Raw genomic sequence first — 55,368 nt, 5'->3', positions numbered from 1 at the left:
CACGAAGTCGTCCCACCGGCGCGCGATCAGGGCACGGGCCGCCTCACCGCGCACGGCGCCGCCCAGCACCGGGTAGTACCAGTCCATCGAGTACGACGACTTGTCGGCGAAGCGGTCGGCGTGCACGCGCACGGCGTGGCCGAGGCGACCACCGGCGAGCTCCCACTCGGGCTGGGGGTCGTCCATGAGGTCGGCGAGCGCGACGCCCGCGCGCAGCGAGTGGTAGATGCTGGAGTTGCCGGTGAGCAGGCAGAAGTCGTCGACCGGCGTCCACCGGATGCCGCCGAAGGGCTCCTGGAGCGAGACCACGAAGTCGAGACCCGCGCGCACCGAGGGCCAGTGCCTCTCGATGAACCGGATGTCGCGGCGCAGCAGCCAGTGGTGCCACAGGCCCACCGCGAAGTAGGCCGACATGTTCACCTCGCCGCGGACGTCCTCCGGCTCACCGTTGACGATCTTCATCGGCCAGGACCCGTCGGCGCGCTGCATCGTGGGCACCCAGTCGTAGGCGCGCTCGGCGGCGGCCACCTGTCCGCCGACGAGCATCGCCATGGCGGCCTCGACGTGGTTCCAGATGTCGACGTGCTCGCCCGTCGTCCACGGGACGGCTCCCCAGGGCTCCTGCATGGCGGCGATCGCGGCGGCGGTGTCGGCCACCTGCTGGGCGCTCAGGACGCCGTCGACGAAAGGCAGCCGGCCCAGCGGGACCTCGGGCACGGCACCGGCCCCGCTCACACGGTCTCCGGCTTGCGGAAGTAGAGCACGAGCGACTTGCCGATGAGCGGGTCGAGCACCTTGCCGGCCAGCCGGAGGGCCAGGGGCTGCTTCATGATCTCCCACACCAGCAGGCGGTGATAGGCCTTGGCGAGCGGGTGCCCGTCGTTCTCGACGCCCACCGCGGACTTGATCCACCAGTAGGGCGCGTGCAGGCCGTGGCTGTAGGACCGACCCTCGTAGATCATCGCGGCGCCGGGCGTGCCGTCGTTGGCGCGACCGGCCTTGGTGACCTTGTCGATGAGCTCGAGGTCGGTGTAGATGCGGATGTGGCCGCCGGTGGCGTTGTGGTACTCGGGCGAGAGACGCCAGTTGACGACCTCGGGCAGCCAGCGCGGTACCGAGACCGCGAGGGTGCCGCCCGGGCGCAGCACCCGCACGAGCTCCTTGATCGCGTCGACGTCGTGGTGGATGTGCTCGAGCACCTCCGAGCACACGATGCGGTCGAACTCGCCGTCGGCGAAGGGCAGGGCCAGGGCGTCGCCCTGCTTGACGTCGGCCTCGGCGCCGGGCGGCACCTCCCCGGCCTCGGCCATGGCGACGAAGAGGTCCTTGACGCCGGCGAGCTCGTCGGCGTCGAGGTCGAAGGCGATCACGTCGGCGCCGCGGCGGTACATCTCGAAGCTGTGGCGTCCCGCGCCCGCGCCCATGTCGAGCACGCGGTCGCCCGCACGCAGGCCCAGCCGGTCGAAGTCGACGGTCAGCATCCTCAGTTCCCCTTCCGCTGCGGCGCGGCCTGCTCGGCCGCGAAGTCCGCGATCACCTTCTCGTAGGCCGCGGCCACCTTGACCGCGACCGCGCGCCAGCTGAAGTGCTCCTCGACGCGTCGGCGGCCGGCGGCACCCATCCGGGCGCGGCGCTCGGGCTCGTCGAGCATGCGCGCGAGCGCCGTGAACAGCTCGCCCACGTCGCCGGGGGCGACCAGGTCGGCGCACTCGCCGTCGTCGCCCACGACCTCGGGGATGGCGCCGGCGCGGCTCACCACGAGCGGGGTGGCGCAGGCCATCAGCTCGGCGGTGGGCAGCGAGAAGCCCTCGTAGAGCGAGGGCACGCAGGCCACCTCGGCCGAGCCCATGAGGGCGACCAGCTCGGCGTCCGAGAGGCCGTTGGCGAAGCGCACAGAGTCGCCGATGCCGAGCTTCTCGATGAGCCGCTCGGTGCGCCCGCCCGGCGCGGGGCGGGTGACGAGCACGAGCTCGACCTCGCGCTCGGTGCGCAGCTTGGCGAAGGCCTCGAGCAGCGTGGAGATGCCCTTCATCGGGGCGTCGGCGCTGGCCATCGCCATGATGCGGCCGGGAACCCGCGGCTCGGTGGGCGGCACGAACATCTCGTCGACGCCGAGGAGGATGACCTCCATCTTCGCGGGGTCGACGCCGAAGTCCTTGGCGATGTCGCGCTTGGAGGTCTCCGACGGCGTCATGATGAAGCGCGCCCGGCGGGCCACGTGGGCCTGCATGCGCAGGAAGCCGTACCAGCGGTGGAGGGTGAACTTGCGCCACGGGTTGGACGTCTGCGAGATGTCGATGCGCCGGTCGAAGGTGATCGGGTGGTGGATCGTGGTGATCAGCGGGATGCCCGCGCGCTTCTCGATGTCGAGCATGCCGTGGCCCAGCACCTGGTTGTCGTGGGCGATGTCGAAGTCGGCGGCCCGCTCGGCCATCACCTTCGCGATGCGCCGCGAGAAGGTGCGCGGCTCGGGGAAGCCGGCCAGGCACATGATCGCGAACTCCTGGACGTCGATCAGGTCGCGGAACTCCCGCAGCTTGGGCACCCGGAACGGGTCGGGCTCGCGGTACAGGTCGAGGCTCGGCACCTTGGTGAGCGCCACGCCCTCGTCGAGCTCGGGGTAGGGCTGCCCCGAGAAGACCTCCACCGTGTGGCCCAGCCGCGTGAGCTCGCGGCTGAGGTGGCGCAGGTAGACACCCTGCCCGCCCACGTGGGTCTTGCTGCGATAGGACAGCATCGCGATCCGCATACTCGGGTTCACTCCTTCTCACCGCCGGCGCAGCGCGCGGCGGACACGGGGCAGGGGGTCCGGACGGCCCAGGGCCACGCGGCGCCTTCGGGGCGCAGCGGCCGGAACGAAGTGGAACGTGTTGCTGTCGGACCACTACCTGTCGGTAGCCTAACCGCTGAGGGGGGCGCGAACCGTCCCCTCCCATCCAGCCCAGGGAGTGTCCGATGACCATCGCGAACCCGGCAGCCGACGAACTCGGATCCGCGGCGCAGCGCGACCGGCGCAAGCGCATCCTCGACGCCACCTACGACCTCGCCAAGGCCGGTGGCTTCGACGCCGTGCAGATGCGGGCCGTGGCCGAGCAGGCCGACGTCGCCCTGGGCACCCTCTACCGCTACTTCCCCTCGAAGATCCACCTGCTGGTCTCCGCGCTGGGTCGACAGTTCGACGAGGCCGCGCAGCGCGTGACCACCCGCGAGGTGCCGGGCGACACCTCCGCCGACCGCGTGCTGCACGTGCTGCGCCGCATGTCGCGCGGCATGCAGGGCGATCCGCAACTCACCGAGGCGCTCACCCGCGCCTTCATGTTCGCCGACAGCTCGGTGGCCGCCGAGATCCACGTGGTCGGCATGTCGATGACCGCCATCGTCACCCACGCCATGCGCGGCGGACCCGCAGCGCCCGGGCAGGAGGCCTCCGAGCAGGACGTCGCCGTGGCCCGCGTGATCGGCGACGTGTGGCTCTCGGCCCTCGTCTCGTGGGTCACCGGCCGCTCGAGCGCCGCCGAGACCGCGCAGCACATGGAGACCGCGATCCACCTGATCCTGCGCGACTGATCGCCGCGCGCCGAGGAGCCCCCTCACGCGGCCTCAGGCGCCGAAGGCGTGCGTGCTGGTGACGCCGCCGTCGACGGCGATCTCGGCACCGTTGATGTAGGACGACTCGTCGCTGGCGAGGAAGACGTACACCGGCGCGATGTCCTCCGGCGTGCCCACGCGGCGCAGCGGCACCTTGCTGGCGCCGAACTCCATCGCCGCGTCGCCCCCGTGCACACGGGTCATCGGGGTGTCGATCATCCCGGGGTGCACCGAGTTCACCCGGATCCCGCGCGGCCCCAGCTCCATCGCGGCGCACTTGGTCATGCCGCGGATGGCCCACTTCGTGGCCGCGTAGGCCGTGCACGACGGCATGCCCGCGAGCCCCTCCACCGACGAGGCGTTGATGATCGAGCCGCCGCCGTTCTTGCGCATGGTCCGGGCCACGGCCTGCATCCCGAGGAAGACGCCCATCTGGTTGACCCGCCACAGCAGCTCGACCTCCTCGGCCGGCATCCGCTCGATGTCGCCGAAGCGGAGAATGCCCGCGTTGTTGGCGAGCACCGACACCGGTCCGAAACGCTCGGCGACCTCGGCGACGAGCGCCGTCCACGACGCCGCGTCGCTGACGTCGTGCCGGGTGAAGTGGACGACGCCCGGCCCGTGCTTCGCCGCGATCTCCTCGGCGAGGGCGGCGCCCTCCGCCTCGGCGACGTCGGCGATGACGACCTGCGCCCCCTCGGCGGCGTAGGCGCGGGCGATCTCGGCCCCCTGGCCCTGCGCCCCACCCGTGACGATCGCGATCTTGCCGGCCAGGCGTCCTGAGCGCAGCGCTGCGCTGCTCGTGTCGCTCATCGCTGCGCCCCTCAGACGCTCAGCTGCATGATCGCGTCGGCGGCGAAGCCGATCGACGGATCCCGGTCGGCGAACCACCCGCCGAGCTGCTTGTCGAGGTCGTCGGGGGTCCACACGTCGCCGCTGGCGTCGAAGCGCTCGGCCACCACGGGGGCCGCGACGACCGCGACCATGCCGCCGTAGACCACCATCACCTGGCCGGTGATGCGCGCGGCGGCCGGCGAGGCCAGGTAGGCCACCAGCGGTGCGACGTGCTCGGGCGAGTACGGGTCGACCGTCCGGCCGGAGGTGTCCTCGCCGAAGACCTCGGCGGTCATCGCGGTGCGGGCGCGCGGGCAGATCGCGTTGGCGCGCACGCCGATGCGACCCAGACCCCGCGCCGTGGAGAGCGTGAGGGCGGCGATGCCGGCCTTCGCCGCCGCGTAGTTGGCCTGGCCCGGCGAGCCGCCGAGGAAGGCCTCGGACGCGGTGTTGACGACGCTCGCCTCCACGCGGCCCTCCGGGCTCTGCTTGGCCTGCGCGCGCCAGTGGGCGGCAGCGTTGCGCGAGAGCAGGAAGTGCCCGCGCAGGTGCACGGCGATGACGGCGTCCCACTCGTCGTCGGCGAGGTTGAACAGCATCCGGTCGCGGGTCATGCCGGCGTTGTTCACCACGACGTCGAGGCGACCGAGCTCGTCGACCGCGGCGGCCAGCATGGCGTCCGCGGTGCTGCGCTCACTGACGTCGCCCTCGACCACCACGGCGCGCACCCCGTGGGCGCGCACCTCCTCGGCGGCCTCGTGCGCCGCACCCGGCAGGTCGTTGAGGACGACGTCGGCGCCCGCCGCCGCCAGCGCCAGCGCCTCGGCGCGACCCAGTCCGGCGCCGGCCCCGGTGACGATCGCGACCCTGCCCTCCAGCGACGTCGTCACGCGTCGCCCTCCACGAGGGTGATGGCCGCACGCGGGCAGGCCGCCACGGCCCGGCGCACGTCGTCCTCGTTCTCGGGGGTGGTGTGCTCGGCGTGCAGCTGGAGGAAGTCGTCGTCGTCCAGCTCGAACACCTCGGGCGCCATGGCCTCGCAGAGGCCGTTGGACTCGCACAGCTCGAAGTCGACCTTGATGCGCATCGGTTGTTCCCTTCGGAGGGTGGAGGGGTGGGGTGGTGGTCGGGGTGCGGGGACGCGAGCCGCGGCGGCTCAGCCGCCCTCGGAGGAATGGCCCGGGAAGACGTGGGCGGTGGGGTCGATGACGACGGCGGCGTTGTTGACGGCCGTGGCCGCCTCGCCGAAGCCGACCGAGATGAGGCGCACCTTGCCGGGGTACTCGGTGATGTCGCCGGCGGCGAAGACCCGCGGCAGGTTCGTGCGCATCGCGGTGTCGACGACGATGTGGCGCTTGTGGGTCTCGAGCCCCCACTGCTGGAGCGGGCCGAGGTCGGCGACGAAGCCGAGGGCCGCCACCACCGCCTGGGCCTTGCGCACCTGCGCGGTGCCGTCGACGGTGATCTCGACCTCGGCCAGCTCCTCGGCCTCTGCGCCACCGCGGCCGGCGGCGTCGCGCAGGGCGGTGACCTCCGCGCGGGTCACGATGTCGACCGAGGAGGCGCGCACCTGCGCCACCGTGCGCTCGTGGGCGCGGAAGGCGTCGCGCCGGTGCACCAGCGTGACCGAGCGGGCGACGGGCTCCAGGTGCACCGCCCAGTCGAAGGCGCTGTCGCCGCCCCCGACGATCACGACGTCCTTGCCCACATAGGGGGCGAAGGTCGGCACGAAGTACTCGACGCCCCGGCCGATCCACTCGGCGCCCGCGGGGAAGGGGCGCGGGCTGAACTTGCCGATGCCCGCGGTGACGAGCAGGGCTCCGGCCTGCAGCTCGGTGCCGTCGTCGAGGGTGAGGCGCACGCCGTCGTCCTCACTGGTGACGAGGTCGGTGGCGGTGCGCCCCAGCAGCTGCAGCGGCTCGGCGGTCAGCGCCTGGGCCACGAGCCCGGCCACGAGGTCGCGGCCCTTGATGCTCGGGAAGCCGGCGACGTCGAGGATCGCCTTCTCCGGGTACATGGCCGTGATCTGGCCGCCGAGCTCCGGCAGGGAGTCGACGAGCGCCACGCGCAGGCCGCGGAAGCCCGCGTAGTAGGCGGCGTAGAGGCCGGTCGGACCTGCGCCCACCACCACCAGATCGCACTCGGTCACCATCGGATCACCGTCGCCTCCTCGCCGCCACGCCGGAACTGTAACGTGTTCTAGTTCTCTTGTCTCGGGTCGGCGCGGCGGGTCGACGTTCGGTGCGACGGCGCCCGGCGCGTGGCCCAGGTCACGTCCAGCCTAGGGCGCGCTGATGACGATCGGGCGGAACCGCCGATGCCGGGCGGAGCGGGACCAGCAGGACCAGCAGGGTCAGGAGGGCGACGGCGACACGCTGGGCGCGGGCGAGGTGGGAGCAGCCTCGCCGGGAGCGTCGGTGTCGAGGCCGTCGACGAACCAGCCGCGGTCGGTGTGCACCATCGTCACGAGCACCTTGAACGGCGTCACGAGGGTGTCGGGCTTGCCGTCCTGCGTGCGGCGCACCACCTGGTTGAGGAACACCAGCGCCTCGAGGCGCGTGCGACTGGCCCGCACCACCCCCTGCGCGACCACGGTGGCCTGCACCGTCGTGCGCTTGGCGACGAAGTCGCGCTCGATGTCGCGGGTGGTGGCGCGGTACTCGCGCGCGAAGTCGGCGGTCATCAGCTTCGCTGCCGCGTCGACCTCGCTGGCGAACTTCGTGTGGTCGATCGACACGATCTCCTGCGCGGCCTTGGCCGCGGCGTCGACACCGTCGAGCACCTGCAGCTGGTTGGCCACCACGGGCCGCCCGGCGGGCACCGTGAGGCCGTTCGGGTCGGTGGACGACGCCCGCTCGCCGTCGCCCCCGCCCTCCTGGCGCCAGAGCAGCACGCCGACGACGATCAGCGCGACGGTGAGCACCCCGATCACCGCCGTGAGCACCCGTGTGACCCGCGGCGAGGCGAGCGGTCCGACCGCCTCGGGGCCGTGGCTCTCGACCTCCACGCCGACGGGGTAGAGCGCGCGCGAGCGGTCGACGTCCTCCTCGCGGCGCCGCGGCGTCGCAGACGCGGATGCCTTCGCGAGCGACGGTCGCGGGGCATCGGTGGTCGCGGCGGTGTCGCCGCTGCCACCCTCTCCCTCGCCCTCGACGGGGGTGAGCGGGGTGTCGCGACCGGCGATGCGCTTCGGGCGCGAGGTTCCGCCTCGCGAGGACGCGGGCCGGCGCGGGGGACGCGAGGAGGCGTTCATGGCCGTTCTCCAGTGCCTCGGGGATCGGTGTCGGCGGCGCGGCGCGAGCGCACGGGACTCGTCACGGGCCTCACCCGAGCGCCACGTACTGCAGGTCGCTGGTGAGCCAGGCGCCCTTCGAGCGCACGAGCTCGACCTGGATGCGGTAGTTGCGCGCCTCGTCGCGGAAGCGGGTGGTCTTGTTGCGCACCGCACCGCTGGTGGCCACGATCACCGTGGCGGAGTCGTCGTCGCCGGCCACGAGACCCGTCCACACCACGCGGGCGGTCATCTGCGACTGCGCCTCGGTGCCGAGACGGCGCAGGTCGGCGGCACCGCGGGAGTACTCGGCCAAGAAGGTGCCGGTGGAACGCTTGCGCACGGCATCGACCGTGCGGGCGGGGTCGCGGTAGTCGAAGTTGACGAACGCCTCGACCATCGAGCGTGCGGCCGCGATCTGGTCGGCCGTGCGGGCCTGCTCGGCGCTCGACGCGAGCGGTACCGCCTCGACGACGCCCGGGCCGACGTCCTCACCGGCGTCGCCGCTCACCCCGACGCCGTCGACACGGTCGTCGGACTGGCGCACCAGCGTGAGCGTGAGCAGGACGAGCACGCACACCCCGATCACCGCTACGGCGTAGAGGACGACGTTGAGCCGCACCCGCGAGGTGTCGCTCACCGACTCGCCACCGGGCCCACCAGCAGCCACTTCCATGCATCCCCTCCGAGCACCGAGAGATCCTGCGGCTGCTGCAGCCGGATCCGGGTGCCGTCGTCGTCCACGAGACCCGGCACCGCTCCGGTGGCCGGGTCGTAGACGTCACTGTAGACGCGCGCGGGCGAGGCGGCCTCGGCCCTCCGGTTGCCGGGCGCGTAGCGGCTGCCCCGCATCGCGTACGGCGGACCGGCCGTGCAGGAGACGTCGGCGGCCTCGGCGTCGGAACGGTCCTGGGTGGAGCGCCACTTCGAGGGCGGCAGGTAGCCCTTCGTGCAGGGCGGGACGCTGTAGTCGAGCTGCAGGTTGACGTGGCCGAACCCGTCGGCGGTGCTGCCCGTCGGACCGCCCGCGATGAGCGGCGGGTAGGTGACGAGCAGCTGCTCGATGCCGTCGAGCTCGCTCACCAGCACCTGCCCGACGCTGACGAGGTCGCCCATGAGGATCGGCAGCGTGGGCTCGAGCTCGGTGAGCAGGCGGTCGACCGCGCGAGCAGCGCCCGGAGTGGCGTCGAGGATGGTGCGCAGGTCCTGGTCGCGGGCACGCAGCGTGCCGGTGACCGTGGCGAGGTCGCGGGAGAAGCGCCGGATGTTCTCGCCCTGGCCCTGCTGGGTGCGCAACACGGTGCGGCCGTTCTCGAGCAGGGCGATCGTCTCGTCGGTGTTGCGGCTCGCCTCGTCGATGAAGGCCGTGCCGCCGTCGATGAGGCGCTGCAGGTCGCGCCCGGAACCTGAGAACGCGAGCCCGAGCTCCTTGACCACCGAGCGCAGCGCGTCCTGGTCGACGGAGGACACGAAGCGGTTCAGGTCGACCAGCAGGTCGCCCTCGTCGGTGGGCAGCGAGGTGGCGTCGCCCACGAACCGCGCGCCGTCGGCGGCGAAGGGGCCGTCGTCGTCCACGGGCTCGAAGTCGAGGTACTGCTCCCCCACCGCCGAAAGGTTGTGCACGTACATGCGGGAGTCGAGGGGAAGGCGGGTGCCGGGGCGCAGGGCCATGGTGAGGTCGAGCCCGTCGGCGCTCGGCTCCATGCGCGTGATCTTGCCGATCTTCACCCCGCGGTAGGTGACCTCGCTGCCCTCGAAGAGGCCGCCGGATCCCGGCAGCCGGGCGCTCACCACGATCTCGCGGCCCGTGACGCGGTCCACCAGACCGAGGTAGGTGGCGGTGACGTAGGTGAGGCCCACCGCGCTGAGGACGACGAAGGCCATCAGTCGGATGCGCACGCCGCGGCTCATGTGGCCCCCAGGAGCTGGTCGGTGGTGCCGGTGAACGACGACTGCGATCCGGTGAGGCCGCCCATCAGGCCGTTGAGGCCGCCGAGGAGGCCGCCGCTGCCGTCGAGCAGGCCCCCGAGGTCGAGGTCGGGCAGGGCGTTGAGCAGGCGGCACACCGGTCCGTCCTTGATGGCGGGCTGGCGGCACTGGCGCTGGAGGTCCTGCACGAGGTTGACGTCGCGCAGCACCTTGGCGCACGCGGTGCTGGTGAGCTTGCCGCTGCGCAGGCAGCGGCCGACCTGGTCGATGACGCCGCCGAGGTCGGGCAGCTGGATCTCGGGCAGCTTCAGCGACCGGTACAGGTTCGCCAGATCGAAGTCGGCCTGGATGACGGTGTCGGCGTAGTCGCCCTCGACGATCGCGTTCGCCGACTGCGGGAACGGGAAGCTCAGCAGCAGGTTGAGCCCCGGTGCGAGCTGTTCGTCGGCCTCGCGCAGCTTGCGCAGGACCGGGCCGAGGTCCTTCAGCACCGAGAGGATGTCGTCCTTGCTGGCGTCGATCACGCGCGTGCCGACCCGGCCGAGCTCGTCGAGCGATCCGAGCATGGCCACGAGCTCGTCGTGCTGGTCGGCGAGGACGTCGACCGCGGGTCCGACGGCGTCGAGCGCCTCCCCCACCGTGTCCTTCTCGGCGTTGAGCGTGGAGGTGAGGTTGTTGAGCGACTCGAGGGCCCGCACGATGTCGAACTTCTGGGCGTCGAGCGTGCCGATCACGCCGTCGAGGGAGGAGAGCAGGTCGCGCAGCCGGTCCTCGCGACCGGACATGACGGCGTTGGCCTCGCGGGTGATCGTGCCCAGCTGCGCCACGCCGCCGCCGGTGAGCAGGAAGGACAGCGCCCCGAGCACCTCCTCGACCTCGGGGTTGCGCCCGGTGGAGGGGAGCTTGATCGTGTCGCCGTCGCCCAGGCGTCCGCCGGTGGTGGTGGTCGGCGCCTCGAGCGCGACGTACTTCTCCCCGAGCAGCGAGACCTGGCGGATGTCGGCCACGGTGTCGTCGGGGAGCTCCACGTCCTTGCGCACGAGCAGCGTCACCCTGGCGTTCCAGCCGGCGCGCTCGACCTCCTCGACCTCACCGACCACGACGTCGTCGACCATGACCGGCGAGCGCGGGACGACGTTCAGCACGTCGCGGAAGTAGGCGGTGACGCGGAAGGCGTCGTCGGCGGAGACCTCGTGGCCCGGCAGGGGGAGGTCGTAGGCGCCGTCGAAGTCGCAACCGACCAGGCCCACCGCGCCGGCGAGCAGGAGGGCCACTGCGCCCGCCCGGGCGCGCAGCCGGCTCATCGCGCCCCTCCGAGCAGGGCGACGACGCCGCCGTCACCGGTGGAGTAGCGCACGTCGGAGGCTCCGGGGAGCTGCAGGCCCTGGGGGGTGTCCATCCCCGAGCCGCCCCGGGCCGCCGCCCCCTTCGCCCCGCCGGGCAGCGACGAGGCGTACTCCGGCGGCAGGAAGGGGAGGTTGCCGACCACCGGCTCCACCAGGGCCTTGATGAGGTCGCAGGCGGTGTCCTTGAGCGCGGCGGGCATGGCCGGGTTCTGCTGCACGATCGCGCACACCAGCCCGTCGGCGTCCCAGATGTTGCCGCCGATGCCCACGCGCGAGCTCTGCGACCCGCTGATCGGCTCGAAGCCCATGAGGAGGTTGCCCATCGCGACGGGCGCCACGCGCACCGCCTGGTCGATGCTGTCGGTCTCGGAGGCGATGGTGCTCATCACCTCGGTGAGCTTGCGGACGTCGCGGACGAAGGCGTCGCGGTTGTTCTCGACGAAGCCCTTGACCGAGCCCACCGCCTGCGCCACCGAGCGGACCGCGGCGTCGAGCTCGTCGCTCTCCTGGGCGAGCATCGCCGACACCCCGGTGAGGTCCTTGACGAAGGCCTGCACGAGCCGGTCGTTCTGCGCGAGGGTGCCGGTGAACGTGGCGAGCTGCGAGACGGCCTCGAAGAGCGGCCCGGCGCCGTCGCCGAAGGTCTGCGCTGCCGCCGCCAGCTGCGCGATGGTCTCGCGTCCCCGGGCTCCCTGGCCGTCGAGCGCCTCCCGGCCGGCGCGCAGCAGGTTGTCGAGGGTGCCGTCGGCGTTCACGCCGTTCGGCCCGAGCGCCTGGGTGAGCGAGCGGAGGCTGCTGTAGATCCGGTCGAGCTCGACCGGCACCGCCGTGTCGGGCAGGGCGATGTCGGCACCGTCGGCGAGCACCGCCCCTCGGCCGGGGTACACCGGGGTCAGCTGCACGAAGCGGTCGGCCACCAGCGTGGGCGTCACGATCACCGCCTTGGCGTCGGCGGGCAGGCGGTGCTCGGCCTCGTACTCCATCTCGACGCGCACCGAGTTGCCCTCCGGGATCACGGCCGTCACCGAACCGACGGTCACGCCGAGGATGCGGACGTCGGTGCCCGTGTAGACACTCACCGCGCGGGGGAAGTGCGCCGTCACCCGCTTCATCTCCACCGGGGATCGCACGAGGTTGACGCAGAGTCCGACCAGCAGCGCCACCGCGAGCAGCGCGAGCACCCTCCTGTCGATGAGCCTCACCAGGCCCGCCACCGCTCTCATCGCTCCCCCGGGACGAACTCGCCGGTCGGCAGGGCGAGGAGGTTCGAGGCGTAGGCGTCGAACCACGGGCCGGTGCCGATGATGTTGCTGAGGATCGAGACATAGGGACCCAGCGCGTCGAGGGTCTCCTTGATGCGCTTCTGCTTCGAGACCAGGAAGCTGACGAGCCCGTCGACCTCGGCCAGCGCCGGACCGATCTGCGCCTCGTTGTCCTTCACCACCCCCTGCAGCTCGCGGGCGAGCGAACGCGCGTTGACCAGCAGGTCGTGGACGGCGTCGCGGCGCTTGGTGAGCTCACGGAAGACCAGGCTGCTGTCGCGCATGAGCGCGACGAGGTCCTCGCCACGCTCGGCCAGGACGCCGCTCACCTGCTCGGTGCTGCGGAACAGCTGCTGCACCTGGGCATCGCGCGAGGCCACCGCGCGCGAGAGGCGCGAGATGCCGTCGAAGGCGCCCTGCAGCTCGGGCGCGGCGCCGTCCAGCGTCTCGGCCACCGTGCTCAGGGCCCGCGACAGGCGGTCGGTGTCGATCTCCTCGGTGGTCGTGGTGAGGTCGGAGAAGACGTTGACGATGTCGTAGGCGGCCTCGGTGCGCTCGAGCGGGATCGTGGCCCCCGAGGCCAGGCTTCCGGGCCCGGCAGGCTCCAGGTCGAGGTACTTCTCACCGAGCAGGTTGAGCACCTGCACCGACGCCCGGCTCTCGCGGCCGAACTCGACGTCGCCGTCGAGCTCGAAGGTCACCCGCACGCGATCGCCGACCAGCTCGATGTCGCTCACCCGGCCGCTGCGGATGCCACCGACCTGCACGATGTTGCCGGTGCGCAGGCCGCTGGCGTCGCTGAACTCGGCGTGGAAGGTGGTGCCGCGGAACCCCGGGAACTTGCCCAGGTTGAAGGTCGCGGCCGACACCAGCACCATCAGCGCGAGCGTGATGACGCCGAGGCGCAGCACGCGCCTCTCGCGCGCTCGGGCGATGCGGTTCGTCGTCCTCATGGTGATCACTTGTCCTGGCACCGGGGTGCGGTGGAGCGGATCTTGAAGTCGGCGATGTACTTCTGCAGCTCCTTGATGATCGGGAGGTTCGCGATCACGGGCAGCCGGATGCGGGCCGAGACGCCGCAGACGTAGTAGTTGTACCAGCTGCCGTAGGTGCCGGTGCGGGTCTGGTCGCGCATCGTCTCGGGCATCCGCTCGAGCAGGCTCGCGAGGTTGGCCCGGTTCTCCTTCCGGTTCAGCAGGGCCGACAGCTGGCGCAGGGCGTCGAGGTCCTCCTTGACCAGCGGGCGCCCCTGGCGCAGGAGGTCGGCCACCGTCACGGTGAGCTGCGAGATGTTGTCGAGCGAGGATCCGATGGTGTCACGGTCCTTCGCCAGGTCGCTCATCCAGTCCTTGAGCTCGACGATGAGCGACCCGAGCTGCTCGCGCCGGTCGGCCACGGTGTCGAGGGTCTGCCCGAGGTTGTCGATCACCTCGCCGATCAGCTGGTCGCGATCGGCGAGTGTGCCGGTGAGCGAGGCCGTGTGGGCCAGCAGGCTCCGGACCGTGCCGCCCTCGCCCTGCAGCACCTGCACGAGGTTCATGCTGAGCTCGTTGACCTGCTTCGGGTCGAGCGCGGCGAAGAGCGGCTTGAAGCCGTCGAACAGGGTCGTCAGGTTGAGCGCGGGCCGGGTTCGCTCGGCCGGGATCGTGGCGTCGGCCCGCAAACGGGGGGCGCCCTGCGAGCCGGTGCCGCGCTCGAGGGCGAGGTAGCGGTCGCCGACCAGGTTGAGGAAGCGGATCTCGGCCTGCGTGGACGACGTCATGGCCACGCTCGAGTCGACGCGGAAGGTGACGCGGGCCATCGAGCGTCGGTAGTGCTCGACGCTGCGCACCTCGCCGACGCTGACGCCCGCCACCCGGACGTCGTCGCCCTTCTCGAGCATCGAGGCGTCGGTGAAGATCGCGTGGTACTCGGTGCGGTCGCCCAGGCCGATGTTGCCCATGATCACCGCGAGCACGCCGGTCACCAGGAGCGACACCATCGTGAAGACGGCGAGCTTGACCGCGGCCGCACGGGTCGCCCGGTTGCGGCGACGGCGCAGCTGAGCCGTCGGGTCGGGCGGGTCGGGCACCTCGAACCGCGGGGTGTGAGTCGGGTCGGGCCGGGTGCTCATCCGACTCCCCCGCCCACCCGCACGACCGGGCCGTAGAGCAGGGAGCCGAGCGCGCCGTAGGAGGAACCGCTCGAGCGACCGTTGCGTCCGGCCAGCAGGGCGTTGACGACGCGTTGCTCGGCCCGCGAACCGGCGTACCCGCTGTCGATGCTGCTGATCGGATCGAAGAGTCCGAGGTTCGGCACCGGCAGCGTGCCCTTCTTCTCGTCGATGTCGGAGCCCTGGTCGAGGGAGAAGCCGGGAGTCGGGATCGTGAAGTTCGGCAACCCCGCGCACCAGGGCCCGTGCCCCACCTCGCCGTACTCGGGCAGGTCGCGCTCGTCGAAGGCGCGGGTCTGTGGCTGGAAGAACTCGATGTACTGCTTCACGACGTTGCCCTCGAAGGTCTTCGACAAGATGGGCTCGTAGTTCGCCGCACCGCGGATCAGGCACGGGAACTGCGGCGAGTACTCCGCCAGCAACCGGACGATCGGGGCGCTCACCTGCCCGACCCGGATGAGGTTCTGCTCGTTGGCGTTGAGGACCCGCGTGGTGGTGCGGGCGAGGCCGGTGATGTCGGAGAAGAAGACGTCGAGGTCGGCTGCCTTCTCCGTGATCGTCTTGCTCGTCACGGTGACGTCGTCGAGGACGTCGAGCAGGTCGGGGGCGGCCAGGTCGTAGGTGTCGGCCACATCGGCCAGCGCGATCAGGTCCTCGCGCAGCGTCGGCAGCGACTGGTCGATCTCGCCCACGTAGCGGCCCAGCTTGTCCATCGTCTCGCCGATGTCGGCCCCGCGTCCCTCCAGCGCCCCGGCGATGGCGCTCAACGTCGCGTTGAGGTCGGCGGGGCGCACCGCGCGCAGCAGGGGGAACAGGTCGGCCAGCACCTGGCTCAGCTCGACGTTGGTGCGCACGCGATCGGCGGGGATGATGCTGCCGTCGCGCAGCCGCCCGGAGGCGCGGGTCGGCGGCACGAGCGCGACGAACTTCTGGCCGAACAGCGTCGTGGGGAGGATCTCGACGCTGATGTTGGCGGGGATGCGCTCCGCGGCGTCGGGCTCCAGGGCCAGCGTCAGCTCCGCCTGCTTGCCGTCCTGCGCGATCCGCTGCACGCGGCCCACCAGCGCGCCGTTGAGGCGGACGTCGCCGAACTTGGCCAGCTGCAGACCGGCCCGCTCGGCCTTGACGGTGACCGTGGTGACGCGGTCGAAGGTCTTGTTGTAGATGGCCACCGAGAGCCAGATGAGCAGGGCGAGGGCGGTCAGGAAGGCGATGCCGGCGACGAGCAGGCGGTTGTGCTCGCGGGCGCTGCCGTGGTGGAGGTTGACGAGCATCACCCGGTGATCCTCACCGTCGTCGTCGAGCCCCAGATGGCGAAGCTGAGGAAGAAGTCGGCCACGACGATCGTCACGATGCTCGTGCGGATGGCCGTGCCGACCGCACGACCCACGCCCGCGGGCCCACCGGAGGCGGTGTAGCCGTAGTAGCAGTGGATGAGGATGACCGCGACCGCCAGCACGAGCAGCTTCGCGAACGACCACAGCATGTCGATCGGCGGCAGGACCTGCAGGAAGTAGTGGTCGTAGGTGCCGGCCGACTGGCCGTAGATGAGCGTGACGATCAGCCGCGGCGACAGGTAGGAGGCGCAGAGCGCCACCACGTAGAGGGGGATGACGGCCACGAAGGCCGCCACCATGCGCGTCGTGACGAGGAAGGGCAGTGACGGGATGCCCATCACCTCGAGGGCGTCGATCTCCTCCGAGATGCGCATCGCGCCCAGCCGCGCGGTGTAGCCGCATCCCACGGTCGCGGCGAGTGCGATCGACGACACCAGAGGGGCGACCTCGCGGGTGTTGAAGTAGGCCGAGATGAAGGCGGAGAACTTGGCGACGCCGATCTGGCTGAGCGAGGCGTAGCCCTGGATGCCGACCTCGGTGCCGGCGAAGAAGGCCATGAAGGCGATCACGCCGACCGAGCCGGCGATAAGGCTCAGCCCGCCGGCTCCGAAGGCCACCTCGGCGAGCGTGGCCGTGATCTCGCGGGGGTAGCGGCGCACGGCGCGCGGTGCCCAGGCGAGCGCCTTGGCGTAGAACAGCAGCTGGTCGCCGTACCCCTCGAGCGAGGCGCGTCGCGCCCGTCCGAACTCCCCGGCCGCCTCGGTGATCGCGCTCATCTCACAGTCCTGCCGGGGGCGAGATCTGGAAGTAGATGGCGGTGATCACGGCGTTGAGGAAGAACAGCGCCATGAAGGCGATGATCACCGACTCGTTGACCGCCCGACCGACGCCGCTGGGGCCGCCACCGGCGTTGAGGCCCTTGTAGGCCCCGATGACCGCAGCGAGCCATCCGAAGATCAGCGCCTTGATCATGGCGATGTAGAGGTCCGGCAGCGAGGCCAGCGCCGTGAAGGACGACAGGAAGGCACCGGCGGAGCCGCCCTGCACGATCACGGTGAAGAAGTAGCCGCCGCCGATGCCGGTGCCGATCACGATGCCGTTGATCATCACGGCCACGAACATCGTGGCCACGACGCGGGGGGCGACGAGGCGCTCGAGCGGGTCGATTCCCAGCACCTCCATGGCGTCGATCTCCTCGCGGATCTTGCGCGAGCCGAGATCCGAGCAGATCGCGGATCCGGCCGCGCCGGCGATGATCATGGCCGCGGCGATGGGCGCCGCCTCGCGCACCGTGGCGAGCACCGCGGTGGCCCCGGCGAAGGACTGCGCCCCGAGCTGGCCGGTGAGGTTGCCGACCTGCAGCGAGATCACCGCGCCGAACGGGATGGAGACCATGATCGTCGGCACGAGCGTGACGCTGGTGATGAACCAGGCCTGCTCGATGAACTCACGGGTCTGGAAGGGCCGGGTGAGGATGCGGCGGGTCACCTCGACGACCATCAGCGCGATCTCACCGGGCCCACGGACCAGTGCGACGGCGTTGAACGCCACGGGTGCTCCTCTCACCGACTACCTGCGCGAGCGGCCGGCACCCTCCCCGAGCGCGACCGCGGGGATAGTAGAACACGTTCTCATTCTGGGTGCCACCGTGACGCGGCGGAACCGGACGGGATCCGTAGGAGGAGCGAGAGGAGGGAGAAGAAGGAGAGGAGGGTGAGCGTGGGGATCAGCGCGGGAGGTCGGGCACCATCGAGGACCCGGCCGCCACCTGCTCGCGGGTGAGCAGTGTGCGCACGCGGCGGCGGTAGCGCAGGATCTGCACGACGCCCACCGCCCAGAGCAGGTACTGCACACTCACCGCCCAGCGGAACGCCGAGGCGGAGTACTCCTCCCCCGCCGGCGTCAGCAGGTCGAGGACGACGCCCACTCCGACGATCACCAGCAGCGAGGCGGTGAAGCCGCCGACGTTGATGATGCCGCTGGCGCTGGCGCCGCGGTGTCCGGGGTTGCTCGTGCGGGCGACGTCGAAGCCGACCATGGAACCGGGGCCGCCGGCGCCGACGACGAGGATGAGGACGACGAGGAGCCACAGCGGAGCGTCGCCCGGCCACAGCAGGACCGCCGCCCAGGCGGAGGCCATGGCGGTGACGATGACCAGGGCCGCCGTGGAGCGGTGCCACGGGTGGCGTCCGACCAGCCAGCCCAGCAGGGGCCCGTAGCCCAGGTTGGTGAGCACCAGCAGCGAGATGAGCGCTCCCGCGGTGGCCTCCGAGCGGTGCTCGCCGACCACGAGGAACGGGAAGCCCCACAGCAGGCCGATGAGGGCCGGGCTAAAGGGCGTGGAGAAGTGGATCCAGAGCCCCAGCCGGGTGCCCGGCTGGGCCCAGGACGCCGCCAGGCTGGCGCCGAGGTCGCGTGCCGACATCGGGTTGCCGCGCACGTGTGCGGCGTCGGGCGCGTCGTGGAGCAGCAGGCGCAGGGCGATCAGGCCGACGAGGCCCGCACCGGCGCCGGCGAGGTAGGCCGTCGTCCACCCGAACTCGCCGAGCGCCCAGGTCATCGGTGCGGCTGCCGCCAGGGCGCCGAGCTGGCCGAGGTTGCCGGTGAGCTGGGAGACGAGCGGCACCTGACGGTGCGGGAACCAGGCGCCGACCAGGCGCAGCACGCAGATGAAGGTCATGGCGTCGCCGGCACCGACGAGCACGCGCGCGGCCAGCGCCGTCGGGTAGTCGTCGGCGAAGGCGAACGCCGTCTGCCCGAGGCTGACCACCGTGACCGCGACGGTGAGCACGGTGCGCGAGCCGAAGCGGTCGACGAGCAGCCCGACCGGCACCTGCAGCGAGGCGTAGACGAGCAGCTGGAGCATGGTGAAGGTGGCCAGCTGGCTGGCCGAGATGCCGAAGCGCTCAGTGGCCGCGAGGCCCGCCACGGCCAGGCTCGAGCGGTGGAAGACGGCGAGGCCGTAGAGGCTCAGCCCCACGGCCCAGACCGAGTAGCGCCGAGCTGATGAGGGCGCGCCGGCGCCCGAGGAGGCGGCCGGCCCCGAGACCGCCGCGCTCACCGGGTGGCTTCGACCATCTGGCGTAGCTCGCGCTTCAGCTCCGAGATCTCGTCGCGCAGCCGGGCGGCCACCTCGAACTGCAGCTCGGCGGCAGCGTTCTTCATCTGCTCGGTGAGGTCCTGCACGAGCTGGGCGAGATCGGCGCTCGGCATGCCCGCGAGGTCGGCGGTGTGGTTGCCGATGTCGGTGGAGCGCAGCTGCGGCGTGGGCGAGCCCTTCGGCTTCACACCGCCGGCCCGCCCCTTCTGGCCCACGTCGGCCCAGGTCTGCAGGAGCTCCTGGGTGGTCTCGTCCTCGCGCGCGAGCATCTCGGTGATGTCGGCGATCTTCTTGCGCAGCGGCTGCGGGTCGATGCCGTGCTCGGTGTTGTAGGTCACCTGCCGCGCGCGGCGGCGGTTGGTCTCCTCGATCGCCGACTCCATCGACGGGGTGATCTTGTCGGCGTACATGTGCACCTGTCCCGACACGTTGCGCGCCGCGCGGCCGATGGTCTGGATCAGCGACTTGTCGGAGCGCAGGAAGCCCTCCTTGTCGGCGTCGAGGATGGCGACCAGCGAGACCTCCGGGAGGTCGAGACCCTCGCGCAGCAGGTTGATGCCGACCAGGACGTCGTAGAGGCCGAGGCGGAGGTCGCGCAGCAGCTCGATGCGCTTGAGGGTGTCGACCTCCGAGTGCAGGTAGCGGGTGCGGATGCCGGCGTCGAGGAGGTAGTCGGTGAGGTCCTCCGACATCTTCTTGGTGAGCGTGGTGACGAGCACCCGCTCGTCCTTCTCGGCCCTCGTGCGGATCTCGGCGATGAGGTCGTCGATCTGACCCTTGGTGGGCTTGACCACGACCTCGGGGTCGACGAGGCCGGTGGGGCGGATGATCTGCTCGACGACGTCGCCCTGCACCTTGTCGAGCTCGTAGTCGCCGGGCGTGGCGGAGAGGTAGATGGTCTGGCCGATGCGCTCGAGGAACTCCTCCCAGCGCAGCGGCCGGTTGTCCATCGCGCTCGGCAGGCGGAAGCCGTGCTCGACCAGGTTGCGCTTGCGCGACATGTCGCCCTCGTACATGCCGCCGATCTGGGGCACGGCCACGTGCGACTCGTCGACGACGAGCACGAAGTCCTCGGGGAAGTAGTCGAGCAGGGTGTTGGGGGCGCTGCCCGGGCTGCGGCCGTCCATGTGCATCGAGTAGTTCTCGATGCCCGAGCAGGAACCGACCTGGCGCATCATCTCGATGTCGTAGGTGGTGCGCATGCGCAGGCGCTGGGCCTCGAGCATCTTGCCCTGGCGCTCGAACACCGTGAGCTGCTCGGCGAGCTCGGCCTCGATGCCGCGGATCGCGCGCTCCATGCGCTCGGGGCCGGCCACGTAGTGGGTGGCGGGGAAGACGTGGAGCTCGGAGTCCTCCGTGAGCACCTCGCCGGTGATCGGGTGCAGCGTGGAGAGGCGCTCGATCTCGTCGCCGAAGAACTCGACGCGCACCGCCATCTCCTCGTAGACCGGGAAGATCTCGAGGGTGTCGCCGCGCACGCGGAACGTGCCGCGGGTGAAGGCGAGGTCGTTGCGGGTGTACTGGATCTCGACCAGCCGGCGCAGCACCGTGTCGCGGTCGTGCTCCTCCCCCACCCGCAGGCGCACCATGCGGTCGACGTACTCCTGCGGCGTGCCCAGGCCGTAGATGCACGACACCGTGGAGACCACGATGACGTCGCGACGCGTCAGCAGCGAGTTGGTGGCCGAGTGGCGCAGCCGCTCGACCTCCTCGTTGATGGAGGAGTCCTTCTCGATGTAGGTGTCGGTCTGCGGCACGTAGGCCTCGGGCTGGTAGTAGTCGTAGTACGACACGAAGTACTCGACCGCGTTGTCGGGGAAGAGCTGGCGCAGCTCGTTGGCGAACTGTGCGGCCAGCGTCTTGTTGGGCTGCAGCACGAGCATCGGGCGCTGCACCTGCTCGGCCACCCAGGCCACCGTGGCGGTCTTGCCGGTGCCGGTGGCGCCGAGGAGGACGACGTCCTGCTCGCCGCCCTGCAGACGCTTGGTGATCTCGGCGATCGCCGCGGGCTGGTCGCCCGAGGGTGAGTACTCGGACTTCACCTCGAAGGGGGCGACACGACGCTCGAGATCGGTGACGGGGCGCATGGCTCCAGACTACGAGCGGCCACCGACAACGCCGATCCAGCGCCGATCCAGCGCCGATCCAGCGCCGGCGGCTCAGCGCCGCGGGCGGTCCGGGGCCACCCGCAGGGTGTGCAGCACGGTGGCCAGCATGTCGTAGTGGGCGGCGAGCATCAGCACCTCGATCCGCTCGCGTTCGTCGAAGTGCCGCTCGACCTCGGTCCAGGTGTCGCCGCCGAGGTCGCGGGTCTCGACGAGCTCGTCGGCGACGCGTAGGAGCACCAGCTCGCGCGCACTGAACCCCACCGCTCGGACGCCTCCCGGCGCGTCGATCCGCTCGATGGCCTCGACCTGGTCGGCGCCGAGCCCCGCTCGACGTCCGAGACGGCGATGCTGGGTGAGCTCGTAGGCGGATCCGCGCCGGGCCGCGACCCTCAGGATCACCAGCTCGGACTCGCGGCGGCTCAGCCGGCCGCCCGGCATGAGCCGGCCGGCGAAGTGCAACCACCCCCAGAACAGGCGACGGTGCCGACCGAGGGTGAGGAAGACCGCGGGCGGCTCGGTGCCCTGCACCCGCCCGGCCACGCGGGCGAAGCCCGCCACCAGCGGCCCGATGTCGCGCAGCGTCCCCGGGGCCAGCCGCGGCGCCGACCCGCTCATGCCGCCCGCCTCGCCCGCTCGACGTCCGGGAGGAGCCGGTTCGCCCCGGCGTGGAAGATCCGCATCGCGAGGGCGTAGCCGGGCGGGAAGTAGCGCTGCAGCAGGTGGACGAGCCGGATGTCGGGCGAGGTGTAGATCCAGTAGCGGTTGCGCAGCGCGCCGCGCCAGATCGACGCGGCGGCCTGCTCGGGGCTCACGGCCCGGCGGCGGAAGTGCTCGCGCGCGCGGCGGAACGCCGGGCTCTGGTCGTCGACGCCGGCGATGCGCACGGTCTCGACCATGCCGGTGTCGACCCCGCCGGGGCACACCAGGCTGACGCCGATCCGGTGCTTGCGCAGGTCGTAGCGCAGGACCTCCGAGACGCCCCGCACCCCGAACTTGCTGGCGCTGTAGGCGGCGTGCCACGGCATGGCGATGATGCCGGCGGCCGACGAGACGTTCACCAGCTGCCCGCCCCGGCCGGCCTCGATCATCGGCGGCACGAACTCCTCGATCACGTGGATCGGGCCCATCAGGTTGACGTCGACGACACGTCGCCAGTGCTCGGGCTCCAGCCCGCGCACGGTGCCCCAGATCGCGATGCCCGCCACGTTGAGGACGACGTCCATCGCTCCGCTGCGAGCGGTGATGTCGCGCGCCAACGCGCGCACTTGCTCGTGGTCGGAGACATCCGCGGGCGCCGCGGTGGCCACCGTCGCACCGAGACCGCGCAGCTCGTCGGCCACCCGCGCGAGCGCCTCGGCCTGCACGTCGGTGAGGTGGAGCACCGCACCGCGCTCCGCGGCGTGGCGGGCGACAGCCCGACCGATCCCGCTGGCCGCCCCGGTGACGAGGACCTGGCGGCCGTCGAGGTCGCGCACGGGCGCGCGGAGCATGCCGACGACGGGGAGCGGACGGATCACGGGAGCCTCCTGCGGCGCCGGTGGGGGTAGCGCCTGCGTGGAGGCTAGAGCAGCGGGCGCAGCGGCGCGAGCACCAGCTCGGTGAACTTGCGATGGAGGTCGCGCGCCTCCCACTCGCCGCTGGTGAGCTCGAGGCAGTGGGCCTGGTCGACCTCGAAGATGGCTTCGAGCTCGCGGGCGAAGTCCTCGTCGATCACCTCGACGTTGATCTCGTAGTTGCCCTGGAGGCTCAGCCGGTCGATGTTGGCCGTGCCGACCGTCGACCAGGTGCCGTCGACCGTCGCGGTCTTGGCGTGCACCATCGCGTCGCGGTAGCGCAGGATCCGCACACCGGCGTCGAGCAGCTGGGAGAAGTAGCCCCTTGAGACCCAGTCGGCCACGATGTGGTTCGACTTCAGCGGCAGCAGCAGGCGGACGTCGACGCCGCGGCGCGCGGCGTTCTTGACCGCCTCGATGAAGTCCTCGTCGGGCAGGAAGTAGGCCTGGGTCATCCAGATGTTCCGGCTCGCGCGGTTGATCGCCTCGATGTACATGGCGCGGATGGGGAACATCCACAACCGTGGCACGTTGCGCTGCACGCGCACCCGCGGCTCCCAGGTGGAGGCCGTCTCGAGCAGCAGCGGACGCTCGGTGCCGCGAAGGCGACGGCGCCGGTGCAGGTTCCAGAAGTCGGCGAAGGCGCGCTTGAGGTCCCACACGGCGGGCCCGGTGATGCGCACGTGGGTGTCGCGCCACTCGGTCTCGTAGGCCGACCCGATGTTGTAGCCGCCGACGAAGCCCACCTCGTCGTCCACCACCAGGATCTTGCGGTGGTCGCGGCCGTAGCGGCGCAGGTCGAAGAAGCGCCAGCCCGCCGAGTAGATCGGGTAGCGCACCACCTTGACCGACGACGGGAAGTGCTTGAAGGCGGGTGAGACGACGAGGTTGGCGAAGGCGTCGTAGATGACGAACACCTCGACCCCGCGGTCGGCGGCGGCGACGAGGGCCGCCTTGAACCGCTCGCCGGTGGCGTCGCCCTTCCAGATGTAGGTCTCGAAGAGCACCTGGCGCCGCGCGCCCGCGATGGCCTCCAGCATGTCCTCGTAGAGGTCGCGGCCGAAGGTGTAGGTGGTGATGGCGCCGTCGCCCACCTCGACCGTGTGCGGGCGCCGGGTCGGGAACTCGGGCGTGCGCTTGCCGCGGCGGCGGTACGAGTCGACGAGCGACATCGCGATGGCCACCACGAACGGCACGCCGACGAGGGTGAGGACGACGCGCCGCAGCACGGCGCGCAGGCTGTCGAGCCGATCGCCCCCGCTGCTCCGCCGTCGCCCCACGGGCGTCAATCTAGAGCACCGGCCCCAGCACCACCCGGCGAGGTGACGCCCCCGGGTCGCACCGGCTAGGGCGTGGCCGACGAGCTCGGTGCGGACGACGCCCCTGCCGCCGGGTCCAGACCGCTGGCGTTCGTGCCGCTGAGCAGCTCGAGGCGCTCGACCAGCCAGCGGCCGCCGGTGCGCTTCATCGTCATGCTCACCCGCTGCTCCTCGACCTTGACGTCGCCGAGGTCCTGGGCCGGGCCGCCGTCGGAGATCGCCTGGTCGACGAAGGCCAGCACCTCGACCTGGTCGGCGGAGACGGGACGGGCAGCGGCATCGAGCACCTGTCCCTTGGCGGTGACCTGTCCGTCGACGATCGCCTTCTTGAGCTGGTCGACGTTCGGCGCGAGCCGCTGGCGCAGGGCCGGGTCGGCGATCTGGTCGAGCCAGGCGAACTCGTGCTCGCCGTCCCTGTACGAGTAGGTGGTGATCTGCACGAGCACCGCGCGGGCGGCGTCCAGGGCGGCCTTGCCGGCGTCGTCGCGCGCGGTGAATTGCTCGGCAGTGGCGCGGGCGGCGTCGAGGTCCTCGCCCTCGCTGCGCTGCCCCAGCGCGAGCCAGACGATGACGCCGAGGGCCACCACGAGCGCGGCGGCCAGCGCGATCACGGTTGTCGAGGCCTCGCGGACCTTCTCGAGGCGGCTCATCGGACGGGCCCCGGGGCTTGGGCGGCGCCGCGCTGCAGCGTGGCGAACGACGCCGGGCAGCTGCCGTCGGTCTGCAGCGGACGGCGCTCGTTGCTCTTGGGGTTGAGCCGGCTGATGTTGTCGTAGGTGCAGCGGGTGTCGCGCTTGGGGATGATCGCGATGCGCAGCTTGCCGTCGCGCACCTTGTCGAGCAGCGACTGCAGGCCCGGCGAGTACGACTGCAGCAGCGCGCGCAGGTGCGGCTCGTAGGAGGCGAAGATGTCGGTGAAGCTGACCCCCGTCTCCAGGAAGCCGGGCAGGACCTCCTGGGCGTCGCGCACCAGGGCGAGCAGCTGGTCGAGCTGCTTCGGACCGCGCTGCAGGGTGCGGCGCAGCTCGGGGTCGTAGTCCTTGAGGAAGCGCGCGAACTGCTTCGACGAGCGGGCGAGGGTCTGCAGGGAGTCGGCGTTGTCGGTCACGATCCCGAGCACCGGGTCGGCGTTCGTGATCACCCGATCGGTCTCGGGCCAGACCTCGTTGAGGGTCTGCAGCAGGCGCCCGCCCTGGTCGAGGATCTGGCCGAGCGCGTCGCCGGTGCCCTGCAGGCCGGTGGAGAGCTCCTCGAGGAGGATCTTCAGCTTCTTGTCGTCGATCTGGCGCAGCAGTCCGTTGACCGCGATCACCGTCGAGCTGAGGCTCTTCGGCAGGTCCGTGGACGACGCGGGCACGATGTCGCCGGTGGCGAGGTAGGGCCCCTTCTGCGCCACCGGCTGGAAGTCGAGGTACTGCTCGCCCACGGGCGAGAGGCTGCGCACGCGGGCCAGCGCCGCCTTCGGGATCTCGATGTCGGAGGTGATGGCCACCGTGGCCCGCACGCCGGCGGCGTCCGGAGCCACGTCGGTGACCTTGCCGACCTTGACGCCGCGGTAGGTGACCGAGGCGCCCTTGAAGAGCCCGCCGGTCTGGGCGAGCTGCACCTCGACGGTGACGGGCCGGCGCGTCAGCGGCTGGTCGAGCACACCGCCGAAGATGTAGGCGACCGCCACCACGAACACCGCGATCACGCCCGCCAGGCTGAGGTGCAGGCGATTGGTGAACACGGACCTGACGAACCTCACGAGCGTCCTCCGAGCAGGCCCCCGAGGAGGCCGGTGAGACCGCCCGGCGTGGTGCCGGGCGAGGGGTTCTGCGGCGGTCGCACGATGGCGCTGCGCGGCGGCGTCGCCGCTCCCCCGCGGGTCGTGCTCGGGGCCGCTGTGCGCCCGAGCCCGAGCAGGTTGCCGAGGTCGAGCAGCTGACCGGACCCGAGGCTGGTGCCGTCGAGGCCCAGGAGGCCGAGCAGACCCTGGATGGTGCCGCCGACGAGCCCGCCGATGTCGGTGCCGTCGAGGTGCAGCTCGAGGCTGATGTTGAGGTAGTCGGTGGCCACGATCGCATCGGCGGTCTTGGCGCCCTCGATCAGCGCCCGCAGCGAGCGGTCGAAGTCGGGGCCGCTGCGCGCGAACTCGGCGAGCACCGGCTCGATCTCGCGCACCACGGTGAGCAGCTGGCTGCGGGTGGCGGTGACGGTGGAGCTGGCGGCTGCGCTGAACTTCTCGACCTCGGCGAGGAGACGGGTGAAGTCGGGGGTGTTGCGGCGCAGCACGCGCGCCGCCGGCTCGAGGTCCTTCACCACGCGGTTGATGGTGTCGCTGCGGCCCTTCAACGTCGTGGAGAGCGAGTCGAGGGAGGTGAGCAGCTGGTCGATGCTGCGCGTGGTGGCGTTGGCCTCGGTGAGGAACACCGTGGCGCGGTCGAGCAGGGTGCGGTAGTCGGACTCGTTGCCGTTGAGCGCGGTGTTGAGCTCCTCGGTGATGGTCTGCAGCTGCTCGAGGCCGCCGCCGTTGATGAGCAGCGACGCCTGCGCGAGCGTGTCCTCGACCGACGGCGCCGTCGAGGTCTGCTGCTGGGTGAGCACCGCGCCGTCCTTGAGGACGGCGCCCTCGGCGGGGTTGGTGACATCGACGAACAGCTCGCCCAGCGGCGTGGTGTAGCGCAGGCGCACGCGGGCCCCCTCGCGCAGCGCGGCGTCCTTCCTCACCGCGAGCGTGGCCACGGCGGAGAAGTCCTTGGGCGCCACCTCCTCGACCCGCCCCATGTCGACGCCGTTGACCTTGACGGGAGCGCCGACGGCGAGGTTCAGCGCGTCGCCGAACTCCGCCTTGACCTCCGTGGTGTCGCCGCCCACCCCGGTGCCCGGGATGGGGAGGTCGCGCATGGTGGTGGAGCAGGCCGAGAGCAGCGCCAGCAGGGCGGCCAGGACGACACCCAGCGCGCCGCGGACGGCGCGTCGGCGCGCCCGCGCGGTGGCGGTGGCGGCAGTGGCAGTGGTGGTCATCGTCGTCCTCACTTGCCCAGCGGGAGGCCGTCGATGATGTTGCACAGCTCGCCCGGGAGCTGGGCGCAGCCCTGCTGGAGCACCCCGCCGAGCGGGTCCAGGATGAGCGGGTCGATGCGCACCGGCAGTCGGTCGCCGCGGATCATCGCGATGTTCTGCAGGGCGAGCGGCATCGCGCGCAGCACCTCCTCGAGCTGCTTCTGCTTGGCGAGCACGGTGTCCATCACGCCGCTGGTGCCGTCGAGCGTGCGCACGATGGCCTCGCGGTTGTCGACGGCGAACTTCGCCACGAGGGTGACCGCACGGTCCAGGGCGCGCAGGGTCTCGCGGAAGTTGCCGCGCTCCTCGGCGAGGAACTGCGAGGCCTCGGCGACCTGGCGCACGAAGGTGCGCGCGGTCGACTCGTTCTTCGCAACCGCCGAGAGCAGCACGTCGAGCGAGCGCAGGGTGGCTGCGATGTCGCCGCGCTGGGCGGAGATCGCGTCGACGCCGTCGGCGAGCGAGAGGATCGTCTGGTTGATGAGGGGGCCGCGGCCCTGCAGGGCCGCCGTGCCGGCGTCGATGAAGCGCTGCACGGCCTTCGTGGTGGCGCGGTTGCCGCTGATGCCGGTGGCGAAGTCGTTGAGGGCGCTGAGCACCTCGTCGAAGTCGACCGGCGTGCGGGTGCGCTGCACCGGGATGGTGGCTCCGGCGCTGAGCTTCGGGCCCTCCCGGTAGACCGGGGTGAGCTCGATGTAGCGGTCGGTGGCCACCGAGCGGGCCACGACCGCGGCACCGACATCGGCGGGCAGGGGCTGGTCGGCGTCCACCTTCATGGTCACCAGCACCTTGTCGCCGACCGGATCGATCGAGGAGATGGTGCCGACGTTGACGCCGAGGACCCCGACGTCGTTGCCGACGAAGAGACCGGCGGCGTCGGCCAGGTAGGCCTTCACCGTGACCTGGTCACCACCGGGAGTCACGTCGTCCACGAGGCTGCAGCCGCTGATGAGGGCGCCGCTGCCCAGCAGGACGACGCCCGCGAGCAGGGCCCTCAGGGAGCGGACGTGGCGGTCGCGCGCCATCAGCAGCGTCCTTCCGACTTGCAGATCGAGTCGTCGCCCGGCAGCGCGGGCGGCTTGATGTAGAGCGGGATGTAGGGGCCGCTGCCGGTGGCGTTGGCGAGATAGCGCACCGAGGGCGCAAGACCGTCGAGCAGGGCCTGCAGCTGCTTGTCCTGCCGGTTGAGGGTGTCGAGCACCTGGTCGAGGTCGTCGAGCGCGGGCTTCACCTTGCCGTCGGTGCCGGTGACGATCGCGCTGAGCGCCTGGGAGAGCTGGGTGGTCTCGCTCAGCAGGCGACGGATCGCCTCCTTGCGGCCGTTGATCTCGGCCAGCACCAGGTTGGCCTGCTTCATGAGCCCGACGATGTCGCCGGTGCTGCGCGAGAGCTGATCGGTGAGCTTGCGGGTGGAGGCCAGCAGGTCGCCGATCTGGCCGGAGCGGCGGGAGACCACCTCGGAGAGCCGCGCCACGCCCTCCAGCGCGGGTCCGATCTCCTCCTTGCTCGAACCGAGCGTGTCGGCCGCGGCGGTGAGCGCCTTGGCGAGCACCTCGGGGTCGAGCTCCTCGAGGGCGTTCGAGCCCTCCTCGATGACGTCCTGCAGGTTGTAGGGCACCGAGGTGCGATCGAGCGGGATGCGGTCGCCCGCCAGCGCTCCCTGACCGGCCGGCGTGATCTCGAGGTAGTGGGTGCCGAGCAGGGTGGCGACCTTGACCGTGGCGGTCGAGCGCTCACCGAGGCTGATGTCGCGATCCAGCGCGAAGGTCACGAGCACCTGGGGGCCGTCGAGCCGGATGTCGGTGACCTTGCCGGAGATGACGCCGTGCACCTCGACGTCCTCGCCCTTGCGCAGGCCGGCAGTGTGCTCGAGCACGGCAGTGTAGGACTTCGTGCCGAAGTTGGTGACGCTCAGCACGAGGATGCCAGCACCGATGAGGCCGATCACGAGGATGGCGACGAGACCGACCTTCAGCGGGTCGCGCTCGTTGACGGGCTTGAGGGTGGGCGTGAGCCTCATCGACACACCGCCGATCGCGGACCGTTGGCGCCGGCCGGGTTGAAGCCGGGGTCGCCCGGGATGATCGAGAGCGACAGCGAGCAGACGTAGATGTTCAGGGCGTTCTCGTAGGAGGTCGAGCGACCGAGGGACTCCACGATCGTGCGGAAGGCCGGGAGCGAGGCGGCGATGCTGCCGCGGGAGCGCTGCAGGATGTCGGCGACGGTCACCAACCGGTCGGTGGCGCGGACGACGGGCACCCGCACGTCGCGCAGCAGGGAGCTGGTGACGCCCACGAGCTGGCTGACACCGTCGATCGAGTCGCCGATCGACTCGCGGTCGCGGGCCAGACCCGTCATCAGGGCGCGCAGCTCGCGCACCGTCGAGGTCAGCTGGTCGCCCTGGCCGGCCAGGTTGTCGAGCACCGGCTTGAGGTTGGTGGCGACGCGACCGATGACCTCGTCGCGGTCGGCGAGGAAGTCGCTGAGCTGGGCGGTCTGGCCGAGCAGCTGCTCGACGGTGCCGCCCTCACCCTGGAGCACCTTCACGATCGATCCGGCGAGCCGGTTCACGTCGGCCGGCTGCAGCACCTGGAAGAGGGGGCGGAACCCGTTGAGCAGCGCGGTGAGGTCGAAGCCCGGATCGGTGCGCGTTACGGGGATGCGGGAACCCGCCTTCAGGGCGGGACCGCGGTCGGCGCCCTGCACCATCGCGATGTAGCGCTGCCCGAGGAGGTTCTGGTAGCGCATCACGAACTTGGTGGTGTCGAGCACCTGCTGGCGGTCGACGACCTCGAGGGTCACCAGCGCGCCGTTGCCGTCGACGGCGATGTCCTCGACCCGCCCGACGCGCACGCCGGCGGCCTTGACGTCGTCACCGACCCGCAGCCCGCTGACGTCGCGGAACTCGGCGCGGAACTCGCGCTTGTCGCCGCTGATGCCGTTGAGCATCGTGTTGGTGAGCAGCAGCAGCATGAGCCCGCTCAGCGCGGCGAAGGCGGCGAACTTGATGGCGATCGAGCGCAGGCCGGTCATCGCGCACCTCCGAACATGGCGCCCATACCTGCCGGGTCGCTCGACCCGGTGCGGTAGCGGGGCCGCTGGTCGGCGCCGTAGGGGCGGGCGAGGTCGAACTTCAAGATCGCATCCGATCGCAGGAACCCGTCCTGGCGCACGGTCGGCAGCACCCGTCCCACCTCGAGGTTGGTGGCGATCGAGCCGCCGATGCCGATGCGTCGGTTGTCGTGCACGGCGTCGACGAGGATCGCCGAGCCGTCGAGGAACGCGATCAGGCGAGCCCGGTTCGCGTTCAGGAAGCCGCGTCCGGTGCGCGCGAGGGTCGTGCCTCCGGCGATGAGGGCGGTGATCGAGGCCTCTTGGGTGACGACCGTGTCGAGCGTGGTGAGAATGTTGTCGGAGGCGTCGAGGAGGTCGGGGGCGATCCGGTCCAGGACGCTCGTGGCGCGGGCGAGCTCGGCGAGGTCGGAGCGCACCTGCGGCATCCGGGGGTTGATCCGCGCCAGGTAGGTGTTGGCCTCGCGGACGTTGCGCTTGATGAGGTCGCCGCGGCCGTTGAGGGCCTGCGCTGCCGAGCCGATGGCCGAGGCGAGGTCGGCGGGGCCGAGCGCCTTGACGAGACGGTCGATGTCGTCGAGCGCCTGCTGCAGCTCGAGCGTGCCCTGGCTGCGGTCGGCCTGGACGACCGACCCCGCCTCGAGGCGCCCGGTGCGCTCGCCGTGCACGACGAGGTCGACGAAGGTCGTGCCGAACACGGTGGCCGGCAGGATGCGCGCCACGACGTTGGCCGGCACCTCACCCAGGTAGTCGGACCACATCTCGAGGTCGAGGGTGACGCTGCGGCCGTCGTCCGCGGTGCGGATGGCGGCGACCTTGCCGATGATCGCGCCGTTCATCTTCACGTCCGAGCCCTTGCGCAGCGAGCCGCCGGCGTTGGCGACGTCGGCGGTGACGTGCGGGCTGGAGCCGAAGGTGCCGTTGCCCTTGAGCGACACCGCCGTGAGCAGCACGGCGACGACGACGAGGGTCAGCAGGCCGCGGCGGGCGAGCCGCTGGCGGGAGATCTCACGAGCCATCGTTCACCTCACCCCGAGATCCGGAAGCCCGGGTCGCCGCCCCAGAACACGAGGGTGAGGACCATGTCGAGGACGACGACGGAGACGATGCTCGCGCGGATGCCCGTGCCGGTGGCCTCGCCGACCGACTGCGGGCCGCCCGAGACGCGCATGCCGTACCAGCAGTGGATGAGCGCCACGGTGAGGGCGAAGATGAGGATCTTGACGACCGAGAACAGGATGTCGCGGCCCTGGATCAACGTGGAGAAGTAGTGGTCGTACTGGCCCGGCGACTGGCCGAAGAGCAGCACCACGGAGGCCTCGGAGGCCACGTAGCTGCCGATCAGGCCGATCAGGTAGAGCGGCAGGATCGAGACCATGCAGGCGATCACGCGGGTGGCGACGACGTAGCGCATCGCGCTGACGGCCATCACCTCGATCGCGTCGATCTCCTCGTGGATCTTCATCGAGCCGATCTGCGCGGTGAACCGGCAGCCGACCTGGGCGCCGAGCGCGAGGGCGGCGATGAGCGGCGCCAGCTCGCGGGTGTTCACGCTCGCCGAGATGAAGCCAGTGAGCGGGGAGAGACCCACGATCTCGAGGCCGTTGAAGCCCTCGATGCCGATGGAGGTGCCGGCCGCGATCGAGAGGAGCACCATCACGCCGACGGTGCCGCCGCCGACGAGGATGGCGCCGCTGCCCCAGGAGATGTCCTTGATCTGGCGCAGCACCTCCTTCGGGTACAGCGCGATGGTGGCCGGGATGTTGCGGAAGACGTCGACGGCGAAGGTCGAGAACGAGCCGAGCGTGGCGAGTGCGCGCACGAGGCCGTCCAGCAGACCCACGACGAGGTCGGAGAGGCGGCCACCCATGCTGCGACCGAGGCGGATGTCGGCCATCAGGCACCACCGGGGAAGAGCATCACGTAGGCCTGGGTGAGCCCGACGTTGACCACGGCCAGCAGGATCACGCTGAGGACGACGGCCTGGTTGACGGCGTCCGCGACGCCCTTGGGGCCGCCGCGGGCGCTGAGGCCCTTGTGGGCGGCCACGATCGTGGCCATGAAGCCGAAGATGAACGCCTTGATCTCGGCGAGGATCAGGTCGGCCGGTTGGGCGAGGCCGACGAAGGAGTCCAGGTAGGTGCCCGAGGAGATCTGCCCGGTGCCGACGACGAGGATGAACGCGGTGGTCATCGCGGACATCGCCACGATCACCGTGAGCAGCACCGAGACCAGCAGAGCGGCGAGGATGCGCGGCGCGACGAGTCGCTGGATCGGTGAGATGCCCATGACCTTGAGGGCGTCGATCTCCTCGCGCACGGTGCGTGCGCCGAGGTCGGAGCAGATCGCGGAACCCACCGCACCCGCGATCATCAGCGAGGTGACGAGCGGGGCGCCCTGGCGCAGCACGCCGATGCCGTTGACCGCGCCGATGAACGACTGGGCGCCGATCTGGTTGGCAGCGGCGCCGATCTGCACCGAGGTGATGACGCCGAACGGGATCGAGACGAGGATCGTCGGGAGCAGCGAGACCCGGGTCATGAACCAGCACTGGAGCAGGAACTCCGACCAGCTGAAGCGCCGCGCGATGATGTCGGAGAAGCCCCACTGGATCGACTCGACGGCGAGCTTCACGAGCTCGCCGGTGGTGATGACACCCGCGCGGGCGCGCCCGGCGAGGTTGTCGACGACCGACCGGCCGCCGGCGACGACCGCGCTCATCGGCGCGACTCCTGCCCGGCCATGCACTCCCCCGAGATGCTGCTCATCGGGATCATCCGTCCTCCCCGCGTGCGTGATTCGCACGTTCGTTCCCTCATCCGCACCGGGACGATCCCTCGACGATGTTCCTGTTGCTCGGTGTAACAGATATCACGCGATTCGGTCACGTGTGGGCAGATGTCCGCGCGGCGACATCCGCGGCCCCCTCCGCGGGCGGTGCAGACCTCCGACGGCCACCAGGAACGGCACCCGACCGCGCTGCCCCGCCCAGGGGCGGAGGTAGGCGGCCATCGCGGCATCGTCGAACGGTGTGCCCGTCAGCGCCCACCCGACGTCCTTGGCGACGTGGTAGTCGCCGAAGGACACCGCGTCGGGGTCGCCGAGCGCACGCTGGCGCGCCTCGGCCGCCGTCCACACGCCGATGCCGGGCAGGCTGCGCAGGCGCCGCTCGAGCTCGGCGCCGTCGATCGCCGCCGGCGTGCCGGCGGCCTCCCGGTCGAGCCGTGCGATCGCGTCACCTCGGCGGGCGAGGGTGACGAGCGTGCGCGAGCGGGCGGGGTCGATGTGCATCTCCAGCCACTGCCAGGAGGCGATGGTCGCGAGGCGCTCCGCCGTCGGCGGGACCGCCAGCCCGACCTCCGGCCCCGGGCCCGGTGCCGGCTCACCGAAGCGCCGCACCAGGCGGCGGAAGCCGGCGAAGGCCTCCTGCCCGGTCACCTTCTGCTCGATCACCGCCGGCACGAGCGCCTCGAGCACGTTGTCGGTGCGCCCGAGGCGGATGTGCGGGTGACGGCGGCGCACCTCGGCGAGCAGCGGGTGGCGCGGCTCGAACGGCGACCAGTCGTCGTGCTCACCCAGCAGCGCGGGCAGCTGCTCCAGCACCCAGTGCGCACCTGGACCCCACGCGTGAGCCTCGATGCTGCCGTCGGGGCACTGGTCGCTGATCGCGATCGTCGCCGGACCCTCGGGCGTGCGAGTGCCGCGCCAGTGTCGGCCGCCGACGCCCAGCCGGTGGGTCGGGTCGCCGCCGCCGCGCCGCTGCTGGCGCAGGATCGCGAGCACCGGGACCGGTCGCCCCGGCCTCCACGTGCGCTCGGCCTCGGGCCGGGCGGAGCCGGCGGGCGGGGTGGCGCGGATCACCGGAGAACTGTAGGTCGGGGAGGGCGTCTCCGGCGATGTACCGCGGTCATCGAGGCAGCGGGGCCAGAGCAGGACTAGAGTCTGTCGCGAAGAGGTGAAGAGCTTTCGCGGCGAAGGGTCGCCAATTCATCTCCCCCGCCGCACCCCATCCGGAGGATCCGTGACCGTCGAGAGCACCCGTCGTCGTCCACGGCTCGACCGTGAGGCGGTGCTCGTCGCCGCCGAGGAGCTGGTCGACCGCGACGGCTACGACGCGCTCACGATGACGTCGCTGGCCGCCGAGCTCGACACCCGCGTGTCGTCGCTCTACAACCACGTGGCCAACCTCGAGGACCTCCGCGCGCTGGTGCAGGTGCGGGCGATGCGCCTGCTCGGCGAGCACGTGCGCACCGCCGCCATGGGGCACGCCGGACTCGACGGGCTGCGCGCACTCAGCCATGCCCTGCGCGCCTTCGCCCTGGCGCACCCGCACCGCTACGCCGCGCTCACCCGCCCGCCGATCGACCCCGAGTCGTTCTACGCCGCCGCGCTCGTGGCGATCGAGGCCCTGGCCGTGATGGTGCGCTCGGCCGGCCTGCCCGAGGAGCACCTGCTGCAGACCGCGATGGCGATCTTCGCCTCGCTGCACGGCTTCGTCTCGCTCGAGGTCGCCGGCTACTTCAGCGACCTGTCGGGCACGGGCGAGGGTGCCGGCCAGAATGGCACTGCGCCCGGCTCGATCGACGTGAGCCTCGACCTCGACGTCGTCTTCGCCCAGATCATCGAGGGCGCGGTGGGGGCCGCGGCGGCGCGCGTCGACCGCTGATCCCTCCCCTGGCGCTCGCGCGAGCCTCGCTGTCGGTGCCGCCCTGCACACTGGCCGGGTGCTGCTCCACGACCTCGTCACCGCCTCCGCCGCGGTCGCGGCGACCCGCTCGCGCACCACGAAGGCCGAGACGCTCGCAGCCCTGCTCGGCGCAGTCGCAGCCGACGAGCGGGCGCTGGTCGCGCACTACCTGAGCGGCCGGCTCCGACAGCGCCGCACCGGCCTCGGTTGGCGCAGCCTCCAGCAGCTGCCGCCGGCGGCGGACGAGCCGTCGCTCACCGTCTCCGAGGTGGACGACGCCTTCGCCGCCATGGCTGCGCTCGCCGGCAAGGGCTCGGCCACCGAGCGCACCCGGCAGGCGAACGAGCTCTTCTCTCGCGCCACCGACGAGGAGCAGCGCTGGCTGCGAGCCGTGGCCGTGGGCGAGGTGCGCCAGGGAGCGCTCGAGGCGGCGGTCACCGACGCGCTCGCCCGGGCCGCGGGCGTCCCGCTCGCCGCGATGCGCCGGGCGGCGATGTTGGCAGGGGGCGCCACCTACGTGGTCGACGCCGCCTTCGAGGGCACCGACGCGCTCGCCGCCGTCGGCCTCACCGTCGGCCGCCCGATCATGCCGATGCTCGCCTCCTCGGCCCCCGACGTCACGGCAGCGATCGAGCGGTTCGAGGGCGAGATCGGCGTCGACGCCAAGCTCGACGGCATCCGCGTACAGGTGCACCGCAACGGCGACGAGGTGGTCGTCGCCACCCGCAGCCTGGACGACGTGACCGCCCGGCTGCCCGAGGTCGTCGCGGCCGTCCGCGCGCTGCCCGCGCAGCGCGTGGTGCTCGACGGCGAGGCGCTCGCGCTCGCCGACGACGGCCGCCCCCGCCCGTTCCAGGAGACCGCCTCGCGCACCGGTCGCCAGGACGGCGACGCCAGCACCGCGATCACCCCGTATTTCTTCGATCTGCTCCACCTCGATGGCACCGACCTCATCGACCTCCCCGCCCGCGAGCGTTGGGCCGCGCTCGAGCGGCTCGTGCCCGAGCACCAGCGGGTGCGCCGATGGATCGGCAGCGACGCGGCGGAGGCCGAGCGCTTCACGGCCGACGTCCTGGCGCAGGGCCACGAGGGTGTCGTGGTGAAGGACGTCGACGCGCCCTACGAGGCCGGTCGCCGCGGCGCCGCCTGGGTCAAGGTCAAGCCCGTGCACACCCTCGACCTCGTGGTGCTCGCGGTCGAGCGCGGCTCCGGACGCCGCTCCGGCTGGCTCTCCAACATCCACCTCGGCGCCCGCGACCCCGACTCCCCTACCGGCTTCACGATGCTGGGCAAGACATTCAAGGGCATGACCGACGAGACCCTCGCCTGGCAGACCGAGCGCTTCCGCGAGCTCGAGACCGCGGACGACGGCTACGTCGTCACCGTGCGCCCCGAGCAGGTCGTCGAGATCGCCTTCGACGGCGTGCAGCGCTCGACGCGGTACCCAGGTGGTGTCGCGCTGCGGTTCGCGCGCGTCGTCCGGTACCGGGAGGACAAGACGGCCGACGAGGCCGACACGATCGACGCCGTGCGCGCCTTCACCGGCTGAGTCGGCGGAACACCACCGCCGACGGAGCGGTTGCACCGGCATGCAGGTGTGGGACTCGCTCGTGATCGGCGCCGGCCAGGCCGGGCTGTCGGCGTCCTACCACCTGCAGCGCACGGGGGTGGCGCACGTCGTCCTCGATGCCAACGCGGGCCCGGGCGGGGCGTGGCAGCACCGGTGGGACGCCCTCACGATGCACGACGTCCACGGCATCGCCGACCTCCCGGGGCGCGAGCGCCCACCCATGGACGACGACGCGCCGGCCAACCGCGCGGTGCCGGCCTACTTCGCCGACTACGAGCGTGGTTTCTCGCTGCCGATCGAGCGGCCGGTGCTGGCCGACCGGGTCGAGGACGACGACGGCCTGCTCGTCACGACCGCGCGCGACGGCCGCACGTGGCGGTCGCGCACCCTCGTCAACGCCACGGGCACCTGGACCCGCCCCTTCGTGCCGTACTACCCCGGCCAGGAGACCTTCGCCGGCGAGCAGTTCCACACGGTCGACTACCCCGGCCCCGAGCACTTCCGCGGACGACGCGTGGTGGTCGTGGGCGGCGGCGCCTCGGCCGTGCAGCTGCTGGGAGCGATCGCGCCGGTGGCCGAGCGGGCCGTGTGGGTGACGCGTCGCGAGCCGGTCTGGCGAACAGGTCCGTTCACCGCCGAGGTGGGGCTTGCCGTGGTGGGCGAGGTCGAGCGGCGGGTGCGCCAGGGCCTGCCGCCCACCAGCGTCGTCGGCGTCACCGGACTGCAGCTGCGCGAGCAGGAGCGGGCGGCCGAGGCGCTCGGCGTCTACGCCGACCGTCGTCCGATGTTCGCGCGCATCGAGGCCGACCGGGTGGTGTGGGCCGACGACAGCGCCGAGGTGGTCGACACCATCGTGTGGGCCACCGGCTTCCGCTACGCCGTGGAGCACCTCGCCCCCCTGCACCTGCGCAGCGACCGCGGCGGCATCGCGCTGACCGGGCGCCCGGGATCGGGGTCGACCGTCACGGCCGTGGCCGACCCCCGCGTGCAGCTCGTCGGCTATGGCCCGTCGGCGAGCACGATCGGGGCCAACCGGGCCGGGCGGGCCGCGGCGCGCGCCGTCCGCGAGTCGCTCGGTCTGGTGTCGGCCGACTGACCCGGCAGCCGACCTCGGAGCCGCGCGTCGAGAGATGTTGCAACACCGGGTTACACAGGGCGTACACTTCGACCATGGCCACCACCGCCCCGCCCACCGACGGACGCCGCAAGGCGGCCGCTGCGCGTCGGCGGGCCCGCGAGGCCGAGATCATCGCCGCCTGCCGCGAGCTCTTCGACTCCAAGGGCGTGCGCGACGTGCAGATCGAGGAGGTGGCGAGCGCCGTCGGCATCAACCGCGCGATCGTCTACCGCCACTTCACCGGCAAGGAGGAGCTCTTCGCGCTCACCCTCGTCGGCTACCTCGAGGAGCTGCGCCAGGCGATGGCCGAGGCGGCCGAGAGCGACGACGATCCCACCGAGCGCCTCCGCGCCGTCGTGGGCGCGTTCGTCGACTACGGCGTCGCCCACCCCGCCTTCGTCGACTGCGCACAGGCGCTGATGGTGCGCCCCGGCGACGAGCTGCTCGACGAGATCGCCGAGGGCCCGCTGTTCCGGCTCGGCCGCGGCATCACCTCCTGCCTCACCGTGCTCTCCGACGTGCTGACCGACGGCACCCGCAGCGGTGACTTCGAGCTCAGCGAGGAGCCGGTGCTGCTCGCCAACGCCCTCTACGCCAGCGGTCTCGGGGCGCTGCAGCTCGCCCGCCTCGGCATCCTCGTCACCGAGGCCGCCCCCGGCGTGCCGACGGTCGGTCAGATCTCCGCCGCGCAGGTCCGCGGCTACCTCGTCACCTCCGCGCTCGCGCTGGTGCGCCCGCAGCGCGGCTGACCCCGGGTCGCGCCCGGATCCCCCCGGGTCGAGGCCGGCGCCCCGTCGTCCTCGAGGACGACGAAGGCCCGCCCCCGGCGAACCGGGGACGGGCCTTCGATGAGCGAGGGCGCTCAGCGCTCCATGATCGCGACGACGCCCTGGCCGCCCGCGGCGCACACGGAGATCAGCGCGCGACCGCCGCCGTTGGCCTTGAGCAGCTTGGCCGTGTTGGCCACGATGCGGCCGCCGGTGGCCGAGAAGGGGTGACCCGCCGCGAGCGAGGAACCCTTGACGTTGAGCTTGCTGCGGTCGATCGACCCGAGGGGCGCGTCGAGACCGAGGCGCTCCTTGCAGAACACCGGCGACTCCCAGGCCGCGAGGGTCGAGAGCACCTGCGAGGCGAAGGCCTCGTGGATCTCGTAGAAGTCGAAGTCCTGCAGCGTGAGGCCGTGGCGGGCCAGCATGCGCGGCACCGCGTAGGCGGGGGCCATGAGCAGACCCTCGGCACCGTTGACGAAGTCGACCGCGGCGACCTCGGAGTCGACGAAGTAGGCGAGCACCTCGAGGCCGTGCGCCTCGGCCCACTCCTCGCTGCCGAGCAGCACCGCGGAGGCGCCGTCGGTGAGCGGGGTCGAGTTGGCGGCCGTCATGGTGGCGGCCTCTCCCTTGCCGAACACCGGCTTGAGCTTGGCGAGCTTCTCCAGCGAGGAGTCGGCGCGCAGGTTGTTGTCGCGCTCGAGGCCGCGGAAGGGGGTGATCAGGTCGTCCTGCCAGCCCTCCTCGTAGGCCTTGGCCAGGTTGTGGTGCGAGGTGACGGCCAGCTCGTCCTGCGCCTCGCGGGTGATCTGCCACTCGAGGGCGGTGAGCGCCTGGTGGTCGCCCATCGACAGCTTGGTGCGGGGCTCGCCGTTGGAGGGGATGGCCAGGCCCACGTCACCGGGGCGGATGGTGGCCAGGATCGCGAGGCGGTCCTTGGTGGTGCGGGCGTTGTTGAGCTGGATGAGCTTCTTGCGCAGCTTCTCGCCGATCGCGATGGGGGCATCCGAGGTGGTGTCGACGCCGCCACCGATGCCCGAGTCGATCTGGCCGAGCTTGATCTTGTTGGCGATGTAGTTGATCGCCTGCAGGCCGGTGCCGCAGGCCTGCTGCAGGTCGACGGCCGCGGTCTCGGGGGCGAGGCGGGTGCTGAGCACCGACTCGCGCACGAGGTTGAAGTCGCGGCTGTGCTTGAGCACGGCGCCGCCGGCCACCTCGCCGATACGCTCGCCCTCGAGGCCGAAGCGGGCCACGAGGCCGTCGAGCGCGGCGGTCAGCATCTCCTGGTTGGAGGCGGTCGCGTACGCGCCGTTCGAGCGGGCGAAGGGAATGCGGTTACCGCCCAGAACGGCGGCCCGACGCACAGTCTCAGTCATGGTGCCTATCCTCACCTCAGGGCACCGGGGCGGGAACCCTTTGAGTGCCAGATCACGAAATGTGGACTCAGAGTTACACATCTAGTTACATACAGTCGAACGCGGCCCTCGCCGTGGACGCGCCCCCTCACGCGCGGGCACGCGAGCGATCGGAGGGCCGCCCACCACCCGCATCCAACGAGATAGCAGAGGCGCAGCGGCACATGAGCGACAAGTACCAGGACTTCGTGAGCTCCCCCATCGGCAAGATCCTCGTCAAGAACCTGGGTCTGCCGAACCCCACCAAGCTCGAGCGCTACAAGGCCGGTGACCCGCTCGTGCAGGGCACCGTGCTCGTCGGCGGCCGCGGCCGCCTCGCCGAGTCGCTGCCCGGCCTGCTCGACGTCCTCGGCGTCGCGTCGGTGACCGCGCAGGGCGACGGCGAGAAGTACAAGGGGCTCGTCTTCGACGCCACCGGCCTGGCCTCCACCGAGGACCTCGTCGACCTCCAGGCGTTCTTCACCCCCGTGCTGCGCAGCCTCACCTCGAACGCCCGCGTGGTGGTCATCGGCACCCCGCCGGCCCAGACCGAGGGCGGCACCCGCGTCGCCCAGCGCGCGCTCGAGGGCTTCACCCGCAGCCTCGGCAAGGAGATCGGCAAGGGCGGCACCGTGCAGCTCGTCTACGTGGCCGAGGGCTACGAGGACTCGCTGCTCTCCACCCTCGGCTTCCTGCTGAGCCCCAAGTCGGCCTACGTCTCGGGCCAGGTCGTGCGCATCGGCGCCCACAAGGAGAAGCACGGCGCGGACGTCGCCGACTGGACCGCGCCGCTCACCGGCAAGGTCGCCTTCGTCACCGGTGCCAGCCGCGGCATCGGCGAGGAGATCGCCCGCACCCTGCACCGCGACGGCGCCACCGTCGTGGGTCTCGACGTGCCGCAGGCCGCCGACGAGCTGCAGAAGGTGATGAAGGAGATCGACGGCGACTGGCTGACCCTCGACATCACCGCGAAGGACGCTCCCCAGCGCATCGCGCAGCACCTGAAGGAGAAGCACGGCGGCGTCGACATCGTCGTGCACAACGCCGGCGTCACGCTCGACAAGAAGCTCGCCAACCAGACCCCCGAGCGCTTCGGCAAGGTGCTGCAGATCAACCTCGAGGCCCCCGAGCGCATCACCGCCGAGCTGCTCGCCCAGAAGGTGATCAACGCCAACGGCCGCATCATCGGCGTCGCCTCGATCGCGGGCATCGCCGGCAACCTGGGCCAGACCAGCTACGCCGCCTCCAAGGCCGGCGTCATCGGCTTCGTGGACTCGCTGGCCGACAAGCTGAAGGACGGTATCACCATCAACGCCGTCGCGCCGGGCTTCATCATCACCGCCATGACCGCCGCGGTGCCCTTCGCCACCCGCGAGGTCGGCCAGCGCCTCAACGCGATGTCGCAGGGCGGTCTGCCCATCGACGTCGCCGAGACCATCGCCTGGTACGCCAACCCCGCGTCGTCCGCCGTGAACGGCAACGTCGTGCGGGTCTGCGGCCAGATGATGCTGGGTGCCTGACATGGCCCTGCCCGTGATGCTCAAGGCGGCCCTGCCCGCCGTGCCCGGCGTCAACCAGCTGCCCGGCATCAAGAAGACCGGCGGCGCGCTGCCGGAGTCGACACTCGAGCGCCGCGACGTGCTCGTCGAGCGCGGCGCGGTGGAGCGCTACGCGGCCGTGTGCGGCTTCCCGAACCGCGACGTCGCCCCGGTGCCGTACCTGCACATGCTGGCCTTCCCCCTGCACATGCAGCTGATGACCGACGCCTCCTTCCCGTTCCCGGCCATCGGCTCGGTGCACCTGGAGAACACGATCACCCAGCACCGTCCCGTGGCGATCGGCGAGAAGGTGTCGCTCTCGCTCAAGGCGGAGAACCTGCGCAAGTCCACCAAGGGCCGTGCGTGGGACATGAACGTCACCGGCACCGTGGGTGAGGAGGTCGTGTGGACCTCGACCTCGACCTACCTGCGCGTGGGCGGCGGCGACAAGGAGAACGGCGACCCGGGCATGAGCCTGGCCGCCGTCGAGGCCAAGGGGCCGGTGTGGTCGGTGCCCGACAACATCGGTCGCGTCTACGGCGCCGTGTCGGGTGATCGCAACCCGATCCACCTCTACCCGCTCACCGCGAAGGCGCTCGGCTTCCCGCGTCACATCGCGCACGGCATGTGGAGCAAGGCCCGCTGCATCGCTGCTCTCGAGAACCGCCTGCCCGACGCCGTCACGGTCGAGGTCGCCTTCAAGAAGCCGATCTTCCTGCCGGGTCGCGCGCGCTTCGGCGCCGAGCCCCGCACGGGCGGCGCCGAGGGCTGGGACTTCACTCTGGTGAACCCCAAGAACGGCGCGCCGCACCTGCTCGGTCGCACCAGCGCGGTCTGAGCTCCTCGCAACCACGACGCCCGGCTCCCCTCGCGGGGGCCGGGCGTCGTCGTCTACGGGCGTGAGACCTGCGATCAGGCGGGAGCGGGCTCCGCTGCGCCGGCCTCCGGCTCCCCTGCGCCGGCCTCCGGCTCCGCCGTGGACGACGGCACCTCGGCCTCGGCCTTCTTCATGGGCCGGATGAGCCCCTCCTGGGCCACGGTGGCCACCAGGGTGCCGTCCTCGGTGTAGACCCGGCCGAGCGAGAGCCCGCGTGCGCCGCCGGCGGAGGGCGACCACTGGTCGTAGAGCCACCACTGGTCGGCGGCGAAGGGCCGGTGGAACCAGATGGTGTGGTCGAGCGAGGCCATCTGCACCTGCGTGGGGTCGGTCGGGTGCGCGGCGAGCGAGGCACCCAGCAGGCTGACGTCGCTGGCATAGGTGAACAGCGCCAGGTGCGTGGTGGGATCGGCCGGCACCTCGCCGGCGATGCGGATCCACAGCTGCGTGCGCGAGGGGCGCTCGGGGTCGGGCGGGAGGCCGTGGCGCGAGTTGCCGAGCCAGCGCACCTCCATCGCCGCCCACTCCTTGGCCAGGCCGGGGTCGGACGTGCGCGACTGGATCAGCTCGAGCATGTCGATGCCGTCCTCGGGCCGCGCGACCTGCGGCATGGCGTCCTGGTGCTCCCAGCCCTCCTCGAGGCGCTGGAAGCTCAGCGTCTGGTAGTAGATCGCGCGACCGTGCTGGCGTGCGACCACGCGGCGGGTCACGAACGAGCGACCGTCGCGGATGCGCTCGACGTCGTAGATGATCGGCACGTTGTAGTCGCCGGGCAGCAGGAAGTACGAGTGCAGCGAGTGCACGTGCAGGTCGGCGTCCACCGTGCGCCGGGCGGCGATGAACGCCTGGGCGGCCACCTGGCCGCCGTAGACCCGCTGGCGGATGGTGTCGGGCTGGCGGCCCCGGAACAGGTCGACGTCGAGGTCCTCGAGGTCGAGCAGCGAGATCAGCTCGCGGGTGGCGTCGCTCATCGCGGGCCTCCCGGCTGCTCGGGCGCGGTCGGGCCCGCGCCGTCGTCCGGACCCTCGAGGCCGGCGAGGAACTGCTCGAACTGCTGGCCGATCTCCTCGCCGGTGGGCAGCGGCTCGTCCTCGGCCAGCAGGCTGCTGCCCTCGGCCTCGGCGCGGGCGAAGGTGTCGTACTGCTGCTCCAGTGCAGTGACCACGTCGGCAACCTCCTCGTTGGCCGCGAGGTAGCGGGAGATCTCGACCTCGCGCTCCTCGGCCTGCGTGACGACCTCGGTGAGGTCGACGGTGAGGCGCGCGGCCAGCTCGACGTGCTCGAGGAGGCTGTGCGCCGCCCGCGGGTACTCCAGCTGGGCCAGGTAGTGCGGCACGTGGGCGACGAAACCCTGCGCGTCGTGGCCCCACTCCCCCAGGCGCAGCTCAAGCAGCGCCTGAGCGCTGCTCGGCACCCGCAGCTCGCCGCGCCACGGGCTGGTGCCCGTGAGCAGCTCGGGATTGTTGGCGTGGTGGGTGATCGCGATCGGTCGGGTGTGCGGCACAGCCATCGGCACGGAGCCGATCGAGACCACGCGGCGCACCCCGAAGCGCTGCACGACCTCGTGCACCGCGCGACAGAAGGCCTCCCAGCGGATGTCGGGCTCCGGGCCGTGCAGCAGCAGGAAGGGCGTGTGCCCCTGGTCGTGCAGCAGCCGGACGACCAGGCGCGGCGCCTCGTAGCCCTCGTAGTGGTCGCGCGCGAAGGTGAGCGGTGGACGACGAGCGCGGTAGTCGTGCAGCTGGTCGACGTCGAAGGTGGCGACCACGACACCGCCGCCCTCGGTGGACGACGCACCCGCGCGCACGAGGTGACGCGCACCGATCGCGCCGGCGCTGCCGGCGTCCAGGAACCCCTCGAGCACCACGATCATCGAGAGGTCATCGACCTCGGCGAGCTCGGGCACCTCGTCGACGATGTGGACCAGGCGCGGGCCCTGGCTGGCGCTGGGCGGCGGGGCGGGCGAACTCACGGCTCTAGCCTAGGGCCGTGACGCGGCTCACCCGCGGTAGGTGGCTGCCATGAGGTCGGCACCGCGGCGCACGAGCTCGCGGGCGTCCAGCCCCAGCGCGTCGCGCAGCACCTCGCCCTCGTCGGCGCCGCCGCCGAGGGAGTCGAGCAGCACGAGCAGGGTGCGCTGGCCGTAGGTGCGGGCGATGTACTCGCACACCCACCAGGCCACGCCGTACCAGCTCTCGGCGTCGGGGCCCGCGAAGTCGGCCGAGCGCGGCAGGTCGGTGGCTGTTCCCGCGATGGTCAGCGCCATCGACGGGAGTCGTCGGTCGCGCTCGGGCAGGGCCTGCACGGAGGTGTACTCGGCCAGGCCCTCGTTGAGCCACAGCGGCGCCTTGCGCGCGCGGGGGCCGAGGAGGGCGTGGGTGAGCTCGTGGCGCACCAGCCGGCCGAGCACGTCGTCGGGTTCGGACAGCACGCGGGTGTTGAGGAAGACGCGGTAGGACGCCGTGCCCCGACCGGGGCGCGCGGTGTCGACGGGGACGGCGACGGTGAGGCCGTCGGCACGATCCGGGTCGCCGACGCTCTGCCCGGCCAGGCCCCGCAAGGTCGAGGCGTCGTCGACCGCGTAGACGATCACGCCGTCGACGCCGTCGAGCTCCTCGGCGCCGCTGCCACCGGTGCCGCCGGCGCCGGCGCTGTCGCCGCCGATCACCGAGCGCACCTCGCGGCGACCCTCGGCCGCCTCACGCAGCACGGCGGGCGCGTCGTCCACGGTGAGGTCGTCGAAGATGCCGAGGACGCCGTCGGCCTGGCGCACCTCGATGCGCTCGCGGTCCCACGGCTGGGTGTTGCCGGGGTGCTCGTCCTCCCATGCGGGATCGGACGTGGAGGCCACGACCAGGCGCTCGCCGTCGTCGGTGGTGCGGAACAGGAAGCGGTCGCGGGTGCGAACGGGTGCGGAGTCGAAGCCGTCGAGCTGGAGCGCCAGCACGACCTCGGCCCAGTACTCGCGGCCGGCGAGCCCGGCGCTGCCGTAGGCGCCGCCGGCGGTGTCGCCGCTGTCGTCGACCGGGCTCACGGTGTCGGGCAGCACCCGGTAGCGCAGCAACCCGACCGGGAGGTCGGAGATGTTGTCGTAGTAGTCGATCTGCTGGCGCAGCAGGTCGGCGTCGCGGCGGTCGAGCGTGGCGCGGAACCGGCCGGCGTCCTCGCGTTCGAGCGCGGCGGCCCGCTGGTCGAGCGTGCCCTGCATGAGCCGGGCGACGTCGTCGTAGGTGGCGGTGGAGTAGGTGGGCGGCGGCAGGTCGTCGGAGCAGGCGCTCAGCGAACCGGCGACGGCAGCGGCCACCAGGCCGCCGGCGAGGGCGGAGGCGAGTCTCGGACGGACCCGCCGCGGATCAGCGGTTCCGGTCGGCATCGAGCAGCGACCGGGCGTCGTCGACCGGTTCGGCGGCGATGTCGTGCAGCGCCTCCAGCGCGATGGCCGATGCCGTGAGCCCGACCTTCTCGAGGATGGCCGCGCGCTTGGCGTGGTCGAGGAACTCCTGCGGGATGCCGTGGATGCGCACGGGCGTGCGGATGCCGGAGTCGTTCAACGTCTGCAGCAGGCAGGCACCGACGCCGCCGACGCGACCGTTGTCCTCGATGGTGATCACGCGGCGGAAGGTGCCGGCGAGCTCGACGAGCGCGGGGTCGATCGGCTTGACCCAGCGGGGGTCGACGACGGTGACGCCCACGCCCTGGGCGTGCAGACGCTCGGCCACGTCGAGGGCGAGCGGAGCCATGGCGCCGACCGAGACGACGAGCACGTCGGCCTCGCCCTCGCGGGCCAGGACGTCGCACTGCCCGACGCGGTCCATTGCCTCCACGTCGGCCGGAGGCGCGCCCTTGGGGTAGCGGACGACGGTGGGCGCGTCGTCCACCTCGACGGCCTCGTCGAGGAGCTCGCGCATGCGGGCGACGTCGCGCGGGGCGGCGAGGCGGAGTCCGGGCACGAGCTGCAGCATCGACATGTCCCACATGCCGTTGTGGCTGGCGCCGTCGTCGCCGGTGACGCCCGAGCGGTCGAGCACGAAGGTGACCCCGCAGCGGTGGAGCGCGACGTCCATGAGCACCTGGTCGAAGGCGCGGTTGAGGAAGGTGGCGTAGACGGCGAAGACAGGGTGCATGCCGCCGAGGGCCAGGCCGGCGGCCGCGGTGGCCGCGTGCTGCTCGGCGATGCCGACGTCGACCGTGCGCTCGGGGAAACGGGCCTCGAACTTCTGGAGGCCGACGGGGTGCATCATCGCCGCGGTGATCGCCACGACGTCCGGGCGCCGCTCGCCGATCGTGACGATGTGGTCGGCGAAATGGTCGGTCCAGATCGCGCCCTTGGGGGTCTCCTCGCCCGTCTCGGGGTCGAAGGGCCCCGGGGCGTGGAACTGGTCGGCCTCGTGGCGCTCGGCGGCGTCGTAGCCGAATCCCTTGCGGGTGATGGCGTGGACGATGACCGGGCCGCCGAAACGCTTGGCCTGGGTCAGCGCCTGCTCCATGGCGCCGCGGTCGTGGCCGTCGACGGGGCCGACGTACTTCAGCCCGAGGTCCTCGAAGAGGCCCTGCGGCGCCAGCGCGTCCTTGAGGCCCTTCTTCATCGCGTGCAGCGCGTCGTAGGCCGCCGGGCCGACGCCGGGGACAGCGTTGAGGCGCTTCTTGACCGCGTCGAGGACGTGCTCGTAGCGCGGGTCGGTGCGCAGGCTCGAGAGCGCCGTGGCCAGGCCGCCGATGGTGGGGGTGTAGGAGCGGCCGTTGTCGTTGACGACGATGACCAGCCGGCTGTCCTTGGCGATCGCGATGTTGTTGAGCGCCTCCCAGGCCATGCCGCCGGTCAGCGCCCCGTCGCCGATGATGGCGACGGCGTGGCGGTCCTCGCCGCGGATGCGGTAGGCCTTGGCCAGGCCGTCGGCGTAGGACAGCGCGGTGGAGGCGTGGGAGTTCTCGACGATGTCGTGCTCGGACTCCTCCTGGCTGGGGTAGCCCGAGAGCCCGCCCTCGCGGCGCAGGGTGCCGAAGGACTCCACGCGCCCGGTGAGCAGCTTGTGCACGTAGGACTGGTGGCCGGTGTCGAAGACGATGCGGTCGCGCGGGGAGTCGAAGACCCGATGCACGGCCAGCGTCAGCTCGACCACGCCCAGGTTGGGCCCGAGGTGCCCGCTGTTGGTCGCGACCGTGCGGATCAGCAGGTCGCGGATCTCGCTCGCCAGGAGCGTGAGGTCGTCGTCGCTGAGTCCCTGGAGGTCACGAGGTCCCGTGACCGACTCCAGCACTCCCATCGGGGGTCCTCCTCGGGCGTGGCGTGCCCCCGCACGGTGGTGAGAGGGCGAGTCCATGAGTCTAGACGGAGGTCCTCACAGGTCCACGACCGCGACGGCGGGTTCGTGCAGGCTGCCCAGCCAGACCCGCCCCTCGTGCTCGCGCACACCGGTGACCATGTGGAAGTCGGGCGTGTCCAGGTCGAGGTCGTGCACGAGGCGCCCCTCGTCGTCGTAGGCCTGGACCCGGCAGGTGTGGGCGGGCTTGGGCTGGAGCCGCTCGGGAATGCGCGTGACCGCCTTGCGCGCCCACATCGGCGCGCTCCCGAGCCGCTCGACCACGGGGTCGACCGGGCTGGCGATGCTGACCCAGATCAACCCGTCGCTGCCCCGCGCGATGTTGTCGGGGTAGCCGGGCAGGTCGCCGGCCAGCAGGTCGCGGGTGCCGGCCCGGTCCCCGGTCAGCCAGCGGCGTACGAGCGTGCGGGCGCGGGTCTCGGCCACGACGACGAAGGACTCGTCGGCCGAGAGCGCGACGCCGTTGGCGAAGGCCAGCCCGTCGAGGACCGTGGTGACCGTGCCGTCGGGAGCGAGGGACAGCAGGCGGCCCGAGCGGGTGTCCTGGACGAAGTCGTCCTTCCAGCGCTCGATGCCGTAGTGGCGCGAGGAGTCGGAGAACCAGGTGGTGCCGTCGGAGCCGATGGCGGCGTTGTTGGTGAAGACCATCGCGGTGCCGTCGACCTCGGCCAGCAGCCGCTCCACCGCGCCGGTGTCGGGGTCCATGCGCAGCAGCCCGCGGTGGGCGTCGCAGACCAGCAGCCGGCCCTCGGGGTCGATCTCGAGACCGAGCGGGCGCCCGCCGGTGGAACCGACCTGCTCGACGGAGCCGTCCGGCCGCACCCGCAGCACGGCGCCGTCGACGGTGCCGGTGTAGACCGAGCCCTCGTGGCGGCCCCTCGGGGCGACCACGACGTCCTCGGCGCCGTCGTGGTGGACCTGGTGGACGGTGACTCGGGTGCTCACGCGCACAGCCTCCTGTAGACGGGGCCGGAGAGGAACCCCGGCAGGACCTGCCGGGCGGACCCGGTGAGGTCGAGGTCGAGGACGCGGTCGGCCTCGACGAACACGATCCGACGACCCTCGCCGCAGACGATGTCGTCGTCGGCGAGGTCGACGGCCGCGGCGTAGAACGACATCTCGTCCCAGGAGTCGTAGGCCTCGTGGAAGACGCTGGCCACCTCCACCAGCTCCAACCGATCGGGCGGGAGCCGCACGCCGGTCTCCTCCTCCAGCTCGCGCACCGCACCGTCCAGGGCGTCCTCGCCCTCCTCCAGGTGGCCGCCGCAGAAGCCCCACTTCTCCGGGTCGATCACCGGGTGCTCGTCGCGCTCCTGCAGCAGCAGGCGTCCGTGGCGGTCGATCAGGACGACGCAGGCGAAGCGGTGCATGCCTCCCACTCAACCACCTCCTCGACCACCTCGTCCCGCACGCGGGCCTGGCTCAGAGCCGTGCGCGGTAGCGACGCCCGCGCAGCGCCTCCTCGACCAGCCCGACCTCGCGACGCAGCGCCACCAGGCGCGCCTCCTCGGTGAGGAAGGTCTGCACCGCCGCCTCCACGACGTCCCCGTCGGCCACCTGGGGCAGGTCGGCCCGGGCCTCGCTGAGCCCGCGGCGTACGGCGGCGTGACAGCCCTCGACGTGCAGCACCGCGAACCGCGCCAGCACCACCGGGTGGCGCCTCAGCGTCGGGTAGCCGCGGAACTCCGGCGGGCACTGGTCGAGCAGCCAGGCGCATGCCGTGGCCTCCCAGTCGGGGGCGTCGGGTGGTCGCACGGCACGCGGCCAGCCGGGCGGGGCGACGAGTCGGTCCATGGGAGCGATGGTAAGCCGACGGTCGAACACGTGTTCGAGGGCGGGTGGGATGGTCCGACCTGCCCCCGCCTCAGCCCGTCAGGAAGCTGAATCGCACCTCGCGCTCGTGGTTGTCCACGTTGAGGTCGACCAGGCACAGGCTCTGCCACGTCCCGAGCGCGAGGCGGCCGTCGAGGACCGGGAGCGTGGCGTACGGCGGGACCAGGGCCGGCATCACGTGCGACCGGCCGTGGCCCGGCGTGCCGTGCCGGTGCCGCCAGCGGTCGTCGGCCGGCAGCAGGTCGCCCAGCGCCGCGAGCAGGTCGTCATCGCTGCCGGCGCCGGTCTCGAGGACCGCCAGCCCGGCGGTGGCGTGCGGGACGAAGACGTGCAGCAGCCCGTCGCCCCGGCCGCGGCACCAGGCCTGGGCGCGGTCGGTGAGGTCGAGGACCACGTCGGCGGAGCCGGTGCGCACGGTGAAGGTGTCGGAGTCCATGCCCCCGTTCTACCCCCGCACGGCAGCGCTTTACCTGGACGTGACACGCGCGTCCCCGGAGCAGGCGCCCCGCTCCCCTAGCCTCGGCGGCGTGGAGGTCCTGTCCCTGGCGTGGCGCACCGACCTGGCGCGGCTCGCGCAGTCGGGCAGCGAGGTCGAGCACCACCCGGCGTACGTCGTCGTGCGCACGCCGCAGAACCCGACCTTCCGCTGGGGCAACTTCGTGCTCCTGCGCCGCACACCGCTCCTGAGGGACCTGCCGGGGCTGGCCGCCCGCGTGGAGACGCTCCTCCCCGGCCTGGGCCACCACGCCGTCGGCATCGACGACCCGAGTGCCGGCCGTGAGGACGTCGACCGGCTGCGCCAGCCGGGGTGGCGCGTGGCCGTCGACACCGTGCTGACCGCCGACAGGGTGCTGCCGCCGCGCCAGCTGCAGCGCAGCGCGGTCGTCCGCGCGCTGAGCGGCGACCGCGACTGGAGCCAGAAGGTCGCGCTCGACCTGGCCTGTGCCGAGGGCGCCGGCCCCGACTACGAGCTGTTCGCGACCCGCCGCGCCGCGGCCGAGCGGGCCGCGGTGGAGAGCCGGCACGGCGCGTGGTTCGGCGCGTTCGACGGCGACCGCCTCCTCGCCGGGCTGGGCATCTTCTGCGCAGGCGACGGGCTGGCGCGCTTCCAGACCGTGCAGACCCACCCCGAGGCCCGGCGACGCGGCCTCGCGCAGGCACTGCTCCACCACGCCGGCACCCACGCCCTCGGCGAGCTCGGGGCACGCACGCTCGTCCTGGTGGCCGACCCCGACCACCACGCGCTCGACCTCTACCTGGGCGCCGGCTTCGTCCGCACCGAGCGCCAGGTCAGTGCCGAGTGCCTCAGGACTCCAACCAGGCGGTGAACGCCCGGTTGTCGTAGGGGCGGCCCAGGAACTCCTCGACGAGGTCGGCGGCGTCCCTGCTGCCGCCCGCCGCGAGCACGGTGTCGCGGTAGCGCGTAGCCACCTCGGGGGCGAACAGGTCGCCGGCGTCGAACGCCGAGAAGAGGTCCTTGGCGATGACCAGGCTCCACATGTAGGTGTAGTAGCCCGACCCGTAGCCCTCGAGGTGCCCGAAGCCGCAGTGGAAGTGCGTGTCGGGCACCTGCCCCCAGACGGCGTAGCGGTCCGACAGCTCGCGCGAGCGGGCGGTGAGGTCGGCCGGCAGCTCGGCGTGGAAGCGGTAGGACACGGCGGCGTAGTACATCTGCGTGCGCGCGTAGTAGCCCTTGCCGAACTCCTCGGCCGCGCGCATCCGGTCCACCAGCGCCTCGGGGATCGGGGTGCCGTCGGCGTCGACGGCGAAGCCGGCGAGCACGCCGTGGTCCCAGGCCCACTCCTCCAGCATCTGGCTGGGCGCCTCGACGAAGTCCCACTCGGTCGCGACGCCGGAGAACCGCACCCACGGGTGCCGTCCGGCCAGCACGTGGTGCAGCAGGTGCCCGAACTCGTGGAAGAGCGTGACGACCTCGGAGTGGTCCATCCGGGTGCGGCCGAAGTTGCACACCAGCACGCCCTCGGGCAGCTGGCGGCCGGCGACGCCGCGGACGAGGTCGAACTGGGCGGCGTGGTTGTACTTCCCCGACCGCGGGTGGAGGTCGAGGTGGATGCGGCCCAGCCGCCGCCCGGTCTCCACCAGCACCACGTCGTACGTCGCCACCTCGGCGTGCCAGGAGGGCGCGTCGACCGGGAGGTACTCCAGGCCGAAGAGCCGGCCCGTCACGTCGAGCAGCCCCTGGCGGACCCGCCCGGAGTCGAAGTAGGCGCGCACGGCCTGGCCGTCGACGTCGTACTGCTCGCGGCGCACGACCTCGCCGTAGTAGCGCGCGTCGGCCACGTCGAGCCGCTCGAGGTCGGGGTGGTCCTGACGGGCCCGCTCGAGCAGCACCGCGGCGTCGCGCTCGGCGCTGGCGGTGGCGTCCTGGGCGACCCGGTCGACGAACTCGGCGATGGCGGCCCCGGTGCCGATCATCTTCTCCTCGGCGTCGTAGTCGGGCCAGGAGTCGTAGCCCAGCAGCCGTGCCTGCTCGTCGCGGACCTTCAGCAGGTCGGCGAGGACGGGGTCGTTGTCGGGCCAGCCGATGTTGAGGAAGGTGTGCATCACCGCGTGCCGGGCCTCGCGGTCGGCGGAGAACATCAGGAACGGGTTGGTGTCGGGGTAGCCCGTCGTGATCGTGACCGTGCCGTCCTCGGCGACCGGGTGGGACTCGACGTAGTCGGCCGGCAGCCCTTCGAGGGCGCTGGCCGGGACGCGGGTCTCCCCCGCACCGTCGCGGATGTTGCGGGAGAACGCCTGGCCGAGGTCGGAGCCGCGGGCCGACAGCTCGCGCAGCCGGGCTCGGGTCTTCTCGTCGCGGTCGACGCCGCTGCGCCGGAAGGAGCGCAACGCGTCCTCCAGCACCCGCTCCGCGCCGTCGGGCAGTCCGTCGGTGGGGGCGGCCTCGAGCACGGCGTAGACCTCGGGGTCGAGCATGAGGGAGGTCCGCAGCTCGTGCAGCTGCTGCTCGTAGCCCTCGGCGCGCTCGCGCAGCGGCGCGTCGGGGTGCACCTGGGAGAGCAGGCCGGCCACGGCGAAGGCGTTGCCGAGGTCGACGTGCACGTCGTTCCACCGCGGCAGGCTCGCCGGGTCTCCGGGCGCGGTCGCGCGCAGGGCATCGACACGCTCGCGCGTGCGCTGGAGCCCGCCGAGCACCTGCTGGTCGAGGAAGTCGTTCCAGCCGTCGAGGTCCTCCACGGCGGGCAGGGTCACGGGCTGGAGGTCGCCCGCTGCGGGCGCGCTGTCGGTCGGCACGCTGCGAGGCTACCCAGCAGGCACCACGGCCGAACGGGCTACCGGGCCGCCATGCCCTCGCGGAAGGCAGCGGTCGCCTCCGCGCTGGAGGTGATCCGCCAGTCCAGCTCCTTGTCGTGGTGGAACCACGTGATCCCCGCCAGCCTCGGGTCGTCGCGCAGCGAGGCGAACATGCCGCGGATCCAGGCGGGCTTGTCCCCGGAGCCGTCCGGGGCCCTCTCGGGGGTGGCGGTCTCCGAGACGTGCACCGGCAGGGAGGTCAGGGCCGCCAGCTCGTCGAGTCCCTGGCCGACGACGTCGCCGAAGGACAGCCAGGACGTGCCGGGCAGGTGCCCGGCCCAGTTGTAGCCGTCCAGGCCCACCTGGCCGACGTAGCGGGAGCCCGGCCACAGGTCGGCCAGCGGAGTGCTGCCGGGGAAGGGGACGTTGGGCGACCACCGCAGCACGACGTTGCCGGCACGCTCCTTCGCGAGCACGTCGCGCACGCGCCGCCAGGCGCCCACGACGTCGGCGGTGGTCGTGCCGGCGACACCGGGCGACCAGGGGTACCACGTGCCGTTCATCTCGTGGGCGAACCGCAGCACCACCGTGCCGCCGAACCCGCGAGCCCCGCGGGCCCACCGGCGCAGGTAGCCGTCGTGCTCACCCGCGGCGATGCTGCGCATGGAGTACGCCGTCTGGGCGCTGCCCGCGGCAGGGTCCCACGGCTCCCAGGTGATGACCGGCGTGGCGCCGAGGTCACGCACCCGGACCGCGTCCTCGGTCGGGAAGCCACCACCGGTGCTCCAGGCCACGAACCACATCACCTCGTCCGGCACGGCACCGACCTCAGCGACCAGGGCCTGCAGCTCGGCGCCGCCCGGAGCACCCTCGGTGCTGACGCCGACGTGCTTGGCGGGGCTGGGAGGCGGGGTGGCCGGCGCGGGCTTGCGCTTGGCCTGCGCCGCGCCACCGGGAAGGACCGTCACCACGGCGACGGTGAGGAGGAGCAGCACCGCGGCGGACCGACGGCGCAGGAGGGACGGGACTGCAGGCACGGCGGACCACCTCGAGACGACGGAGCCCCTCCCATCGGCAGCGGGGCCTCAGACCTGAGTGAGCCCCGGGTCCCGGGGCGGCTCGATGCCGCCGGCGCAGGAGGCCCGCGGCTCCGGAGCCGTCTCGCCGTTGCCGAGCTGGGCGATGAACAGCGCCAGCCGCGGGTCGTCGGCCCCGGTGAGCGCCAGCCGACGACCCCAGACGACGACCACGACGGGCGCGTCGAGCCCGGCCCAGGGCGTGAGGATGCCGTTCTGCGGCAGCTGCTCGACCAGGGCGTCGACGTCGTCGGTGTCGAGGTCCGGGTCGTGGGCGATGACGACGGTGCCGTGCTCCAGGTCGTGCACGAGGTTCTCGGCGGGCACCTGCTCGTCGTACGCGCCGCAGTCGAGCCACTCCCCCGCATGACGTCCGCCGACCGGCGGCTCGGTGGGGTACTCCACGGCCTCCTCGGTGTGGGTCGTGGGGAGGTCCTCGAACACCTCGACCGCGTCGAGGTTCGGCGGCTCGGGGCGCAACCGGTCCGCAACCCGCGGGAGCAGCGTGACGGTCGCGAGGAGCACCAGGACGCCGAGCAGGGCCACGCCGACCACCGCCAGCCGTGCACCCGTCCCCACGCCCTGCCGCGGCGGCGTACCGGGTGCCCGCGGGGGCGCAGGTCCCGGATCGGCCGGCTCGGCCGGCGCGTCGGGGGACGTCTCGTAGACCGGATCGTTCACGCGGCCGAGGGTAGTGGGGTCCCCCTCAGGCGGTGCCCCGGTCCCATCCCGGGCAGTCGACGAGCGCGCCGAGGTCGCCGGCGCTGGCGCGCGGGACGACGCTCAGGGTCCCGTCGGTCTCCAGGACCACCGCCGCGACCCCTCGCAGGTCCCCCTGGCCGCTGCTGCGCACGGCCTGCCGCACCTCCGCCGGGGTGACACGGGCGCGCCGTGCGGTCGCCTCGTCGAGCTCGCCGTCGTGCAGCAGCAGGGTCGGCCGGGCGGTCACGACGTCACGGGCGCCGGGCACCCGCGTGGTCACCAGCGCCACGAGGAGCTGCAGGACGACGAGCGTCGCCAGTGCCACCATCCCCTCGGTCCACGAGATCGCGCCGTCGAGCAGCACCGAGGAGAGCGTGGAGCCGAGGGCCACGGTGACCACCAGGTCGAAGGCGTTGAGCTTGGCCAGCGTGCGCTTGCCGGAGACACGGAACAGCAGCACGAGACCGGCGTACGTCGCCGCCCCGACCAGCAGCACCCGCAGGACCTGGGACCAGGTGTCGAACCACATGGCCGACCAGTACCCCGGCCCAGCGGGGTTCAGCCCTCCAGCAGGCGCTCCACGCGCTCGACCTTGGCCGTCAGCTGACCGTCCCAGCCGGGCCGGATGTCGGCCTTGAGCACCAGCCCGACCCGCGGGGACACCTCCGCGACGACGTCGACGGCGCGCTTGACCACGGCCATCACCTCGTCCCACTCCCCCTCGATGTCTTCAGAACATGACACGCCATCAGGAGCCCTCAGTGCGCGCCAAGGCAGTTTCGACGCGCTCAACCTTCGCGTCGATCTGGCCGTCGAACCCAGGACGAATATCAGCTTTGAGAACCAGTGAGACTCGTGGTCCGAACTCCTGCACGGCCTCGGTTGCGCGTTTGACCACGTCCATCACGGTGTCCCAGTCCGGTCCTTCGATGGTCGTGAACATGGCATCGGTCCGGTTCGGCAGCCCGGACGCCCGGACCACTCGGACAGCGGCAGCCACAGCCGCGGACACCGAACCGGCATCGTCAGCCGACCCACTCGGGGCCACGGAGAATGCGACAAGCATCGTGAACCTCCCACACTTCTGAGTTGTTGCTTAGCAAGATGCTTGCCATGGACCTCATGCTCATGCGGCTGCACCAGAGGCAGATCGAGCATCAGTGCCATGCTGCCCTGCTCGCCCTAAACATCGGCCAGCAGGGTCTCGATCAGAACGATCAGAACGTCTTCTGGGCCAGTATCCAAGGGTTCTTGACTGCGGCAGCAAACATCTCGAAGACGCTGTGGGGCGCAGGCGGGAGGTTATCCGAGCAAC

General features: G+C 71.9%; 56 protein-coding genes (1 of these 56 only partly in view). 9 read left to right on the top strand and 47 right to left on the bottom strand.

Annotated elements, in window-relative coordinates; translation table 11 throughout:
* The 3 genes in view from ACERUN_RS09125 to ACERUN_RS09115 are tightly spaced (at most 2 nt apart) and all read right to left on the bottom strand, a layout consistent with a single transcriptional unit that may run on beyond the window.
* Positions 1-735: the 5' portion of a prenyltransferase gene (locus ACERUN_RS09125; RefSeq protein WP_370289580.1), read on the bottom strand. The gene continues 414 nt to the left of window position 1, outside the view; the window shows 735 of its 1,149 coding nt (coding positions 1-735); its start codon is at positions 733-735; its stop codon lies beyond the left edge, outside the window.
* Entirely contained in the window at positions 732-1,481 is a 750-nt protein-coding gene (locus tag ACERUN_RS09120; protein ID WP_370289579.1) for a class I SAM-dependent methyltransferase, read from the bottom strand. The genes ACERUN_RS09125 and ACERUN_RS09120 overlap by 4 nt, the downstream gene beginning before the upstream one ends.
* Positions 1,482-1,483: 2 nt before the next feature.
* Positions 1,484-2,749 carry a glycosyltransferase family 4 protein gene (locus tag ACERUN_RS09115; protein WP_370289578.1) on the bottom strand — a complete coding sequence of 422 codons (1,266 nt, stop codon included), beginning with the start codon at positions 2,747-2,749 and terminating at the stop codon, positions 1,484-1,486.
* Between the two features lie 206 nt (positions 2,750-2,955).
* Here ACERUN_RS09115 and ACERUN_RS09110 point away from each other — a divergent pair, with 206 nt between their 5' ends.
* Positions 2,956-3,567, top strand: coding sequence for a TetR family transcriptional regulator (locus tag ACERUN_RS09110; RefSeq protein ID WP_370289577.1), 612 nt, complete (start codon positions 2,956-2,958; stop codon positions 3,565-3,567).
* Between the two features lie 33 nt (positions 3,568-3,600).
* Here the strand turns inward: ACERUN_RS09110 and ACERUN_RS09105 are convergent, their stop codons facing one another.
* From ACERUN_RS09105 to ACERUN_RS08965, 29 genes are all read right to left on the bottom strand, one after another.
* Positions 3,601-4,401 carry an SDR family NAD(P)-dependent oxidoreductase gene (locus ACERUN_RS09105; RefSeq protein ID WP_370289576.1) on the bottom strand — a complete coding sequence of 267 codons (801 nt, stop codon included), beginning with the start codon at positions 4,399-4,401 and terminating at the stop codon, positions 3,601-3,603.
* Between the two features lie 11 nt (positions 4,402-4,412).
* A complete protein-coding gene (locus tag ACERUN_RS09100; protein WP_370289575.1) occupies positions 4,413-5,312 on the bottom strand; it encodes a 3-oxoacyl-ACP reductase in 900 nt (299 codons plus the stop codon).
* A complete protein-coding gene (locus ACERUN_RS09095) occupies positions 5,309-5,509 on the bottom strand; it encodes a ferredoxin (protein ID WP_370289574.1) in 201 nt (66 codons plus the stop codon). Before ACERUN_RS09095 ends, ACERUN_RS09100 begins: the two co-directional genes overlap by 4 nt.
* A gap of 69 nt (positions 5,510-5,578) precedes the next feature.
* Positions 5,579-6,574 (bottom strand): NAD(P)/FAD-dependent oxidoreductase, encoded by a 996-nt coding sequence (locus tag ACERUN_RS09090; RefSeq protein ID WP_370289573.1) that lies wholly within the window; start codon positions 6,572-6,574, stop codon positions 5,579-5,581.
* A gap of 201 nt (positions 6,575-6,775) precedes the next feature.
* Entirely contained in the window at positions 6,776-7,675 is a 900-nt protein-coding gene (locus ACERUN_RS09085; protein ID WP_370289572.1) for a hypothetical protein, read from the bottom strand.
* 70 nt (positions 7,676-7,745) lie between these two features.
* A complete protein-coding gene (locus tag ACERUN_RS09080; protein WP_370289571.1) occupies positions 7,746-8,333 on the bottom strand; it encodes a hypothetical protein in 588 nt (195 codons plus the stop codon).
* Positions 8,330-9,592, bottom strand: a complete 1,263-nt coding sequence (locus tag ACERUN_RS09075) for an MCE family protein (RefSeq protein WP_370289570.1) — start codon at positions 9,590-9,592, stop codon at positions 8,330-8,332. The genes ACERUN_RS09080 and ACERUN_RS09075 overlap by 4 nt, the downstream gene beginning before the upstream one ends.
* 8 nt (positions 9,593-9,600) lie before the next feature.
* Positions 9,601-10,926 carry an MCE family protein gene (locus tag ACERUN_RS09070; protein WP_370289569.1) on the bottom strand — a complete coding sequence of 442 codons (1,326 nt, stop codon included), beginning with the start codon at positions 10,924-10,926 and terminating at the stop codon, positions 9,601-9,603.
* Positions 10,923-12,170: an MCE family protein gene (locus tag ACERUN_RS09065; protein WP_370289568.1), complete on the bottom strand. Its 1,248-nt coding sequence runs from the start codon at positions 12,168-12,170 to the stop codon at positions 10,923-10,925. Before ACERUN_RS09065 ends, ACERUN_RS09070 begins: the two co-directional genes overlap by 4 nt.
* A 17-nt stretch (positions 12,171-12,187) precedes the next feature.
* Positions 12,188-13,183: an MCE family protein gene (locus ACERUN_RS09060; RefSeq protein WP_370289567.1), complete on the bottom strand. Its 996-nt coding sequence runs from the start codon at positions 13,181-13,183 to the stop codon at positions 12,188-12,190.
* A gap of 5 nt (positions 13,184-13,188) precedes the next feature.
* Positions 13,189-14,343, bottom strand: a complete 1,155-nt coding sequence (locus ACERUN_RS09055; RefSeq protein WP_370289566.1) for an MCE family protein — start codon at positions 14,341-14,343, stop codon at positions 13,189-13,191.
* Positions 14,340-15,656 (bottom strand): MCE family protein, encoded by a 1,317-nt coding sequence (locus ACERUN_RS09050; RefSeq protein ID WP_370289629.1) that lies wholly within the window; start codon positions 15,654-15,656, stop codon positions 14,340-14,342. Before ACERUN_RS09050 ends, ACERUN_RS09055 begins: the two co-directional genes overlap by 4 nt.
* On the bottom strand, positions 15,656-16,495 hold the full coding sequence (locus ACERUN_RS09045) for an MlaE family ABC transporter permease (RefSeq protein ID WP_370289565.1): 840 nt from the start codon (positions 16,493-16,495) through the stop codon (positions 15,656-15,658). The genes ACERUN_RS09050 and ACERUN_RS09045 overlap by 1 nt, the downstream gene beginning before the upstream one ends.
* A 1-nt stretch (position 16,496) precedes the next feature.
* Positions 16,497-17,219 carry an MlaE family ABC transporter permease gene (locus ACERUN_RS09040; RefSeq protein WP_370289628.1) on the bottom strand — a complete coding sequence of 241 codons (723 nt, stop codon included), beginning with the start codon at positions 17,217-17,219 and terminating at the stop codon, positions 16,497-16,499.
* Positions 17,220-17,445: 226 nt separating this feature from the next.
* Positions 17,446-18,780, bottom strand: a complete 1,335-nt coding sequence (locus ACERUN_RS09035; RefSeq protein WP_370289564.1) for a nitrate/nitrite transporter — start codon at positions 18,778-18,780, stop codon at positions 17,446-17,448.
* Positions 18,777-20,906, bottom strand: a complete 2,130-nt coding sequence (gene uvrB, locus ACERUN_RS09030) for an excinuclease ABC subunit UvrB (protein ID WP_370289563.1) — start codon at positions 20,904-20,906, stop codon at positions 18,777-18,779. The genes ACERUN_RS09035 and uvrB overlap by 4 nt, the downstream gene beginning before the upstream one ends.
* A gap of 72 nt (positions 20,907-20,978) precedes the next feature.
* The gene (locus ACERUN_RS09025) at positions 20,979-21,542 is read right to left on the bottom strand and encodes a carboxymuconolactone decarboxylase family protein (protein ID WP_370289562.1); all 564 of its coding nucleotides are present in this window, start codon (positions 21,540-21,542) and stop codon (positions 20,979-20,981) included.
* Positions 21,539-22,444 (bottom strand): SDR family oxidoreductase, encoded by a 906-nt coding sequence (locus ACERUN_RS09020; RefSeq protein ID WP_370289561.1) that lies wholly within the window; start codon positions 22,442-22,444, stop codon positions 21,539-21,541. The genes ACERUN_RS09025 and ACERUN_RS09020 overlap by 4 nt, the downstream gene beginning before the upstream one ends.
* A 44-nt stretch (positions 22,445-22,488) precedes the next feature.
* Positions 22,489-23,760 carry a phosphatidylserine/phosphatidylglycerophosphate/cardiolipin synthase family protein gene (locus tag ACERUN_RS09015; RefSeq protein WP_370289560.1) on the bottom strand — a complete coding sequence of 424 codons (1,272 nt, stop codon included), beginning with the start codon at positions 23,758-23,760 and terminating at the stop codon, positions 22,489-22,491.
* 65 nt (positions 23,761-23,825) lie between these two features.
* Positions 23,826-24,449 (bottom strand): hypothetical protein, encoded by a 624-nt coding sequence (locus ACERUN_RS09010; RefSeq protein ID WP_370289559.1) that lies wholly within the window; start codon positions 24,447-24,449, stop codon positions 23,826-23,828.
* The gene (locus tag ACERUN_RS09005; RefSeq protein ID WP_370289558.1) at positions 24,446-25,528 is read right to left on the bottom strand and encodes an MCE family protein; all 1,083 of its coding nucleotides are present in this window, start codon (positions 25,526-25,528) and stop codon (positions 24,446-24,448) included. The genes ACERUN_RS09010 and ACERUN_RS09005 overlap by 4 nt, the downstream gene beginning before the upstream one ends.
* Positions 25,529-25,542: 14 nt before the next feature.
* Positions 25,543-26,805: an MCE family protein gene (locus tag ACERUN_RS09000; RefSeq protein WP_370289557.1), complete on the bottom strand. Its 1,263-nt coding sequence runs from the start codon at positions 26,803-26,805 to the stop codon at positions 25,543-25,545.
* Positions 26,806-26,813: 8 nt separating this feature from the next.
* Positions 26,814-27,869 carry an MCE family protein gene (locus ACERUN_RS08995; protein ID WP_370289556.1) on the bottom strand — a complete coding sequence of 352 codons (1,056 nt, stop codon included), beginning with the start codon at positions 27,867-27,869 and terminating at the stop codon, positions 26,814-26,816.
* A complete protein-coding gene (locus ACERUN_RS08990; RefSeq protein ID WP_370289555.1) occupies positions 27,869-28,864 on the bottom strand; it encodes an MCE family protein in 996 nt (331 codons plus the stop codon). The genes ACERUN_RS08995 and ACERUN_RS08990 overlap by 1 nt, the downstream gene beginning before the upstream one ends.
* Positions 28,861-29,877 carry an MCE family protein gene (locus tag ACERUN_RS08985; protein ID WP_370289554.1) on the bottom strand — a complete coding sequence of 339 codons (1,017 nt, stop codon included), beginning with the start codon at positions 29,875-29,877 and terminating at the stop codon, positions 28,861-28,863. The genes ACERUN_RS08990 and ACERUN_RS08985 overlap by 4 nt, the downstream gene beginning before the upstream one ends.
* On the bottom strand, positions 29,874-30,935 hold the full coding sequence (locus ACERUN_RS08980) for an MCE family protein (RefSeq protein WP_370289553.1): 1,062 nt from the start codon (positions 30,933-30,935) through the stop codon (positions 29,874-29,876). The genes ACERUN_RS08985 and ACERUN_RS08980 overlap by 4 nt, the downstream gene beginning before the upstream one ends.
* 8 nt (positions 30,936-30,943) lie before the next feature.
* Positions 30,944-31,813: an MlaE family ABC transporter permease gene (locus ACERUN_RS08975; protein ID WP_370289552.1), complete on the bottom strand. Its 870-nt coding sequence runs from the start codon at positions 31,811-31,813 to the stop codon at positions 30,944-30,946.
* Entirely contained in the window at positions 31,813-32,637 is an 825-nt protein-coding gene (locus ACERUN_RS08970; protein ID WP_370289551.1) for an MlaE family ABC transporter permease, read from the bottom strand. The genes ACERUN_RS08975 and ACERUN_RS08970 overlap by 1 nt, the downstream gene beginning before the upstream one ends.
* Positions 32,638-32,787: 150 nt before the next feature.
* Entirely contained in the window at positions 32,788-33,777 is a 990-nt protein-coding gene (locus ACERUN_RS08965) for a DNA-3-methyladenine glycosylase (protein WP_370289550.1), read from the bottom strand.
* 160 nt (positions 33,778-33,937) lie between these two features.
* Here ACERUN_RS08965 and ACERUN_RS08960 point away from each other — a divergent pair, with 160 nt between their 5' ends.
* The 4 genes from ACERUN_RS08960 to ACERUN_RS08945 all read left to right on the top strand — a co-directional run bounded on the left by ACERUN_RS08960 (position 33,938) and on the right by ACERUN_RS08945 (position 38,039).
* Positions 33,938-34,582 carry a TetR/AcrR family transcriptional regulator gene (locus tag ACERUN_RS08960; protein ID WP_370289549.1) on the top strand — a complete coding sequence of 215 codons (645 nt, stop codon included), beginning with the start codon at positions 33,938-33,940 and terminating at the stop codon, positions 34,580-34,582.
* A 58-nt stretch (positions 34,583-34,640) separates the two neighbouring features.
* Entirely contained in the window at positions 34,641-36,152 is a 1,512-nt protein-coding gene (locus ACERUN_RS08955; protein WP_370289548.1) for an ATP-dependent DNA ligase, read from the top strand.
* Between the two features lie 40 nt (positions 36,153-36,192).
* Positions 36,193-37,269, top strand: a complete 1,077-nt coding sequence (locus ACERUN_RS08950) for a flavin-containing monooxygenase (RefSeq protein ID WP_370289547.1) — start codon at positions 36,193-36,195, stop codon at positions 37,267-37,269.
* Between the two features lie 74 nt (positions 37,270-37,343).
* The gene (locus ACERUN_RS08945) at positions 37,344-38,039 is read left to right on the top strand and encodes a TetR/AcrR family transcriptional regulator (RefSeq protein ID WP_370289546.1); all 696 of its coding nucleotides are present in this window, start codon (positions 37,344-37,346) and stop codon (positions 38,037-38,039) included.
* Between the two features lie 113 nt (positions 38,040-38,152).
* Here ACERUN_RS08945 and ACERUN_RS08940 read toward each other — a convergent pair whose 3' ends face one another.
* Complete coding sequence (locus ACERUN_RS08940) at positions 38,153-39,433, bottom strand: acetyl-CoA C-acetyltransferase (protein ID WP_370289545.1); 1,281 nt, start codon at positions 39,431-39,433, stop codon at positions 38,153-38,155.
* Between the two features lie 203 nt (positions 39,434-39,636).
* On the opposite strand from ACERUN_RS08940, the gene ACERUN_RS08935 reads away from it, so the two are divergent.
* Both ACERUN_RS08935 and ACERUN_RS08930 read left to right on the top strand, forming a co-directional pair.
* Complete coding sequence (locus tag ACERUN_RS08935) at positions 39,637-40,971, top strand: 3-oxoacyl-ACP reductase (RefSeq protein WP_370289544.1); 1,335 nt, start codon at positions 39,637-39,639, stop codon at positions 40,969-40,971.
* Position 40,972: 1 nt separating this feature from the next.
* Entirely contained in the window at positions 40,973-41,827 is an 855-nt protein-coding gene (locus tag ACERUN_RS08930; protein ID WP_370289627.1) for a MaoC family dehydratase, read from the top strand.
* A 74-nt stretch (positions 41,828-41,901) separates the two neighbouring features.
* Here the strand turns inward: ACERUN_RS08930 and ACERUN_RS08925 are convergent, their stop codons facing one another.
* From ACERUN_RS08925 to ACERUN_RS08890, 8 genes are all read right to left on the bottom strand, one after another.
* Entirely contained in the window at positions 41,902-42,837 is a 936-nt protein-coding gene (locus ACERUN_RS08925; RefSeq protein ID WP_370289543.1) for an acyl-CoA thioesterase, read from the bottom strand.
* The gene (locus ACERUN_RS08920; RefSeq protein WP_370289542.1) at positions 42,834-43,838 is read right to left on the bottom strand and encodes a proteasome assembly chaperone family protein; all 1,005 of its coding nucleotides are present in this window, start codon (positions 43,836-43,838) and stop codon (positions 42,834-42,836) included. Before ACERUN_RS08920 ends, ACERUN_RS08925 begins: the two co-directional genes overlap by 4 nt.
* 27 nt (positions 43,839-43,865) lie before the next feature.
* Positions 43,866-45,239, bottom strand: a complete 1,374-nt coding sequence (locus ACERUN_RS08915; RefSeq protein WP_370289541.1) for a hypothetical protein — start codon at positions 45,237-45,239, stop codon at positions 43,866-43,868.
* The gene (gene dxs / locus ACERUN_RS08910; protein ID WP_370289540.1) at positions 45,220-47,130 is read right to left on the bottom strand and encodes a 1-deoxy-D-xylulose-5-phosphate synthase; all 1,911 of its coding nucleotides are present in this window, start codon (positions 47,128-47,130) and stop codon (positions 45,220-45,222) included. Before dxs ends, ACERUN_RS08915 begins: the two co-directional genes overlap by 20 nt.
* Before the next feature lie 75 nt (positions 47,131-47,205).
* Positions 47,206-48,132 carry an SMP-30/gluconolactonase/LRE family protein gene (locus ACERUN_RS08905; protein ID WP_370289539.1) on the bottom strand — a complete coding sequence of 309 codons (927 nt, stop codon included), beginning with the start codon at positions 48,130-48,132 and terminating at the stop codon, positions 47,206-47,208.
* Positions 48,129-48,557 carry an NUDIX domain-containing protein gene (locus ACERUN_RS08900; RefSeq protein WP_370289626.1) on the bottom strand — a complete coding sequence of 143 codons (429 nt, stop codon included), beginning with the start codon at positions 48,555-48,557 and terminating at the stop codon, positions 48,129-48,131. The genes ACERUN_RS08905 and ACERUN_RS08900 overlap by 4 nt, the downstream gene beginning before the upstream one ends.
* A gap of 52 nt (positions 48,558-48,609) precedes the next feature.
* Positions 48,610-48,981 carry a hypothetical protein gene (locus ACERUN_RS08895; protein WP_370289538.1) on the bottom strand — a complete coding sequence of 124 codons (372 nt, stop codon included), beginning with the start codon at positions 48,979-48,981 and terminating at the stop codon, positions 48,610-48,612.
* 70 nt (positions 48,982-49,051) lie between these two features.
* On the bottom strand, positions 49,052-49,456 hold the full coding sequence (locus tag ACERUN_RS08890; RefSeq protein ID WP_370289537.1) for a YjbQ family protein: 405 nt from the start codon (positions 49,454-49,456) through the stop codon (positions 49,052-49,054).
* Positions 49,457-49,547: 91 nt separating this feature from the next.
* Here ACERUN_RS08890 and ACERUN_RS08885 point away from each other — a divergent pair, with 91 nt between their 5' ends.
* On the top strand, positions 49,548-50,348 hold the full coding sequence (locus ACERUN_RS08885) for a GNAT family N-acetyltransferase (protein ID WP_370289536.1): 801 nt from the start codon (positions 49,548-49,550) through the stop codon (positions 50,346-50,348).
* Here the strand turns inward: ACERUN_RS08885 and ACERUN_RS08880 are convergent.
* From ACERUN_RS08880 to ACERUN_RS08855, 6 genes are read right to left on the bottom strand one after another with little or no spacing between them, the layout of a single operon-like run.
* A complete protein-coding gene (locus ACERUN_RS08880) occupies positions 50,326-52,275 on the bottom strand; it encodes a M3 family metallopeptidase (protein WP_370289535.1) in 1,950 nt (649 codons plus the stop codon). The two genes, ACERUN_RS08885 and ACERUN_RS08880, sit on opposite strands and share 23 nt — an antisense overlap.
* A 38-nt stretch (positions 52,276-52,313) precedes the next feature.
* Positions 52,314-53,312, bottom strand: coding sequence for a glycoside hydrolase family 26 protein (locus ACERUN_RS08875; RefSeq protein WP_370289534.1), 999 nt, complete (start codon positions 53,310-53,312; stop codon positions 52,314-52,316).
* A 48-nt stretch (positions 53,313-53,360) separates the two neighbouring features.
* Positions 53,361-54,032 carry a DUF3105 domain-containing protein gene (locus ACERUN_RS08870; protein ID WP_370289533.1) on the bottom strand — a complete coding sequence of 224 codons (672 nt, stop codon included), beginning with the start codon at positions 54,030-54,032 and terminating at the stop codon, positions 53,361-53,363.
* A 25-nt stretch (positions 54,033-54,057) separates the two neighbouring features.
* The gene (locus ACERUN_RS08865) at positions 54,058-54,582 is read right to left on the bottom strand and encodes a DUF421 domain-containing protein (protein ID WP_370037974.1); all 525 of its coding nucleotides are present in this window, start codon (positions 54,580-54,582) and stop codon (positions 54,058-54,060) included.
* A 29-nt stretch (positions 54,583-54,611) separates the two neighbouring features.
* Entirely contained in the window at positions 54,612-54,797 is a 186-nt protein-coding gene (locus ACERUN_RS08860; protein WP_370289532.1) for an MTH1187 family thiamine-binding protein, read from the bottom strand.
* A gap of 4 nt (positions 54,798-54,801) precedes the next feature.
* Positions 54,802-55,119: an MTH1187 family thiamine-binding protein gene (locus tag ACERUN_RS08855; RefSeq protein ID WP_370289531.1), complete on the bottom strand. Its 318-nt coding sequence runs from the start codon at positions 55,117-55,119 to the stop codon at positions 54,802-54,804.
* Between the two features lie 47 nt (positions 55,120-55,166).
* Here ACERUN_RS08855 and ACERUN_RS08850 point away from each other — a divergent pair.
* Positions 55,167-55,368, top strand: a 202-nt coding sequence (locus ACERUN_RS08850) for a hypothetical protein (protein ID WP_370289530.1), incomplete at its 3' end; no start/stop codon positions are given.

Source organism: Nocardioides sp. (genome assembly GCF_964229035.1).
Taxonomy (GTDB): domain Bacteria; phylum Actinomycetota; class Actinomycetes; order Propionibacteriales; family Nocardioidaceae; genus Nocardioides.
This window is presented reverse-complemented; position numbering and strand designations above follow the sequence as displayed.

What these genes read in the sequence shown, in the direction of transcription:
- ACERUN_RS08985 (WP_370289554.1), bottom strand. Translation starts at nt 29,877, where the DNA reads ATGACCGGCCTGCGCTCGATCGCCATCAAGTTCGCCGCCTTCGCCGCG.
- ACERUN_RS08940 (WP_370289545.1), bottom strand. Translation starts at nt 39,433, where the DNA reads ATGACTGAGACTGTGCGTCGGGCCGCCGTTCTGGGCGGTAACCGCATT.
- ACERUN_RS09110 (WP_370289577.1), top strand. Translation starts at nt 2,956, where the DNA reads ATGACCATCGCGAACCCGGCAGCCGACGAACTCGGATCCGCGGCGCAG.
- ACERUN_RS08990 (WP_370289555.1), bottom strand. Translation starts at nt 28,864, where the DNA reads ATGAGGCTCACGCCCACCCTCAAGCCCGTCAACGAGCGCGACCCGCTG.
- ACERUN_RS09000 (WP_370289557.1), bottom strand. Translation starts at nt 26,805, where the DNA reads ATGACCACCACTGCCACTGCCGCCACCGCCACCGCGCGGGCGCGCCGA.
- ACERUN_RS08945 (WP_370289546.1), top strand. Translation starts at nt 37,344, where the DNA reads ATGGCCACCACCGCCCCGCCCACCGACGGACGCCGCAAGGCGGCCGCT.
- ACERUN_RS09040 (WP_370289628.1), bottom strand. Translation starts at nt 17,219, where the DNA reads ATGGTCGTCGAGGTGACCCGCCGCATCCTCACCCGGCCCTTCCAGACC.
- ACERUN_RS09085 (WP_370289572.1), bottom strand. Translation starts at nt 7,675, where the DNA reads ATGAACGCCTCCTCGCGTCCCCCGCGCCGGCCCGCGTCCTCGCGAGGC.
- ACERUN_RS09105 (WP_370289576.1), bottom strand. Translation starts at nt 4,401, where the DNA reads ATGAGCGACACGAGCAGCGCAGCGCTGCGCTCAGGACGCCTGGCCGGC.
- ACERUN_RS09095 (WP_370289574.1), bottom strand. Translation starts at nt 5,509, where the DNA reads ATGCGCATCAAGGTCGACTTCGAGCTGTGCGAGTCCAACGGCCTCTGC.
- dxs (WP_370289540.1), bottom strand. Translation starts at nt 47,130, where the DNA reads ATGGGAGTGCTGGAGTCGGTCACGGGACCTCGTGACCTCCAGGGACTC.
- ACERUN_RS09025 (WP_370289562.1), bottom strand. Translation starts at nt 21,542, where the DNA reads ATGAGCGGGTCGGCGCCGCGGCTGGCCCCGGGGACGCTGCGCGACATC.
- ACERUN_RS08895 (WP_370289538.1), bottom strand. Translation starts at nt 48,981, where the DNA reads ATGGACCGACTCGTCGCCCCGCCCGGCTGGCCGCGTGCCGTGCGACCA.
- ACERUN_RS09070 (WP_370289569.1), bottom strand. Translation starts at nt 10,926, where the DNA reads ATGAGCCGGCTGCGCGCCCGGGCGGGCGCAGTGGCCCTCCTGCTCGCC.
- ACERUN_RS08975 (WP_370289552.1), bottom strand. Translation starts at nt 31,813, where the DNA reads ATGGCCGACATCCGCCTCGGTCGCAGCATGGGTGGCCGCCTCTCCGAC.
- ACERUN_RS08915 (WP_370289541.1), bottom strand. Translation starts at nt 45,239, where the DNA reads ATGCCGACCGGAACCGCTGATCCGCGGCGGGTCCGTCCGAGACTCGCC.
- ACERUN_RS09090 (WP_370289573.1), bottom strand. Translation starts at nt 6,574, where the DNA reads ATGGTGACCGAGTGCGATCTGGTGGTGGTGGGCGCAGGTCCGACCGGC.
- uvrB (WP_370289563.1), bottom strand. Translation starts at nt 20,906, where the DNA reads ATGCGCCCCGTCACCGATCTCGAGCGTCGTGTCGCCCCCTTCGAGGTG.
- ACERUN_RS09050 (WP_370289629.1), bottom strand. Translation starts at nt 15,656, where the DNA reads ATGCTCGTCAACCTCCACCACGGCAGCGCCCGCGAGCACAACCGCCTG.
- ACERUN_RS09010 (WP_370289559.1), bottom strand. Translation starts at nt 24,449, where the DNA reads ATGAGCCGCCTCGAGAAGGTCCGCGAGGCCTCGACAACCGTGATCGCG.
- ACERUN_RS08855 (WP_370289531.1), bottom strand. Translation starts at nt 55,119, where the DNA reads ATGCTTGTCGCATTCTCCGTGGCCCCGAGTGGGTCGGCTGACGATGCC.
- ACERUN_RS08890 (WP_370289537.1), bottom strand. Translation starts at nt 49,456, where the DNA reads ATGGACTCCGACACCTTCACCGTGCGCACCGGCTCCGCCGACGTGGTC.
- ACERUN_RS08995 (WP_370289556.1), bottom strand. Translation starts at nt 27,869, where the DNA reads ATGGCGCGCGACCGCCACGTCCGCTCCCTGAGGGCCCTGCTCGCGGGC.
- ACERUN_RS09060 (WP_370289567.1), bottom strand. Translation starts at nt 13,183, where the DNA reads ATGAGGACGACGAACCGCATCGCCCGAGCGCGCGAGAGGCGCGTGCTG.
- ACERUN_RS08925 (WP_370289543.1), bottom strand. Translation starts at nt 42,837, where the DNA reads ATGAGCGACGCCACCCGCGAGCTGATCTCGCTGCTCGACCTCGAGGAC.
- ACERUN_RS08970 (WP_370289551.1), bottom strand. Translation starts at nt 32,637, where the DNA reads ATGAGCGCGGTCGTCGCCGGCGGCCGGTCGGTCGTCGACAACCTCGCC.
- ACERUN_RS08980 (WP_370289553.1), bottom strand. Translation starts at nt 30,935, where the DNA reads ATGGCTCGTGAGATCTCCCGCCAGCGGCTCGCCCGCCGCGGCCTGCTG.
- ACERUN_RS09045 (WP_370289565.1), bottom strand. Translation starts at nt 16,495, where the DNA reads ATGAGCGCGATCACCGAGGCGGCCGGGGAGTTCGGACGGGCGCGACGC.
- ACERUN_RS09120 (WP_370289579.1), bottom strand. Translation starts at nt 1,481, where the DNA reads ATGCTGACCGTCGACTTCGACCGGCTGGGCCTGCGTGCGGGCGACCGC.
- ACERUN_RS09055 (WP_370289566.1), bottom strand. Translation starts at nt 14,343, where the DNA reads ATGAGCACCCGGCCCGACCCGACTCACACCCCGCGGTTCGAGGTGCCC.
- ACERUN_RS09115 (WP_370289578.1), bottom strand. Translation starts at nt 2,749, where the DNA reads ATGCGGATCGCGATGCTGTCCTATCGCAGCAAGACCCACGTGGGCGGG.
- ACERUN_RS08930 (WP_370289627.1), top strand. Translation starts at nt 40,973, where the DNA reads ATGGCCCTGCCCGTGATGCTCAAGGCGGCCCTGCCCGCCGTGCCCGGC.
- ACERUN_RS08865 (WP_370037974.1), bottom strand. Translation starts at nt 54,582, where the DNA reads ATGTGGTTCGACACCTGGTCCCAGGTCCTGCGGGTGCTGCTGGTCGGG.
- ACERUN_RS08935 (WP_370289544.1), top strand. Translation starts at nt 39,637, where the DNA reads ATGAGCGACAAGTACCAGGACTTCGTGAGCTCCCCCATCGGCAAGATC.
- ACERUN_RS08950 (WP_370289547.1), top strand. Translation starts at nt 36,193, where the DNA reads ATGCAGGTGTGGGACTCGCTCGTGATCGGCGCCGGCCAGGCCGGGCTG.
- ACERUN_RS08900 (WP_370289626.1), bottom strand. Translation starts at nt 48,557, where the DNA reads ATGCACCGCTTCGCCTGCGTCGTCCTGATCGACCGCCACGGACGCCTG.